The 53,108-nt window shown below is 57.4% G+C and carries 51 protein-coding genes and 2 tRNA genes (1 of these 53 only partly in view); 18 read left to right on the forward strand and 35 right to left on the reverse strand.

What is annotated here, in order from left to right:
- The 7 genes in view from glyS to rpsP are tightly spaced (at most 59 nt apart) and all read right to left on the reverse strand, a layout consistent with a single transcriptional unit that may run on beyond the window.
- A protein-coding gene (gene glyS / locus DWW73_RS06685) for a glycine--tRNA ligase subunit beta (RefSeq protein WP_117779095.1) crosses the window boundary here: on the reverse strand, window positions 1–1,168 show its 5' portion. Its footprint begins 929 nt before the window's first position; only the first 1,168 of its 2,097 coding nucleotides appear in the window; its start codon is at window positions 1,166–1,168; its stop codon lies off the left edge, out of view.
- Window positions 1,169–1,171: 3 nt separating this feature from the next.
- Window positions 1,172–2,083: a glycine--tRNA ligase subunit alpha gene (locus tag DWW73_RS06690; RefSeq protein WP_006236091.1), complete on the reverse strand. Its 912-nt coding sequence runs from the start codon at window positions 2,081–2,083 to the stop codon at window positions 1,172–1,174.
- Between the two features lie 59 nt (window positions 2,084–2,142).
- Window positions 2,143–2,706: a signal peptidase I gene (gene lepB, locus DWW73_RS06695; RefSeq protein ID WP_117779096.1), complete on the reverse strand. Its 564-nt coding sequence runs from the start codon at window positions 2,704–2,706 to the stop codon at window positions 2,143–2,145.
- A gap of 2 nt (window positions 2,707–2,708) precedes the next feature.
- On the reverse strand, window positions 2,709–3,467 hold the full coding sequence (trmD, locus tag DWW73_RS06700; protein WP_117779097.1) for a tRNA (guanosine(37)-N1)-methyltransferase TrmD: 759 nt from the start codon (window positions 3,465–3,467) through the stop codon (window positions 2,709–2,711).
- A gap of 10 nt (window positions 3,468–3,477) precedes the next feature.
- Complete coding sequence (rimM, locus tag DWW73_RS06705) at window positions 3,478–3,969, reverse strand: ribosome maturation factor RimM (RefSeq protein WP_233509150.1); 492 nt, start codon at window positions 3,967–3,969, stop codon at window positions 3,478–3,480.
- 34 nt (window positions 3,970–4,003) lie between these two features.
- Window positions 4,004–4,249 (reverse strand): KH domain-containing protein, encoded by a 246-nt coding sequence (locus DWW73_RS06710; protein WP_171021534.1) that lies wholly within the window; start codon window positions 4,247–4,249, stop codon window positions 4,004–4,006.
- A gap of 42 nt (window positions 4,250–4,291) precedes the next feature.
- Entirely contained in the window at window positions 4,292–4,633 is a 342-nt protein-coding gene (gene rpsP, locus DWW73_RS06715; protein WP_022094749.1) for a 30S ribosomal protein S16, read from the reverse strand.
- A gap of 201 nt (window positions 4,634–4,834) precedes the next feature.
- Here rpsP and dinB point away from each other — a divergent pair, with 201 nt between their 5' ends.
- Entirely contained in the window at window positions 4,835–6,091 is a 1,257-nt protein-coding gene (gene dinB, locus DWW73_RS06720) for a DNA polymerase IV (RefSeq protein WP_117779099.1), read from the forward strand.
- Window positions 6,092–6,192: 101 nt separating this feature from the next.
- Here the strand turns inward: dinB and rsfS are convergent, their stop codons facing one another.
- The 19 genes from rsfS to DWW73_RS06815 all read right to left on the reverse strand — a co-directional run bounded on the left by rsfS (window position 6,193) and on the right by DWW73_RS06815 (window position 26,063).
- Window positions 6,193–6,648 (reverse strand): ribosome silencing factor, encoded by a 456-nt coding sequence (gene rsfS, locus DWW73_RS06725; RefSeq protein ID WP_117564251.1) that lies wholly within the window; start codon window positions 6,646–6,648, stop codon window positions 6,193–6,195.
- Between the two features lie 28 nt (window positions 6,649–6,676).
- Window positions 6,677–7,210, reverse strand: a complete 534-nt coding sequence (gene yqeK / locus DWW73_RS06730; protein WP_199413482.1) for a bis(5'-nucleosyl)-tetraphosphatase (symmetrical) YqeK — start codon at window positions 7,208–7,210, stop codon at window positions 6,677–6,679.
- Between the two features lie 87 nt (window positions 7,211–7,297).
- Complete coding sequence (gene nadD, locus DWW73_RS06735; RefSeq protein WP_117583242.1) at window positions 7,298–7,975, reverse strand: nicotinate-nucleotide adenylyltransferase; 678 nt, start codon at window positions 7,973–7,975, stop codon at window positions 7,298–7,300.
- A 3-nt stretch (window positions 7,976–7,978) separates the two neighbouring features.
- On the reverse strand, window positions 7,979–9,436 hold the full coding sequence (obgE, locus tag DWW73_RS06740; RefSeq protein ID WP_199413480.1) for a GTPase ObgE: 1,458 nt from the start codon (window positions 9,434–9,436) through the stop codon (window positions 7,979–7,981).
- An 84-nt stretch (window positions 9,437–9,520) separates the two neighbouring features.
- On the reverse strand, window positions 9,521–9,778 hold the full coding sequence (rpmA, locus tag DWW73_RS06745) for a 50S ribosomal protein L27 (protein ID WP_006236075.1): 258 nt from the start codon (window positions 9,776–9,778) through the stop codon (window positions 9,521–9,523).
- Between the two features lie 33 nt (window positions 9,779–9,811).
- On the reverse strand, window positions 9,812–10,186 hold the full coding sequence (gene rplU / locus DWW73_RS06750) for a 50S ribosomal protein L21 (protein ID WP_035138585.1): 375 nt from the start codon (window positions 10,184–10,186) through the stop codon (window positions 9,812–9,814).
- Window positions 10,187–10,253: 67 nt separating this feature from the next.
- Window positions 10,254–11,066 (reverse strand): TIGR03936 family radical SAM-associated protein, encoded by an 813-nt coding sequence (locus DWW73_RS06755; protein ID WP_117779102.1) that lies wholly within the window; start codon window positions 11,064–11,066, stop codon window positions 10,254–10,256.
- Window positions 11,063–12,940, reverse strand: a complete 1,878-nt coding sequence (locus tag DWW73_RS06760; RefSeq protein WP_117779103.1) for a TIGR03960 family B12-binding radical SAM protein — start codon at window positions 12,938–12,940, stop codon at window positions 11,063–11,065. The genes DWW73_RS06755 and DWW73_RS06760 overlap by 4 nt, the downstream gene beginning before the upstream one ends.
- Before the next feature lie 10 nt (window positions 12,941–12,950).
- Complete coding sequence (locus DWW73_RS06765; RefSeq protein ID WP_117637228.1) at window positions 12,951–13,880, reverse strand: YcjF family protein; 930 nt, start codon at window positions 13,878–13,880, stop codon at window positions 12,951–12,953.
- Window positions 13,881–13,898: 18 nt separating this feature from the next.
- Window positions 13,899–15,125: an FtsW/RodA/SpoVE family cell cycle protein gene (locus tag DWW73_RS06770; RefSeq protein WP_117779104.1), complete on the reverse strand. Its 1,227-nt coding sequence runs from the start codon at window positions 15,123–15,125 to the stop codon at window positions 13,899–13,901.
- Window positions 15,126–15,134: 9 nt separating this feature from the next.
- Complete coding sequence (gene mrdA, locus DWW73_RS06775; RefSeq protein ID WP_117736660.1) at window positions 15,135–17,204, reverse strand: penicillin-binding protein 2; 2,070 nt, start codon at window positions 17,202–17,204, stop codon at window positions 15,135–15,137.
- A gap of 13 nt (window positions 17,205–17,217) precedes the next feature.
- A complete protein-coding gene (locus DWW73_RS06780) occupies window positions 17,218–17,784 on the reverse strand; it encodes a hypothetical protein (RefSeq protein ID WP_117736659.1) in 567 nt (188 codons plus the stop codon).
- An 11-nt stretch (window positions 17,785–17,795) separates the two neighbouring features.
- On the reverse strand, window positions 17,796–18,737 hold the full coding sequence (gene mreC / locus DWW73_RS06785) for a rod shape-determining protein MreC (RefSeq protein ID WP_117564242.1): 942 nt from the start codon (window positions 18,735–18,737) through the stop codon (window positions 17,796–17,798).
- Between the two features lie 78 nt (window positions 18,738–18,815).
- The gene (locus DWW73_RS06790; protein ID WP_006236061.1) at window positions 18,816–19,847 is read right to left on the reverse strand and encodes a rod shape-determining protein; all 1,032 of its coding nucleotides are present in this window, start codon (window positions 19,845–19,847) and stop codon (window positions 18,816–18,818) included.
- Between the two features lie 127 nt (window positions 19,848–19,974).
- Window positions 19,975–21,279: a tetratricopeptide repeat protein gene (locus DWW73_RS06795; protein ID WP_233503136.1), complete on the reverse strand. Its 1,305-nt coding sequence runs from the start codon at window positions 21,277–21,279 to the stop codon at window positions 19,975–19,977.
- Window positions 21,280–21,290: 11 nt separating this feature from the next.
- Window positions 21,291–21,833 carry a peptidylprolyl isomerase gene (locus DWW73_RS06800; RefSeq protein ID WP_055249980.1) on the reverse strand — a complete coding sequence of 181 codons (543 nt, stop codon included), beginning with the start codon at window positions 21,831–21,833 and terminating at the stop codon, window positions 21,291–21,293.
- A 107-nt stretch (window positions 21,834–21,940) separates the two neighbouring features.
- Window positions 21,941–23,083, reverse strand: a complete 1,143-nt coding sequence (locus DWW73_RS06805; RefSeq protein WP_158551271.1) for a zinc ribbon domain-containing protein — start codon at window positions 23,081–23,083, stop codon at window positions 21,941–21,943.
- A gap of 103 nt (window positions 23,084–23,186) precedes the next feature.
- Complete coding sequence (locus DWW73_RS06810) at window positions 23,187–25,910, reverse strand: HAD-IC family P-type ATPase (protein WP_117779106.1); 2,724 nt, start codon at window positions 25,908–25,910, stop codon at window positions 23,187–23,189.
- A gap of 76 nt (window positions 25,911–25,986) precedes the next feature.
- Window positions 25,987–26,063 (reverse strand) — tRNA-Arg (locus DWW73_RS06815).
- A 204-nt stretch (window positions 26,064–26,267) separates the two neighbouring features.
- Here DWW73_RS06815 and aroF point away from each other — a divergent pair.
- The 12 genes from aroF (at window position 26,268) to DWW73_RS06875 (ending at window position 38,806) form a co-directional block, all read left to right on the forward strand.
- A complete protein-coding gene (gene aroF, locus DWW73_RS06820) occupies window positions 26,268–27,293 on the forward strand; it encodes a 3-deoxy-7-phosphoheptulonate synthase (RefSeq protein WP_117635288.1) in 1,026 nt (341 codons plus the stop codon).
- Between the two features lie 3 nt (window positions 27,294–27,296).
- Window positions 27,297–28,211, forward strand: a complete 915-nt coding sequence (locus DWW73_RS06825) for a prephenate dehydrogenase/arogenate dehydrogenase family protein (protein ID WP_117779107.1) — start codon at window positions 27,297–27,299, stop codon at window positions 28,209–28,211.
- A gap of 36 nt (window positions 28,212–28,247) precedes the next feature.
- The gene (gene aroB / locus DWW73_RS06830) at window positions 28,248–29,354 is read left to right on the forward strand and encodes a 3-dehydroquinate synthase (protein WP_117779108.1); all 1,107 of its coding nucleotides are present in this window, start codon (window positions 28,248–28,250) and stop codon (window positions 29,352–29,354) included.
- Complete coding sequence (aroA, locus tag DWW73_RS06835; RefSeq protein ID WP_117757150.1) at window positions 29,348–30,667, forward strand: 3-phosphoshikimate 1-carboxyvinyltransferase; 1,320 nt, start codon at window positions 29,348–29,350, stop codon at window positions 30,665–30,667. Before aroB ends, aroA begins: the two co-directional genes overlap by 7 nt.
- A gap of 1 nt (window position 30,668) precedes the next feature.
- On the forward strand, window positions 30,669–31,766 hold the full coding sequence (gene aroC, locus DWW73_RS06840; RefSeq protein WP_117779109.1) for a chorismate synthase: 1,098 nt from the start codon (window positions 30,669–30,671) through the stop codon (window positions 31,764–31,766).
- 43 nt (window positions 31,767–31,809) lie between these two features.
- Window positions 31,810–32,955: a prephenate dehydratase gene (gene pheA, locus DWW73_RS06845; RefSeq protein ID WP_117779110.1), complete on the forward strand. Its 1,146-nt coding sequence runs from the start codon at window positions 31,810–31,812 to the stop codon at window positions 32,953–32,955.
- Window positions 32,956–34,206, forward strand: a complete 1,251-nt coding sequence (locus DWW73_RS06850; RefSeq protein WP_117779111.1) for a shikimate kinase — start codon at window positions 32,956–32,958, stop codon at window positions 34,204–34,206.
- A gap of 85 nt (window positions 34,207–34,291) precedes the next feature.
- Window positions 34,292–34,729, forward strand: a complete 438-nt coding sequence (gene aroQ, locus DWW73_RS06855) for a type II 3-dehydroquinate dehydratase (RefSeq protein WP_117779112.1) — start codon at window positions 34,292–34,294, stop codon at window positions 34,727–34,729.
- A gap of 130 nt (window positions 34,730–34,859) precedes the next feature.
- Window positions 34,860–35,309 (forward strand): DUF4869 domain-containing protein, encoded by a 450-nt coding sequence (locus DWW73_RS06860; protein ID WP_117779113.1) that lies wholly within the window; start codon window positions 34,860–34,862, stop codon window positions 35,307–35,309.
- A complete protein-coding gene (locus tag DWW73_RS06865) occupies window positions 35,309–36,310 on the forward strand; it encodes a translation initiation factor 2 (RefSeq protein ID WP_117779114.1) in 1,002 nt (333 codons plus the stop codon). Before DWW73_RS06860 ends, DWW73_RS06865 begins: the two co-directional genes overlap by 1 nt.
- A 164-nt stretch (window positions 36,311–36,474) precedes the next feature.
- Window positions 36,475–37,599: a UDP-galactopyranose mutase gene (gene glf, locus DWW73_RS06870; protein WP_117779115.1), complete on the forward strand. Its 1,125-nt coding sequence runs from the start codon at window positions 36,475–36,477 to the stop codon at window positions 37,597–37,599.
- 265 nt (window positions 37,600–37,864) lie between these two features.
- Window positions 37,865–38,806 (forward strand): glycosyltransferase family 2 protein, encoded by a 942-nt coding sequence (locus DWW73_RS06875; protein ID WP_117779116.1) that lies wholly within the window; start codon window positions 37,865–37,867, stop codon window positions 38,804–38,806.
- Between the two features lie 127 nt (window positions 38,807–38,933).
- Here the strand turns inward: DWW73_RS06875 and DWW73_RS06880 are convergent.
- From DWW73_RS06880 to DWW73_RS06895, 4 genes are all read right to left on the reverse strand, one after another.
- Window positions 38,934–39,010, reverse strand: a tRNA-Arg gene (locus DWW73_RS06880).
- A gap of 53 nt (window positions 39,011–39,063) precedes the next feature.
- Window positions 39,064–39,831 carry an ABC transporter ATP-binding protein gene (locus tag DWW73_RS06885; RefSeq protein ID WP_117779117.1) on the reverse strand — a complete coding sequence of 256 codons (768 nt, stop codon included), beginning with the start codon at window positions 39,829–39,831 and terminating at the stop codon, window positions 39,064–39,066.
- Between the two features lie 11 nt (window positions 39,832–39,842).
- Window positions 39,843–40,688 (reverse strand): ABC transporter permease, encoded by an 846-nt coding sequence (locus DWW73_RS06890; protein WP_233509148.1) that lies wholly within the window; start codon window positions 40,686–40,688, stop codon window positions 39,843–39,845.
- Window positions 40,689–41,103: 415 nt separating this feature from the next.
- Window positions 41,104–42,279 (reverse strand): glycosyltransferase, encoded by a 1,176-nt coding sequence (locus DWW73_RS06895; RefSeq protein ID WP_158563796.1) that lies wholly within the window; start codon window positions 42,277–42,279, stop codon window positions 41,104–41,106.
- Between the two features lie 216 nt (window positions 42,280–42,495).
- Here DWW73_RS06895 and DWW73_RS06900 point away from each other — a divergent pair, with 216 nt between their 5' ends.
- Window positions 42,496–43,533 (forward strand): acyltransferase family protein, encoded by a 1,038-nt coding sequence (locus DWW73_RS06900; RefSeq protein WP_158563797.1) that lies wholly within the window; start codon window positions 42,496–42,498, stop codon window positions 43,531–43,533.
- A gap of 33 nt (window positions 43,534–43,566) precedes the next feature.
- Here the strand turns inward: DWW73_RS06900 and DWW73_RS06905 are convergent, their stop codons facing one another.
- The 5 genes from DWW73_RS06905 to DWW73_RS06925 form a co-directional block, all read right to left on the reverse strand.
- Window positions 43,567–45,609, reverse strand: coding sequence for a DUF6541 family protein (locus DWW73_RS06905; protein ID WP_117779121.1), 2,043 nt, complete (start codon window positions 45,607–45,609; stop codon window positions 43,567–43,569).
- A gap of 209 nt (window positions 45,610–45,818) precedes the next feature.
- A complete protein-coding gene (locus DWW73_RS06910; protein ID WP_117779122.1) occupies window positions 45,819–46,151 on the reverse strand; it encodes a DUF2304 domain-containing protein in 333 nt (110 codons plus the stop codon).
- A 4-nt stretch (window positions 46,152–46,155) separates the two neighbouring features.
- Window positions 46,156–46,848 carry a glycosyltransferase family 2 protein gene (locus DWW73_RS06915; RefSeq protein ID WP_233509149.1) on the reverse strand — a complete coding sequence of 231 codons (693 nt, stop codon included), beginning with the start codon at window positions 46,846–46,848 and terminating at the stop codon, window positions 46,156–46,158.
- Between the two features lie 295 nt (window positions 46,849–47,143).
- Window positions 47,144–48,178 carry a dTDP-glucose 4,6-dehydratase gene (rfbB, locus tag DWW73_RS06920; RefSeq protein ID WP_117779124.1) on the reverse strand — a complete coding sequence of 345 codons (1,035 nt, stop codon included), beginning with the start codon at window positions 48,176–48,178 and terminating at the stop codon, window positions 47,144–47,146.
- 9 nt (window positions 48,179–48,187) lie between these two features.
- The gene (locus DWW73_RS06925) at window positions 48,188–49,405 is read right to left on the reverse strand and encodes a glycosyltransferase family 4 protein (protein ID WP_147343547.1); all 1,218 of its coding nucleotides are present in this window, start codon (window positions 49,403–49,405) and stop codon (window positions 48,188–48,190) included.
- A gap of 61 nt (window positions 49,406–49,466) precedes the next feature.
- Here DWW73_RS06925 and DWW73_RS06930 point away from each other — a divergent pair, with 61 nt between their 5' ends.
- The 4 genes from DWW73_RS06930 (at window position 49,467) to DWW73_RS10375 (ending at window position 53,096) form a co-directional block, all read left to right on the forward strand.
- Window positions 49,467–50,279, forward strand: coding sequence for a phosphorylcholine transferase LicD (locus DWW73_RS06930; protein WP_117779126.1), 813 nt, complete (start codon window positions 49,467–49,469; stop codon window positions 50,277–50,279).
- A gap of 2 nt (window positions 50,280–50,281) precedes the next feature.
- Window positions 50,282–51,541, forward strand: a complete 1,260-nt coding sequence (locus DWW73_RS06935) for a lipopolysaccharide biosynthesis protein (RefSeq protein WP_117779127.1) — start codon at window positions 50,282–50,284, stop codon at window positions 51,539–51,541.
- A gap of 6 nt (window positions 51,542–51,547) precedes the next feature.
- Window positions 51,548–52,681: a glycosyltransferase gene (locus tag DWW73_RS06940; RefSeq protein ID WP_117779128.1), complete on the forward strand. Its 1,134-nt coding sequence runs from the start codon at window positions 51,548–51,550 to the stop codon at window positions 52,679–52,681.
- Between the two features lie 190 nt (window positions 52,682–52,871).
- Window positions 52,872–53,096, forward strand: a complete 225-nt coding sequence (locus DWW73_RS10375) for a transposase (RefSeq protein WP_255413124.1) — start codon at window positions 52,872–52,874, stop codon at window positions 53,094–53,096.
- Window positions 53,097–53,108: the final 12 nt, after the last annotated feature.

Here is a 53,108-nt window from a genome sequence, read left to right on the forward strand (position 1 = left end):
CGGCCAGATGGGCACCCAGGTGAGCCTCGCGGGCAATAGCGAGCGCGAGCTGCTCAATACGCTCGGACTTGGCAAGCACGCTGCCGAGCTTCTCCTGGAAGGCGACCTTGGCCAGGCGCTCACGGAACTCGTCGAGGGAGATCTTCAGATCTTCCTCGTAGAAGAACTTGGCGTCGTCCAGGCGGGCGCGCACGACACGCTCGTTGCCGTCGATCACGCGCTCGGCATTCTCGGGCTTGCTGTTGGAGACGACCACGAACTCACGCGTCAGCTTGCCCTCACCGTCATAAATCGGGAAGTAGCGCTGGTTGGTGAGCATAGACTCGCAGATGATCTCATGCGGGACCTTGAGGAACTCCTCATCGAAGGTACCGACGAGCACCGTCGGCCACTCGCAGAGGTTGATGACTTCCTCAAAGACCTTCTTGGGCGTATCGACGTGGCAGCCGGGGCGCGCAGCCTCGACCTCGGCGATACCGGCAAGGATGGCCTCACGACGGCGCTCGGCAGAAAGCACGCCGGCGTCCTCGAGCACCTGCTCGTAGACGTCGGGGCTGGCGACCACATGGTCACCGGGGCCCAGGACGCGATGGCCGCGCGTGGTGTTGCCGCTCGTCACGTCGGCAAACGACACGGGCACGACGTCCTCGCCCAGAAGGCAGCAGATCCAACGGACCGGACGCACGAACGTCGCGTGCTCGTGGCCCCAGCGCTGGGAGCGGTAGTTGGGCCACTGCAGGCCGGCGATGGTCTTCTCGCACAGGGCCGTCAGGATCGGGGTGGCCGGGGCGGAAGGAATGTTTTTCTCGGCAAAGACGTACTCACGGCCGTCGGTGTCCTCGCGACGGACCAGATCCTCGGCAGCCACACCGCACTTGCGGGCGAAGCCCTGGGCGGCCTTGGTGGCGTTACCGTCAGCGTCGAAGGCGATGTTGGCCGCGGGGCCGCGCTTGACCTCGTGAACCTCATCAGTCGCGGTGGCGACGTCGGCAACGAGCGCAGCCAGGCGACGCGGGCTCGAGATCACACGGGCCTCGCCGTGGGCCAGACCGGCCTCGTCGAGACCCTTGGCGATCATGGTGCCAAGCTGCTTGACGGCATTGTTCAACGGTGCGGAGGGCATTTCCTCCGTACCAATCTCAAACAGGAAATCCTTAGCGTCTGCCATGGCTTACGCCACCTCGCCTTCCTGGTCGGCATTCTCGTTGACTCCGGCGACCTCGGCCATATAGGCCTCGCAGCACGCCTTGGCGACGGCGCGGACGCGCAGGATGTAGTTGGCGCGCTCGACTGCGGACAGCGCACCGCGGGCATCAAGCAGGTTGAAGGCATGGCTGCACTTCATGACGCAGTCGTACGCCGGCAGCGGTAGCTTGCGCTCCAGGCAGGAGTGGCACTCGGCCTCATAGTCGTCGAACTTCTGACGCATCATCTCGACGTTGGCGACCTCAAAGTTGTAGGCACTGAACTCGCGCTCGTTCTCCAGGAACACGTCGCCGTAGGTCATGGGCGTGCCGTCGGGCAGGTAGCTCCACACCAAGTCGTAAACCGAGTTGACGCCCTGGGCGTACATGGCGATACGCTCCAGGCCATAGGTGATCTCGACGGGCACGGGGTCGACCTCGATGCCGCCCACCTGCTGGAAGTACGTAAACTGCGTGACCTCCATGCCGTTGAGCCAGACCTCCCAGCCAAGGCCCCAGGCACCGAGCGTCGGGCTCTCCCAGTCGTCCTCGACAAAGCGGACGTCATGGTCGTTGGGGTCCAGGCCAATGGCGGCCAGCGAACCCAGGTAGAGCTCCTGGGCGTTGACCGGCGAGGGCTTGATGAGCACCTGGAACTGATAGTAGTGCTGCATGCGGTTGGGGTTCTCGCCGTAGCGGCCGTCGGCGGGACGGCGGCAGGGCTGCGCATAGCAGGTGCGCCACTCGGCGGGACCGAGCGAGCGCAGCGTGGTCGCGGTATGGAAGGTACCGGCACCGACCTCGGAGTCATAGGGCTGCATAATGACGCAGCCCTGCTCGCCCCAGTACTGCTGGAGGCGCAGGATGATGTCTTGGAAGGAAAGCGATGAAGCGTTCATGCCTCTAATATCCCCTCGTCGAAACGATTACACGGTTAGGTACTGTACTATAGCGGTTTTTAGTCGATAGCGCCGATACGGTTGAGCGGCCAGTAGCGCACAAGTGCAACGGCTATCAAGTCGGAGCGGTCGACCGGGCCAAAGTAGCGGGAGTCGGCAGAGTTCTCGCGGTTGTCGCCCATCACCCACACACAGTCGTCAGGGACGGTGTAGGGATAGCTCACCTGAGCGCCGGGGGCTTGGACCGAAAGCGGCCAGCTCATGCCGGTCGTATAGTCTTCGTCGAGCGCCTGGCCGTCGACGACAACCTTGCCGTCCTGCAGGTCGACCGTCTGACCGGCCGTGGCGATGACGCGCTTGACGAGAACATCGTGCTCGGAGGTACCATCGGGGTTGTGGAACACCACGATATCACCCTGTTTGACGGGCTGACCGAGTTCGAGCGTCACCTTCTGCGCCAGAATCTGATCGCCGATCTCGATCGTATCCTCCATGGAGCCGGTGGGCACCACAAAGGGCTCGACCACAAAGGTGCGGATCAGGAAGGTGGCCACGAGCGCGATTGCGATGACCGCGATCCACTCAAACGCACCCCTTAGCACGGAATGCTGCGATGGAACCATTCTCACTCCTCGCTCTGTGAATACGAAGCGTCCAGGATCTCCTGCGCGTACGCGCGCTCCTCTACCGTAAGTCGTGCCGTCTCGATAAGATCGGGACGCCAACGACAGGTACGCTCGATGGCGTTTTTGCGACGCCAGGCATCGACCTTGGCATGGTCGCCGCTTACGAGCACTGGAGGCACGCCCTCGCCATTGAACTCGGCGGGGCGGGTGTACTGCGCGTACTCGAGCAGGCCACCGTCCTCGGCGGTCGAGAAAGACTCGTCCACGTTGCTCATCTCGTCGCCCAAGGCTCCGGGAATGAGCCGTACGACGGCATCGGCCACGACCATAGCGGGCAGCTCGCCGCCTGTGAGCACGTAGTCGCCGATCGACAGACGCTCATCGGCATACGCATATGCGCGCTCGTCGACGCCCTCGTAACGGCTGCACACAAACAGCAGGCGCTCGCTTTTGAGCAGGCGCTCGGCCACATGCTGCGTAAAGGGCTCCCCGCAGGGGGTGAAGAACACCACGGTGGGCTTGGGACCCTCGGAGCTGATGGCCTCGATTGCCTCGGCAATGGGCTCGACCTTCATGAGCATGCCCTGCCCGCCGCCATACGGCTCGTCATCGACGGTGCGATGGCGGTCGTGCGTCCAGTCGCGCAGGTTATACGCCTTAAAATCAAAAAGGCCGACCTTGCGGGCGCGGCCCAAAATCGACGTGGACATGACGGGCTCAAACATCTCGGGAAAGACCGAAAGGGTCTCAATCAGCATGCTGTCCTCCCTACTTGTCCATATCGATCAAGCCATCCATAACGTGGACGGAAATTGTTCCTGTGTCGGAAAGATCGAGCACAACCTGCTCGATCACGGGAATCAGCACCTCGCCGTACCGATCGCCCTCGACAACCCAAACATCGTTGGCGGGCGTCGACATGATCTCGACAATCGTACCGAGCGAGCCAAAGCGCTCATCGACCACCTCGCGACCCATAAGGTCGGTATAGGCGGCGTCGAGCGAATCGAGCTCGAAGTCGTCACGATTGGCCAGCACATAGCATCCGGTGATGCCCTCAGCGGCCGTCAAGTCATCTATGCCCTCAAACGAGACCAGATCGCCATCGCCCGTATCGGTGACGGACACGACCGTGCAAAAACGGTCGCGCTTGAGCGCCGGCGGCGTCAAGGCGACGCGCATACCCGGCTCCAATACAGAAGGAAGCCCCCGCAGCGGCTGCGCGAGGACCTCCCCCTTCCTTCCGTGCGGCTTGACCACACGGGCGATGTTTTTGTACTGGGACCTCAAGGTCCTAGCCCAGAACCTCTACCTCGACAGCGGTGTCGAGGCGAGCGGCCAGTGCACGGGCGAGCGTGCGAATGGCCTTGATGGTACGGCCGCGACGGCCGATGACCTTAGCGACGTCATCCTCGGCAACCGAAACCTCAATCGTAGAGGCGTCGTCACCATCGATGACCTCGAGGCTCACGGAATCCGGGTCGTCGACGATCTGAACAACGAGATATTCGACGAGATCGGCGATGCGATCTGAGAGCATTGCCTCACCCTCGAGCTGTGCAGCGTCAACCTCAGGCACGATTTACTCCTCGGCGCCCTCAGCGGCCTCAGCGGCAGCCTTAGCGGCCTCGGCCTCTTTGGCGAGCTGCTTCTTGGACTTCTTGACGACGGTCTCGGTCTTCTCGCCCTCGTTAGCGGCCTTGACCAGAGCGGCGACGGCGTCGGTGAGCTGAGCGCCCTTGGACTGCCAGTCAGCAATCTTCTCGAGGTCGAGGTTGATGGTCTTGGGGGCGGTCATCGGGTTGTAGCGGCCAACCTCCTCGATGATACGACCGTCACGCGGGGCGCGGGAATCGGCGACGACGACACGGTAGTACGGACGCTTCTTAGCGCCGTGACGAGCAAGGCGAATCTTGACTGCCAAAGGAAACTCCTCCAACCAAGCAGCTTTAGGCTGCAACTACAAACAAACAGTTGAACATAATACGCCATCGACGCGGGCAGGTGAAGTCCGTGAGACCAACTTCTTCGGTGTAGTCGAAGGCAAATCCATATCTTAGACAAGAATTCGCGATTTGCAAGCACATACACGCACCCCACATGAGTTGCGCGGTATACTCATGACATGGAAAGACGCGAACATACATACGGTTATGAGGATGCTGCGGGCGTCACGCCGCCGCCCTGGACGGGTCCGGCGGTGGGCCTGATGGACCTCGATGCATTTTTTGCGAGCGTGGAGATGCTCGATCATCCCGAATGGCGCGGCAAACCGCTCATCGTGGGCGGAGACGCCGAATCACGCGGCGTCGTGTCCACGTGCTCGTACGAGGCACGTCGCTTTGGTGTGCATTCTGCCATGGCCTCGGCCGAGGCGCGGCGTCTGTGCCCACAGGCCATTTGGACGCATGGGCATTTCGATCGCTACCACGAGGTCAGCGCGCAGGTCATGGCGATTCTCGCCGACGAGACCCCGCGCGTTGAGCGCGTATCCATCGACGAGGCCTTTATCGATATCACGCCGGGCCGCTTTGCGCCCGAAGACCCGCTACTGGTTGCGCGGCGTATAAGCGACCGCGTGGCGGCGCTGGGAGTGACCTGCTCCATTGGCGTGGGCTGCAACAAGACGGTCGCAAAGATCGCAAGCGAACGGGACAAGCCGTTTGGGCTGACCATCGTGCGCCCCGGAACCGAGCAGCGCTTTTTGGCCGCGCTGCCGGTATCTGCCATGAGCGGAATCGGGCGTTCAGCCGAGGAGCGACTGCGTCGCATGCGCGTCTATACGCTCGGCGAGCTTTCACGCGCGCCAGAGTCCACCCTGGCTGCAATCTTTGGCGTGAATGGCGAGCGCATGCGTCAACGTGCTTTGGGGCTCGAAGTATCCGAGGTCACCAGCCTGGAAGAGGAACGTGAAGTTAAATCGGTGAGCAATGAGCGCACCTTTGCGAAGGATTTGACTGAGCGTGGGGATATCGAGGCGGCGATCGCGCTGCTCGGCGAGTCGGTTGGGCGCCGCCTGCGCCGTCAGGGGCTGACAGGCGGAACCGTAACGCTCAAGCTCAAATACTCTTACGGCAGCGGACGCACGGCACAGCGCCGCTTGCCCCACCCCACCGACGACGAGAATATCTTTGTTGCCGTAGCGCTCGAGCTGCTCGACAATATCTGGCAAGAAGGCATGCACGTGCGTCTAGCGGGTATCGGCATGAGCGACTTCAACCACCAAGGCGGTATCCAAACCGACCTGTTCTGCGAGATCGATGACCGCGGAGCCCAATCCAGCGACCGCCGCGACCTCTCCGTCGCCATCGACGCCGTCCGAGACAAATTCGGCGACACCGCCCTATCCTTCGGCCGCCAATCCCGTTTCTCCTCCCAATGATTTGCGTTTTGGGCAAAAAGAAAGCGGGGCAGCTGCAGGTAGTGCAACTGCCCGGCGAACGGTAGAGGGTGGCTCTAGAGAAGCCCTGCCCAAATAAGGTCCTAAAGGAGATTGAGGGGGAGCTGGGGAGCGTCGCCCCAGAGCTTCTCGAGGCGGTAGAAGTCGCGGGCCTCAGGGGTGAAGACGTGGACGACAACCGAGCCGTAATCCATGAGCATCCAGGTCTTCTGCTCGCGGCCCTCGATGGAGAACGGGTGCTCACCGCAGGCCTCGGCAACCTTCTCCTCGATCTCGTCGACGATAGAATCGACCTGACGGTTGTTGGTACCGGTGGCGATCACAAAGTAATCGCACACGTCGGAGAGCTCGGTCAGATCGAGCACCTGCACGTCCTCGCCCTTCTTGTCGTAGGCGGCCTGCGCGGCGGCGCGGGCGACATCCTCGGCGGCGACACCGCTCGCGGACAGCGAGGCAGCGGTGCGGTCGGACGTGGCAACGAAGCTCTTGTGCTCCACACCTTCAAGAATCTGCTCGTCAGTCATGGTCTCATCGGCCATGGAATACCTCTTTCTAGACACACCCGAGCTAGCGCAGCTGGGCGTAATGGTTGTAAATCGTAATAGCCGTGGGATAAAGATAGCGCCCGGACTGGATCACGTAGACCAGACCCTGCGCAAAACAGGAGAAGAACAACTCGTCAAGCGTCGACTCCCCCACCATCTTGCGCAGCGCGTGGGCATAATCACCATGGCGGTTGGGCTCGATGGCATCGGCCACAAAGACCACCATATCGAGCGGCGTCATGTCGCAGGCGCCCACCGTGTGACGGTCGACAGCCTGGAAAACGGCTGGCGATAGCTCGGGAAATAGCTGCGGAAGCTCATAGGCGGCAACCGGGCCATGCAGCAGCGGCGTCGCGGCCGAAGGAGAGCCGGCAACCTTAATGCCGTAGTGCAACGCGCGGGCCACGAGCTCGTCATCGGAGAGTACCTTATCCCAGTCATGAATCAAGCCAGCGGCAGCGGCATCAAAGCGGTCAACGCGGTAGACCTCGGCCAGATGAAGCGCGGTCTCAGCAACACCCAGCGAATGCATGTAGCGCTTGCGCTTATCCTTCATACGCACATCGAGTAGCTCTTGAATGCGCTTGAGCAGCGCGCGCTCATCGCCCTCAAACTGATCCTCTACCGACAACGTAGACCCCCATCACTCAAAATCTTCTTGACCCAGATCGGTATACAACCCGCGTTTGCGAATATAGCCGAGCACGGACTCGCTCGTAAGATAGCGCACGCTCATGCCACGGGCAACCCGCTTGCGAATGTTGGTCGAGCTAATCGCCAGCGCCGGAATCTGGATATACCGCACGTCAAACGGCAGGCCTGACTCTTTGATTCGCGCGCGAGCAGTATCGATATCAAAGCCCGGTCGCGTCGCCGCAATAAACGTGGCAAGCTCGGCGATTCGGTCGGCATCATGCCAGGTCACAATATCGATAATCGCGTCGGCGCCCGTAATAAAGTAGAGCTTTACCTGAGGCGGGTAAAAGTCGCGAAGGGCATGAAGCGTATCGGCCGTATAGGTCACGCCCGGACGGTCGATCTCGAATCGGCTCGCCAAAAAAGCCGGATTCGCAGCGGTGGCGAGGACCGTCATGGCATAACGGTCCTCAGCAGGCGTCACCGGTTTGTCGAGCTTAAAGGCGGGAGAGCCGGCCGGCATAAAGAGCACGGCGTCCAAGTCGAGCGACTCGCGCGCCTGCTCGGCGGTAACCAAGTGCCCGTAATGAATCGGGTCGAAGGTGCCACCCATAATGCCAAGCCGAAACTCCTGCCCATCCTTGATAGGCAGCTCAGGCAGACCAATTCCACCGCGCAGCGACATGACTTACTCGCCCTCCGGGGTCTCGACATCATCCGCGACGTCCGCCGCATCGACAACCTCGACGCCCTCGTCCGCAGCATCGGCTACGTCAAAGACCTCAACGCCTTCGTCCCCAAGCTCCTCCTCGTACTCCGAGAAGTCCTCGGCGCCCTCAAAGTCAAAGGCGCGTTGGCAAATGCGGACCTCGTCGCCCGCACGGCAGCCGGCCTTCTCGAGCGCGTCGTCAACACCCATGCGCGCAAACTTATGCTGCAGGTAGATGACGGCCTCCTCGTTTTCCCAGTCGGTCTGGATGACCATGCGCTCGATGGCGCGACCGACCACGCGGAAGGCATGGGGCTCTTCCTGAACAATGCGGAAACGCTTCTCACGCTGCAGGCGACGGCGCTCCCACTCATCGTCGCGCAGATCGACCGGCTCATCGGAGACAGCCAACTCGGCACGCAGCTTAGCCACCTGCTCGCCCACGGCAAGCATCAGCGTGTTGAGGCCGGCGCCCGTCACAGCAGACACGGCAAAGAACATATGTCCATCGTCGAGCGCAGCGCGTTTGAGGTCGGCAATCTTGTCAGCCGTGCCCGGCGCATCGCACTTGTTGGCGACGACGATCTGCGGGCGCTCAGAAAGCTCGGCGCCATACTGCTCGAGCTCGCGGTTGATGATGCGATAGTCCTCGACCGGATCGCGGTCCTCAAAACCGCCCGTCATGTCGACGACATGCATGATAAGTGCCGTGCGCTCGATGTGACGCAGGAACTGATGACCCAGGCCCTTGCCCTCGCTCGCACCCTCAATAAGACCGGGGACGTCGGCAACGACATAGGAGTACTCGCCGGCACGCACCATACCCAGGTTGGGCACGAGCGTGGTAAACGGATAGTCGGCGATCTTGGGTCGAGCGGCACTCATGCGCGCGATGAGCGAGGACTTGCCGACCGAGGGAAAGCCCACGAGCGCGGCATCGGCCATGAGCTTCATCTCGAGCTCAATCCAGTGCTCCTCGGCCGGCTCACCCAGCTGGGCGAACGCGGGCGCGCGGCGCACCGACGTCACAAAGTGCGTATTCCCCAGACCGCCGGCGCCGCCGGGTGCTACGACGACGCGCTCACCGTCGTGAACCAAGTCGGCAATCTCGAACATCGGGGTCTGCGTCTCGGGGTCGAGCTCGCGCACCACGGTGCCCATGGGAACCTTCAAGATAAGGTCCTCGCCGCTCTTTCCGTTGCGGCGGGCGCCCTGACCGTGCGTTCCGCGCTCGGCACGAAAATGATGCTTAAAGCGGTAATCAATCAGTGAAGACAGCTGAGCATCGGCCTGGATGACGACATTGCCGCCACGACCGCCGTCGCCGCCATCGGGGCCACCCTTGGGGACAAAGGCCTCGCGCCTAAACGACATGCATCCGGCACCGCCGTCGCCGCCGCACACGTTAATGCGGCTGATATCGGTGAACTGTGACAACAGAATCGCCTCCTACAAAAAGAGGGAGACCCTTGAATCCTAAAACTCAAGTGCCTCCCACATATGTGCTCTATGAAGGGTGAATTACGCGTTCGCGAGCGGGCGTACGCTGACCCTGTGCTTGATACCCTTGTGGAACTCAACGGTACCGTCGACCAGCGCGAACAGCGTGTCGTCCTTGCCACGGCCAACGTTCTCACCCGGGTGGATGTGAGTGCCGTGCTGACGGACGAGAATCGTGCCCGTGGTTACCGTCTGGCCGGCATAGCGCTTCGTGCCAAGGCGCTGACCGCGGGAGTCACGGCCATTACGGGAGGAACCGAGTCCTTTTTTGTGTGCCATTGTGTATACCTACTCTTTCGTTACGAGTGTAATCTACTCGGCGACGGGAGCCTCGGCAACAGCCTCGGCCTCTGCCTTGACAGCCTTCTTGGCGCGGGACGTAGCCTGGACCTTCACGATCTTCAGCTTGGTGAGCTGCTGACGGTGACCCTTCAGACGACGATAGCGCTTACGCTTGTGGAACTTGAAGACCAGCTGCTTCTCGCCCTTGAACTGCTCAACGATCTGAGCGGTAACCTTGGCCTTGGCCAGCTTGTCGGGATCGGTGACGATCTTCTTACCATCGTTGAGGAAGATGACCGGCAGGGTGACCTTGTCGCCCTCATTGCCCTCGATCTTCTCGACGGTGATGACATCGTCGGTGGCGACCTTGTACTGCTTGCCGCCCGTGTTAACGATTGCGTACATGTTTACTTGCCCTTCATGCATCAGTTAGTGCAACAGCCGAATATAGTAGCAGGCGATAATACCCCCGTCAACGAGTATGTGGAGCAAATCCACAAGTTCGCACAGGTATGGGGCTGACGAGTCGGCCCTCGTCGTCCTCGCATGCTTGATTCTGACGCTCGACATCGTAGGAGCAGATGGTCACGAGGTCTTGCATACCGGTGGAAACAATAGGTGCATCGACGCCCGGGGTCAAGCCCTGCAACAAAACATCAGCAGCAGAAAGCAAAATCTCCGGACGCATGGAGCCCTCGTTGTCGGCATGGGTGTCGAGCATGAGCACCAGATGGTCCGGACGCTCCCCCGCCGTGAGCTCATAGCCCACCAGTGTGTGGTCAAGGTCTAAGCGCTTGCTCTTCTTACCGCGTGCATAGTCGATGCCATGGCCTGCACGCAACGTGTCGATCGCGACGCGTACTTCATCGGCGCTCACGGGCGCCTCGGGATCCAAGTGCAAGTCGATGCGGTACGACAGACGCGTAAGCTGAGCCGTGAGCGCCAGCGTGCGCACGTCGATGTAGGCGGCCTCGATAGGCGCCAGATCGGCAGGCGATGCAGCGGCCAGGCGCTCAAAGGCCTCGTCGAGAGCGACGAACTCGGTCATAAACAGGTCATACCACTCGCAGGTCGACGACGTGCCCACGGGCAGCGCCGACGAAAAGCCCACACGCATATGCGGCGAGAAACCCTGCGTCACGGCATAGGGCAGCCCCGCACGGCGCACGATGCGCTCAATGGTATGGATTAGTTCCAGATGGCCCAGGTACTTAAGGCGATCACGCTTGCCGTAGCGAACGCGCAGCCTAAAGAGCGTGGGAATGTCGGTCAAGCGCTCACTCATGCGCGATCACCCATCAATACGTTCTTGGCGTGGAGCGTGGGACAGATTCCGCAGCCGGTGCACGACGTGCGGGTGCAGTCGGGCGTCGTGACGCCCTCGAGCGAACGGCGGTACTCGCGCTCGAGGAAGCCGCGCGTGCAGCCGGGGCTCACGTGCTCCCACGGCAGGCGCCAGTCCAGCTCATAAGGCAGGTGCACCAGCTCGTTGAGGTCGATGCCGTTTTTGGCAGCGGCCTCCTTCCAGTTGTCGAGCGAGAAGTGCTCCACCCAGGCGTCGAAGCGCGAGCCCGCACGCCAGGCATCGACGATAACCGGCGTCATATCGCGACCGGCACGGGAGAGTGCAGCCTCGATAAGCGAGGTCTCCGCATCATGGTAGTGTACGCGAACGGCACGGTTGCGTACGCTCGTGATGAGCAGCTTTTGGCGGCGCTTGACGTCGTCGTAATCGAGCTGCGGGCACCACTGGAAGGGTGTTGCCGCCTTGGGGATAAACACCGATACCGAGATGGACACCGAAATAGACCCGCGGCGCGCCTTGGGCACCGCGGAGCGACCGAGCTCCAGCACGTGATCGGCCAGGTTGGCGATGGCCACGATGTCCTCGTCGCGCTCGCCGGGAAGGCCCATCATAAAGTAGAGCTTCATGCGGTTCCAGCCGGCCTCGAAGGCCGCCTTGGCCGCACGGTCCAAGTCCTCCTCGGTCACGTTCTTGTTGATGATGTCGCGCATACGCTGGCTGCCCGCCTCGGGCGCGAACGTCAGGCCGCCCTTCTTTTCGCCGGCGACCGACTCGGCCATATCAACGCCAAACGAATCCAAGCGCTGCGACGGAATGGATACGCGAATGCCCGTGTCCTCCAGACGACGGTTGAGCCTACCGAGCACGTCGCGGATACAGGAGTGGTCGGTCGTCGAAAGCGAGGTAAGCGACACCTCGTCATAGCCCGTCTTTTCCAAGCCCTGGATTACCGATGACACGATCTGGTCGGCCGAGCGCTCGCGTACCGGACGATACGTCATGCCGGCCTGGCAAAAACGGCAGCCGCGGGCGCAGCCACGCAGGATCTCGATAGACAGGCGATCGTGGACGAGCTGCGCATACGGCACGCACGACTGAGAAAGCGGATTGGTGGCACCAAAGTCCTCGACGACGCGCTTGTAGACTACCGGCGGGACGTCCCCGCCCTCGCGCGGCACGGTGTAGCCATGCGGCGAGCAGGGCTCGTCATAGCGCACCTCATACAGGGATGGCACATAGGTACCGGCGACCGTCGCGAGCCGCTCGACAATCTGAGCGCGCGAGACGCCCTCGTCGCGCAAGCGGCGATGCAGCTGACAGATTTCGAGCAGCGACTCCTCGCCCTCGCCAATGAGGATGGCATCGAAGAATGCCGCGTACGGCTCGGGGTTATACACCGAAGGACCGCCGGCGACGATAATGGGGTCGTCTTCACCTCGGTCGGCCGCTAACAGCGGAATGCCAGCGAGGTCGAGTGCCTCAAGGAAGTTCGTCACCGCCATCTCGTGCGGCACATGCAGGCCGACGATATCAAACGAAGCGACCGGCGCTGCACCCTCGAGCGAGAGCAGCGGAATGCCTGCCTCGCGCATAGCGTCACCCATATCGGGCCACGGCACATAGCCACGCTCGCAGGAGATGCCCTCGGCCTGGTTAAGGATGTTGTAGAGGATGGCGATACCCTGGTTGGGCAGACCAACCTCGTACACATCCGGGTAGATCAGGCAGCAACGGTAGTCGGCATCGGCCTTGGAAAGCGTGCCCCACTCGTGATCGATATAGCGACTCGGCTTTTCGACCTTGGCGAGCAACGGCTCAATTAAATGAAAACAATCTTGGTACGGAACGCGCAACGGAAAACCCCTAAGCAGCGAGATCTGATGCGTCCTGATAGGACGCCATAGGACGGGTAGCGCCCGCGACCGTGGTCACCAGATCGCGAACGCGGGAGAACGTGGCAGTAACCACCTCGTTGGCACGGCTGTAGTCGACATCGCGTTCGTAGAGCGAAACGAGCGCACGGCCCATGCCATAGGTGCCCGCGGCAGCAGTGAGCGCCTTGACGGCAAACCCAATATGCGGCGTCTGCTTGACGAGCGCGCGGGTGACCGCGCGGATCACAAGACCGCCGACAAGCACGCCCGCGACCTCGTAGCCGCGCTCAGGCTTAATGCCGCGTCCAAAGACGGCAGCGAGCTCAAAGAGCATGCCCACCTGCGCCAGCGCCATAACGGGATAATCGGCGCCCGGCAAAAACACCAGCGCACCGGTCGCCATATTAGTGAGCGCGCACGAGGTGATGATACGATTGGCCGCCGCGATGCGCATGAAGGCAAAGTTCGCCGCAAAAGCCGTTTCCTTTTCGGTGCGATCGAGAATCCAGCGGGCAAGCGTCTCGAGCAGATACGTCTTATCGGTTGCCGCCACCACGCCGAGCATGGGCGTGGACTCCTCGATAAACGGCACCTCCACAGCTGACTCGGCAAGCACGCACACGGGCGCGCCGGCGATCACGAGCTCCTGCACGGCACTCTCCAAGCGGTCGGAACCGCACGAGAGCACCAGTACCACATCGGTATCGGTCTTTGGAGCAATTCGCTCCTCCCCCAGACGCTCGACGCGCACAATGCCCGAGGTCGTCTGCGGCACAAAGGCGTCACGCACCGTCTCGGCCAGAAAGCGCGAGGCGGACGAATCCAAATAGACCGAGACGCGCACCGGTGTATCGGAATCCTTCTTAACGGACGCGCCCATCTTAAAAGCGCGGGTCAGCTTATCTACGGGAATTTTCATAGCAAACCCCTCCAGCGGTTACGCGGCGCCCGAACGATGCCGCCATATGGATTGTACGATACCCACCGTCAGCAGCTGAATCATCATCGAAGACGAACCGAAGCTAATAAACGGTAGCGGAATACCGGTAATCGGCATCATGCCAATGCACATGCCGATGTTTTCGAAGGTCTGGAACGCCCACATGCCAACGATGCCCACACACGATAGGCGCAAGAACAGCGACTCACACTTAAAGGCGACGCGAATCGTCGAAAAGATCAGCAGCACGTAGAGGCATAGGAGCAAAAAGGAACCGCAAAAGCCAAAGGTCTCGGACAGGAAGGCGAAGACGAAGTCAGTGTGGAACTCGGGCAGAAAGCCGCCGGCCGACTGCGTCGCATGGCCCAAACCCTTACCAAAGAAGCTACCCGAGCCAACGGCGATAAGCGACTGCTGCAGGTTGTAGGCATCGTCCGAATCGGCATTATCGGGGTCGATAAAGACCGTCAGGCGGTTCATCTGATACTGCTTGATGAGCACATCGTGGCCGAGCAACGAATCAAAGACCGAATCGAGCGCCAGGACGAGGGCTACCAGGCCCACGAGCAGGGCCAGGGTCGACAGCACCCATTCGCGGCGCGCACCGCTCATGCAGATGACGATGGCGCCCGAGACCAGCACGACCAGGCCCGAGCCCAGGTCGCCCATGGCGACGACGGCCAAAAACGGGATGGACAGCATGCCGCAGAGCTTGACGTAGTCGCGAACGGTATCGATGCGGCCGTTATACTGCGAGCCAAGCGTGGCAATAAAGAAGATGGTGATGAGCTTGGCAAGCTCGACCGGCTGGAATGTCAAGCCGATACCGGGAATCTTGATCCAGCCCGTCATGCCCAGACCGCCCGTATAGGACAGACCCGGAATCTTGGGCGAGAAGATCACGATCAGGTCGATGACGAGCAACGCCGTCGAGAAATTGGAAATACCGCGCAGGTCGGTACGCCAGACCAGCACCGCCAGCAACGCCCCGATACCAATTCCCAGCAGATGGCGTGAGAACGAAGCATCGGCCTTAAACTGCGAAGCCGACCAGATAATGATGGCACCGTAGGCGACGAGCGCCACTGTGGCCACGAGCACACCGATATGCACCTTTTGGCGAAACGTGCCGCGCGAGGCCGAAAGTTGCTTGTTGACACGGTCCAGGCTGCTGCGAGAGCCGGTCTTGGTTGAACGGAACAGATCCGCCGGAGAAAAATCCATCGCAACCTCCTATCGAACCGAAGAATCGCCCGAGGCCGAAGAGGTATCGGGCTCGTCATAAATCACGCCGAGCACATCGCGCACGACATGCATCGCGGTATCTGAGCCACCGCCGCCCTGCTCCAGGACAGTAGCGATGACATACTTGGGATCATCGGCCGGCGCATAGGCGCAAAACCACGCGTATTCGTCCTCGCCGCTTTTCTCGCCCGTGCCCGACTTGCCGTACACCTGCGGCGTCAGGGTGCCAAAGTGAGCCGCCAAGGACGTCGATGCCGTGTAAATCACGTCGTGCATGCCGTTGCGAACAAGAGCCAAATCCGAATCGCTGTTGATCTTGGCCTCCAGGCGCTTCTTCTTGCCCTTGCCGTTGTACTTATAGGCATCGCCGTCGCCATCGCGCGACACGGCAGACAAAAACACGTGAGGCACGTACTGTTTGCCGCCGTTGGCAAGGCCCATGTAGGCGCATGCCATCTGCAGAGGCGTCACCAAAATGTCGCCCTGGCCGATGGCGATGTTGGTCATATCGCCGGCATTCCACTTGCGGTCTTCGGCAGAGGCGTCGGTAAAGTACGACTCTTTCCACTCGGCATCGGGAATACGGCCCGCGCCCTCACTCGGCAGATCGATACCGCAGGTCTTGCCTAGGCCCCAGCGACGAAAGACCTCCTGCAGCCCCTCGGAATGTTGCTCGTCATAAAAGAACGCCTTGCCCATGTCGTAGAAGACGGGGTCGCACGAGTTGGCGATACCCGACTGCAGCGTCATGGTGCCGTGGCCAGACGTCAACCAGCAGCGCTTGCCCCAAGCCTTGCCCAAGCCCGTCCAATAGCCCGTGCAGTTGGTTGTCTGTGTTGAAGTGTAGGTTCCAAACTCAAGACCGGCCAGTGCCGAGAGCGGCTTGATGGTCGAGGCCGACATGTACTGTCCGCTAATGGCGCGGTTGAGCAGCGGGTGCGAACCCTTGTCATCATTGAGCTCGGTCCACACGTCATTTGAGACGCCGCCGATAAAGACGGAAGGATCGAACTTGGGCTCGCTCGCCATGCCCAGGATCTCGCCATTGTTGGGATCGAGACACACCACAGCGCCGTTGCCGGCATTGCTGTAGCCAGTGGTCTTGGCAAGCTCGATGGCGCTCGCCAGCGCCGTCTCACAGGCCTGTTGGATCTTAAGGTCGAGCGTGAGCTTAATGTCGGAGCCGGCCTTGGCGGGCACGGCGCCGGCCTGACCGGTCACATTGCCCGAGGCATCGACCTTGACGGTCTGCTCGCCACGAATACCCTGCAGCAGGTTTTCGTAGTAGCTCTCAACACCCGCCTGGCCCACGATATCGCCCGACTGGTACGTAATCCGGCCAGCAGAAGCATCATCATCGCCAGAGGTTTTCTTATTCTGGGCCTCGAGCTGCTCGGAGGTAATGGTGCCGGTATAGCCCAAGATATGGCATGCCGTCTCGCCATATGGATACTGGCGCTCGGTACGCTCGGCAATCTTGACGCCCGGGAACTCGCCGGCGTGCTCCTGAATATAGGCAACCGTGGAGCGACGGACGTCCGTCGCGATGGTATGCAGGCTCTGAGCACCCTCGGAATTGTCCTGAATATTGCGCAGAACCGCCACGTAGGGCATACCGAGCACGTTGGCAAGATGGCGAACCAGAACCTCATCCTCGGCAAGGTCGCGGTAGGCCACGACAGCAAGTGAGGGACGGTTCTGGACAAGTGCCACGCCATTGCGGTCGAGGATGCGGCCGCGCACAGCGGGTGTGGTAACGGTGCGCGTCTGATTGCTATTAGCCTGCTTTTCGTAATAGTCCGACGAGACCATCTGCATGCCCCACAGCTTGACGGCAAGCGCCGCGAACATCGCGCCCACACCCGTGGTGAGGATGGAGAAGCGGCCCTTAAAGGCGGTCGCCGCGGTATTGCCCTCGCCCTCGGTGGCGCGCGGGGCCGTTCCATGCTGCGTATCGTAGGTAAAACGAGAATCGCCGCGACGCATGATGACCAGCGCGACCACGATGGCCACTACCAGCACGATACCGGCGATAATAACCGTCATCTGGGAAGACATCTACAGGCCTCCCCTATTTGAGCTTACGGGTCTTGGGCTTAAAGCGCATGCCCGTCTGGCGTCCGCCACGTGCGGAGAATCCATAACCGGACTGCGGCACGACGCCGGACATCAAAAACGGAATGGCAACCAGACCCGTCAGGATCGAAGACGGCAGCGCATGGCCGAAGAGCGCCACGACAAAGCTCGTCTCCAAACCCATAAACAGCAAGATGATGCTGTAGATCACATTAATGACAAGCGCGAAGGCACCCACAGTGATGCCGCGCGCGCTCGGGGTACCGCCCGTCTGACCGGCGGCGCTATGCACCAGGGCAAAAGAACCCACGGTCAGCAGGAGCGACATAACGCCCACCGGCACGGCAGCGGAAAGGTCATAGAACAAGCCGCTGCAAAAACCGCACACGACGGCACGGGTCGGGTCGCCCGAGAACACGCTTAGGCACACCAGGATAATCATAAAGTTGACGCGACCGCCCGCAATGGAGATCTGCGGTGCCAGGCCTGCCTGCAGCAGCACGCACACAATGGCGGCGATTACAAACGTGCGGGAGCTCATCCCCTGCTCGTGTAGATCCATGGACATGCCCCCTATTCGCTCGAGCCGGAATCGGTCGTCTCGGACGTGTCGGAACTGTCATCCGGGCTCTCGTCCTTCGTCTTGGTCGCAGCATCGCGCGACGTTCCCTGCGGCGTGCTGTTGGCCGTGTTCACGTCCTCATCCGAGGCCGACTGTTCGTCGGTCAGCGAGGTAATGACCAGCACTTCCTCGTTGTTCTCGGCCGTCGTCTGGGCGCGCACCACAATGGTGTAGTATACGTCGTTAGCCGATTTCTCAACAGACGAGACGGTGCCGAGCGGTAGACCCTTGGGGAACACACCGCCAATGCCCGAGGTCACGATGATGTCGCCAACCTTAACGTCGGAATCGACGCTCACGTACTCAAGACGCAGCGTGCCGTCAGCCTGACCCTGCAGCATGCCCTGGGCGCGCGTGTCCTGCACCATAGCGGACACGCCCGAGTTCTCATCGCCAATCAGGCGCACGGTGGACGTCTTGGCCGAGACCTCGATAATCTGGCCTATGACACCGGCAGAACTCGTCACAGGCATGTTGATGGTAAGACCGTCGGCAGAACCCTTATCGATGGTGACGGTCGAGGTCCAGGCATCGCCCGAAGCGCCGACGATACGAGCTGCGGTTGATTTGAGGTTGTAGGTCGACTGCAGGCCGACCAGCCCCTCCAGTCGCTCGGCGGTCTTTTGAGCCTCGGAGAGCTCGGCAACCTTAGAGGTCAGTTCCTCGTTTTGCTTCTTAAGCTCGTCAAGCGTGTCCTGCGACGCCGTAAGGTTAGAGAACACGTTACCGATCGCATTGAAGGGAGCCGCCACAGCCGAGCCCACAAAGCGCACCGGCGAGGTAATCGTCGTCACGCCCGAGCGCACGGCATGAATCGGTCCTGCCTCGCCCTCGCGGATGTAAAACGTGAGCAGCAACACCGAAATCAGGCTGAAAACAATCAACGGGCGCATACCCGTTGATTGTCGCTTGGTATTCAGATTTGTGGAGAAACCCGAAGATCGTGCCAAATGGAATCCACCTTTTGGAAATTAAGCATTGGTCTGGACGAAGCCGCCATCAAACGCATTGGCCTCGAGCACGCGGGCACAGCCGTTAACAACGTTATCGAGCGCCGTGGGGCTGACGTTGACCGAAACGCCGGTCTCATCGCGCAGGCGCACATCGAGACCGCGCAGCAGCGCGCCGCCACCGGTCAGCAAAATGCCATAGTACATAAGGTCCGAGGCAAGATCGGGAGGCGTAGCGTCGAGTGCGTCCTTGACGGCCTTGGCCATCTCGTCGAGCGGCTTGTTGAGTGCGCGACGAATCTCCTCGCTCTCGATGCGCACGGTCTTGGGCAGACCGGTGATCACGTCGCGGCCGTTGACCTCGACGTCGAGCTCATCCTTGAGCGGCACGGCGGAGCCGACCTTGATCTTGATGTCCTCTGCCGTACGCTCGCCGATGGCCAGGTTGTAGGCATCACGAACGTGCGTGAGGATGGCCTGATCGAACTCGTCGCCGGCAATACGGATGGACTGTGAGACGACGATGCCGCCCATAGCGATAACGGCAACCTCGGTGGTACCGCCACCGATGTCGATGACCATGGAGCCGGTGGGTTCCTCGACGGGCAGGTCGGCGCCGATAGCGGCGGCCATAGGCTCTTCGATCAGATAGGCCTGGCGGGCACCGGCCTGGATCGTGGCCTCAAAGACAGCGCGCTTCTCGACCGACGTGACACCGGAGGGAACGCAGACGACAACACGCGGACGCGGAGTCCACGGATAGCGCTTCTCGGACGCCTTATCGATAAAGTAGCGAAGCATGGCCTCGGTAACATCGAAGTCGGCGATGACGCCGTCCTTCAGGGGACGAACGGCCACGATGTTGCCGGGCGTACGGCCGAGCATGCGCTTTGCCTCGATACCGACCGCCAGGATGCGCTCGTCGTTTTTGTCGATGGCGACAACGGAGGGCTCGCGAATGACGATGCCCTTGCCGCGCACGGAGACAAGCGTATTTGCGGTGCCGAGGTCGATGGCAAGATCGCCCGCATAGCTACCGAAGAACATATCCATCAAAGAAAACAACGCAACTCCTGATGTGTTGGATGATTGCTGGAAAACTACTAGCTCATCATACTAGCGCAAGCCCGGCACCTCACTTGCGGTGAAGCGCCGGGCAAAGCTAAATCCCATAAGGTCACTACTGGTTGTCAGCAGCCGAGAAATCCATATCGAGCGAAGAAACGGCCCAGCCGATATGATTGTCGGAGCGCACGAATTTGACGGTGTACTCCTGCTCGCCGCCCTTGGACAGCGATGCCTTCACCTTAGCGGTCGTCTCGGTCATGGACTGATCCATGCCCTCGACGGACACGGTGGCACCCTGCGGAATCGAGGAGATGATCATCGACTTAGCGTCCTCGGACAGGCTCGAGGCCAGGCAAGACTCGGCCTTTGCGGTGTCACCGTCACCGGCAGCCTGGAACAGATCGGTAACGACAGACTCCTGAGACGGGAAGCCAAAGCCGCGCGTGTAGGCAAAGCCCAGACCGCCCGCGGCGATCAAAATGAGCAGAAGCAGCACGATGAAGACTTTGAGGCCCGTGTGGCGATGGCGGCGACGGACCTTGGCCTGCTTACGATCCTGACGGTCCTGCTGGACCATCTCGGACTCGGACAGCGTAAAGAAGCCGGTGTCCGAGGGATCGGGCATAAACTGACCGGTCGCGCCCGTAGGATCGAGCGGATCGACGGCAGGAGCGTCCATCGCGGGCGCCGGAGCCGTGGCCATAGCCGTCTGGGCAGACAGCGCAGCAAGCGAATCCTGCACGCGGGCAAGCTCATCGGCCTGCTCGGAGGTGAGCTGGTAGATGCCATCGGCAGTAGCGGCGTTAAAGGCGTCGAGTGCGTCGGAGGGACGGCCGGCGGCAGAAAGCGCCTGACCCATGCCGGCGTTGAGTGCACGCGTGTCGTCGCGGGGGCCGGCAAAGTCGATAGCCGTGCGGTAGGTCTCCACGGCATCCGCCGGACGGCCGAGCTTAATGAAGCAACGACCGAGCTCGCCGAGTGCGGCGGCAGGAGCCGGATTGGCGCCGTCGATGGCAGCCTGACGGAAGGCGGTTCCCGCGTTGGCATAGTCGCCCGACTGGAACAGCGCATTGCCTAGGCCCAGATAGGCCTTGAACGGCGTGGCATAGGAAGCATCCTGCGTAGCGGCAGAAAACGCCTGAGCGGCCGTCGTGTAGTCGCCCACGGCGGCGAGCGCCTTGCCGCGGTTGGTGAGCAGCGCGCCGCGCTTGCCGTAGGTACCGTCGTTGAGGGCGGCGGCATAGGCCTCGGCGGCCTCGGCATACATGCCCAGGTGCATCAAGGCGTTGCCACGAAGGTGATCGGCCTCGCCCATAATCTCATCGGGAGTCTTTGCCGCCCCAAGCATCTGGGCTGCAGCAGAAAAATCACCCGCGCGGTAAGCGGCGCGGCCCTGTTGGATCAGCTGGCTATTCAAGGAAGTCCCCTTTACTCGTGAACGATCTCGACATGGACGATCTCGTCGCCGGCACGCAGCTGCGAAATCACATCGAGACCCTCGACCGTGGTACCAAAGACGGTGTAACCGGAATCGAGGTTATGCTGGGCACCCAGGCAGAAGTAGAACTGCGAACCCGCGGAATCGGGGTCCATGGAGCGTGCCATGGCAAGGGCGCCATCGACATGGCTGTTGCGCGGATTGGTGGCAAACTCGCCCTTGATGCAGTAGCCGGGGCCACCGGTACCGGGCATACCGTCGGGGCCCTCAAGACCGGCAGCGACGTCGGCGCCGGACATGTCGCGGGTATTGGGGTCGCCGCCCTGGATAACAAAACCGGGCACATAGCGATGGAACTTAAGGCCATCATAGAAGCCCATCGTGGAAAGCTCGCAGAAGTTCGCGACATGAATGGGAGCGCCCTCGCCGTCAAACTTGACCTTGATGGTACCCTTCGACGTCTCGATTACGGCGCACTCGTCGCCGACGAGCTGATACTCGGGCGTGTAGAGCTCTTTCTTAAAACCAAACATGTGGTTCCTTCCTCGTGCGTTTAAAGCATATTTGTACGAATTGTAGCAATAAGCACGGGTTTACATCAATTGCGCACGTAGGTTATGCCGACTATGGCGAACTAATTTTAGGAACGCTGCTGCGGCTTCCAGGAACCCACATTGGCATCGTACTGGTTCAGCGCGCTGTTGCCGCCCTGCGCGATGGGCGCCAGGATCTCGCTTTGGTGGGAACTCATCGACTCGCCATCGGGAATGGCCAGCGAGATATCCCAGCTCTGGCAGATCACGTCGACGCGCTCATACATCCACTCGGCAAGCTGCTTTAAGTGGGCGATGTCATCCGCATAGACCGTATCGTCCTGTACTTTCAGGTTGTTGAGCTCATCTTGCGTCTTTTTGATCTGGTCGCGCAGGGCGTAGGCACTCTGCGACAGCTCCTGACGGGTGGACAGCGGCGTTCGGAGATAACCGTTGTTAAAGGAATCGATGACCTCGCCGATCTGGTCCTCGTCAGCGTAGGACACGATGGTCTGATACAGACCGTCGAGCCTGGTATAGAGCTGATCATCGGTGAGCACGGTTTCTTCCTGGACCACCTCGGCAGAATCGCCCTGCTTGGTATCGTCCTCAGTCGCCTCGCCCTTTTGACGCGTGGGGAAGGTGGTTTGTGCAGCTTGGCCAAACTGGTCGTAGAAGCCAGGCATAACACCCATGGGGTCGGTCGTCACGAACCAATAGGCACCACCGCACACGACGGCAAGGACCGCGATGATAATGAGCGGCTTGGGGATATGACGCTTGTGCTTGTGATAGGCGTCCTCGTCGGGATGCACCTTGCGCTTGGGTTTTTGAGCATCGTCATGCAGGGAAACGGGCGTGGGAATATCGACCTTGGGGATACCGAAATCCTTATCGAAAGCTGGCAGCACGCAGGTCTCATTGGGGTCGGCGGCGTCCGAAAGCACCGCAGCGGCAGAGGCCGGCGCATGCGGCACCTCGGTATCGATCTGCTCTTGCGTTAGGCGCGGAAAGCCCGCCGTGCGGCCCGCTGCCAGGTCGGATGCGGCCGCGTCCTCGGAGAGGATACCCGGAGCGGGGCGTCCGCATTTGGGGCACGTGCGATCATGCGGAGAAAGACGGGCACCGCAGCCCTCACAGAACACGAACTCGGTGTGCTCCGGACCATCGCCCGGACCCACATAGGCGTTGCAGTAGGGGCAGAACGAGGCGCCGTCCTCGATAGTCTTAAGGCAATGCGGGCAGATCACGGCATCCTCTTTTCGAAACAATTCAAACGATCGAGGTTAGAGCATAACATCGCCACGGCCCCACAGGAGCAAGGCACCAATTCAACATCGCCAGGGCGCGTAGTTATTTCTTCTTTTTGCTTGGCATCGAGACTTTGATGCCTTGGGCGGACTTGGTCACGCGGGAGCGCTTGACTCCGGTACTCTTCTTTTTCTTGGGCTGGGCCTGGGCCACGCCCTCGAGTGCGCGGGCCTCGGCCTCACGAACGGTGCGAGCTTCGCGGCGCTGCGCCATGTCGGCGGCGACGCGCTTGGCAAAACGCTCGGCCGTCGAACCCGTCGAGCTCACCTTGCCGCCACCGCGACCCAAGCGGACGCGCACACCGCGGCCAAAACCAGTTGCGGCATGACGACGACGCGGCTTGAGCGAATCCATCATCGTGGCGAGCTTAAAGAACACCGAGCAGGTGATGACCACGATGACAGCCAAGATAACCATCTGGCCCATCGACAGGTTGGCAATAGACAGCAGCTTCGGGAATCCGATAACGCCCGTCAGGATGCCGGCAACTACAAACACAAAGAGCGCCACACGTAAGGGCGTGAGGGGCTGCGAGATACGCCAGATCAGGCTGACACTCGCCGCGCACGACGTAAGTAGGCACATCGTAGACAGCGTGAGCTGGTTAAAGCCGAACACGCGCGCCACAAAGATATCGAGCGCCGCGGCCAAAATGACCGCAAGCGACGCCGGCAGTGCCCGCTTGAGCACGTTCGTCAGGAACGACCCCTTCACGCGAGCATTGTTGGGCTCCAGGCCCAACACAAAGCCCGGCGTGCCAATGCAGAAGAAGTTGATGAGCGTCATCTGAATCGGCTCGAAAGGGTACGGCGGCAGTGCGATGCACAGCGCCGCCAGGCCCATCGAGAACAGCGTCTTAGTCAGGAACAGCGAAGCCGAACGCTGCAGGTTGTTGATGGAGCGACGGCCCTCGGCCACCACGGCGGGCATCGAGGCAAAGTCGTTGTCGACGAGCACGATCTCGGCCACGTTACGCGCGGCATCGGAGCCGGCCGCCATGGCCACGGAGCAGTCGGCCTCCTTGAGCGCCAGCACGTCGTTGACGCCGTCGCCTGTCATGGCCACGGTGTGCTCGCGGCGCTTGAGCGCCTGCACGAGCTCGCGCTTCTGCTGCGGGGTCACACGACCAAAGACATGGTAGCGGTCCACTGCGGCATCGAGCTTGGCCGGCGTATCGAGCGTCGTGGCGTCCACATAAGCGTCCGCCCCCGGCACGCCCACCACGCGCGCGATCGACGACACCGTACGCGGGTCGTCGCCACTGATCACGTTGAGAGTCACGCCCTGCTCGTTAAAGTAGCCGATGGTCTCGGCCGCCGAGGTACGGATCTCGTCGCGTATGGTCACAAAGCCCACGGGCTCGGCCTCGCCCACCATATCGCCATCGGGCGTAAAGCCGTCAACGCGCGCCACCACGAGCACGCGGCAGGTATCGGCAAGCTCGGCGACACGGTTCTCGACCTGGGCAAACGCACGATCAGAGAGCACAAACTGCGCCGCACCCATCACATATGAGCCCTGTGCAAACGACGCGCCGCTCCACTTTTTGGAAGACGAGAACGGAATGACCGACAGCGGCTCAGACACCTCGACCGGGCGATCTGCGTAATAGTTGAGCAGCGCCTGGCAGGTCTCGTTGGCATCGGCCGAAGTCGCACGCGCCACGTTAGCCAGCGCAAAATCGAGCACCGTGGTATCGACGGGAACGGCGGCTTCGCCCTCCCCCGCGCCCATGCCAAAGCCCTCGATCGGCAGCGGATACGTGCCCTCGACCTCCATGCGACCCGACGTGATGGTGCCTGTCTTGTCCAGGCACAGCACGTCGACGCGCGCGAGCGTCTCGATGCAGTAGAGCTGCTGCGCCAGCACCTTGCGGCGGGCCAGGCGCACCGTGGCGATGGCGAGCACCGACGAGGTCAGCAGCACCAGGCCTTGCGGGATCATGCCCAGCAGGGCGCCCACCGTGGACAGCAGCGCCGACGAGGGCACGCGGCCGGCCAGCAGCTCGGAGAAGCACCACGAAAGCGCGCTATCGCCCGGGGTTCCCGCGGCATCCCACAGCTCGCTCACACTCGAGGAAAACAACGCCAAACCGAGCGGGATCATGATGATGCTCGCAAACCGCACGATGGCGTTAAGCGCGTTCATGATCTCAGAATTGACCTTTTTGACGTACTTGGCCTCGTTATTAATTTTGGCTACGTAGTTGTCGGCGCCGACATGGATCACGCGGGCGCGCAGCAGGCCCGAGTCGATAAAGCTGCCGCTCATGAGCTCAGAACCAGGCTGTTTCTTAATAAGATCGCTCTCGCCCGTCAGCAGGCTCTCATTCACGAGCGCCTCGCCCGAAACCACCACGGCGTCAGCGGGGATCTGGTCGCCGCGCCCCAAGCGGATGATGTCATCGAGCACGATCTGGTCCAGGTCGAGCTCCACCTCGGCGCCGTCGCGCACCGCGATGGCCTTCTTGGAGGTCAGCAGCGTGAGTTTATCGACCATCTTCTTAGAGCGCATGGACTGGATGACACCGATGGCGGTATTGAGAAACACCACGAACAAAAACGTCAGGTTCTTAAACGACCCGGTCACAATGACCAGGAGCGCCAAGATCACGTTGATCAAATTGAACAGCGTGCAGAGGTTCTCGATGATGAGCTCTTTGACCGACTTGGTCTTGAGCTCCATGTTGCGGTTGATCTTACCGGCGGCGATGCGCTCCTCGACCTCGGCGGTCGAGAGTCCGCGCTCGATATCCGTTGCTGCCATACCACGTCCCATCACGTCGCGTCGGTATAAGAAAAACCGCCCGGACCATGCGAGGTTCGGACGGTCTCACGTTCGATGGTGCCCCATGTTGGATTCGAACCAACGGCCTTCTGCTCCGGAGGCAGACGCTCTAATCCCCTGAGCTAATAGGGCCAACGTTTGGCATTATACCCAAGTGCACCACGGGCTATCAAAATAAAAGAAAAAGCTTTGCAATTCCGGGGAAGACGCGGCGCAACGGCTCACTTTAGAAGGCAAAAGCGAATCAGATAGTATAAACTCTCATGCACCATATATACACGGCTCGCGATGCGGGCCGTTTTTGCAAGGGTTATCCATCGAGGTGAGAGGCACACCATGATTGCAATTTTAAAAGAGAGCGCCAGCGACGAGGCCGTCAGCCATATCGTCAGCTGGATTGAGAAAAAGGGCCTGAAGACCGACGTCTCGCGCGGCGAGAACGAGACGATCATCGGCCTGGTGGGCGATACGACCAAGATCGACCCATTCCTGCTCGAGTCCATGGACGTCGTCGAGCGCGTGCAGCGCGTCTCCGAGCCGTTCAAGCGCGCCAACCGCAAGTTCCACCCCGAGGACTCCGTCATCGACTGCGGCCACGGCGTCAAGATCGGCGGCGACCAGTTCCAGGTCATCGCCGGCCCGTGCTCCGTCGAGGGCGAGAACCTCATCCGCATCGCCCGCCGCGTGAAGGCAGCCGGCGCCACGATGCTGCGCGGCGGCGCCTACAAGCCCCGCACTTCCCCGTACGCCTACCAGGGCATGGGCCCCGCCGGTCTGGACCTGCTGTGCGAGGCATCCGCCGAGCTCGACATGCCGATCGTCACCGAGATCATGGACCCGCGCGACGTGCAGGTCTTCCTCGACAAGAAGATTGACGTCATGCAGATTGGCGCTCGCAACGCCCAGAATTTCCCCCTGCTCAAGGAGGTCGGCAAGACGCAGACCCCGGTTCTGCTCAAGCGCGGCATGTCCGGCACCGTCGACGAGCTGCTCATGGCTGCCGAGTACATCATGAGCGAGGGCAACGACAACGTCATCCTGTGTGAGCGCGGTATCCGCACCTTCGAGACCCGCACCCGCAACACCTTCGACCTCAACGCCGTGCCGGTGCTCCACCACCTGTCGCACCTGCCCGTCGTTGCCGACCCCAGCCACGCCACCGGCTACACCCGCTACGTTGAGCCTATGGCGCTCGCGGCGACCGCCTGCGGCGCCAACGGTCTGGAGATCGAGGTCCACGACGACCCGAGCCATGCTTGGTCCGACGGCGCTCAGGCCCTCACCCCCGACCAGTTCGACGACACCATGCGCCGCATCCGCGCCATCCGCGAGGTCGTCTGCCAAGAGACCGTTCAGGAGTAGCCCATGGGCACGGTGAGAAACGCACGCGTTAACCAGGGTGGCCCCAAGTGCGCCGGCATCGTGGGCCTGGGCCTCATCGGCGGCAGTTTTGCCCGCGGCTATGCGCAGGCGGGCGTCCGTGTGCTGGCCTGGGACCCCGATGACGACGTCATGACGGCCGCCAGCATGGGCACCGTTGCCGGCGAGCTCAACGACGAGACGCTCGGCGAGTGCGACATCATCGTCCTGGCATGCTACCCCGAGGCCTGCATCGAGTGGCTCGAGGCGCACGCCCAGGCACTCGCCGACGCCACTGACACCGAGGCCATCATGGGCCCCGTGGTGATCGACACCGTAGGCGTCAAGGGCATCGTGTGCGAGCGCGCCTTTGAGCTTGCCCGCGAGCACGGTTTTTACTTTGTGGGCGCGCACCCCATGGCGGGCACGCAGTTCTCGGGCTACGCGCATTCCCGCGCCGACCTGTTCCAGGACGCACCGCTCGTGCTTGTACCGCCCGCAGTGGACGACGCACTCAAGCTGGAGCTTTTGGGCCAGGTGCGCGAGATGGTACGTCCCCTGGGCTTTGGCAAGTTCAGCGTAACGAGCGACGCCGAGCACGACCGCGTCATCGCCTTTACGAGCCAGCTCGCGCACGTCGTCTCCAACGCCTATGTTAAGAGCCCGACCGCTCAGGTCCACCACGGCTTTTCGGCCGGTAGCTACCGCGACCTCACCCGCGTGGCACACCTCAATCCTCAGATGTGGTCCGAGCTCATGATCGACGACGCCGATGCGCTCGCCTTCGAGATCGACCATCTGATCGAATCGCTTGGCGCCTACAGCCACGCCCTTAAGGACCGCGACCAGCGCTATCTGGAGAATCTCCTTGCCGAGGGCGACCGCATTAAGCGCGCGCTCGACGACGAGGCCTCCCACTAGACCACCCATCACGCCAGGTCGAAAGGACCGAAGCTTATGGCGATTACTATCGATATCGACACCGCACGCCCCTACCAGGTGCATGTGGGCACGTTTTTGCTGGAGCAGGCGGGGCCGCTCGTGCGCGCCACCGCCGGCGGCACCCGCGCCGTCATCGTGACAGACACCAACGTGGGCCCGCTCTACCAGATGCCCGTTAAGCAGAGCCTGGAGGCGTCAGGCTACGAGGTGAGCATCTGCACCTTCGAGGCCGGCGAGGCCCATAAGCGCGCCGAGACCTACGTTGCCATTTTGGAGTTTGTGGCCGAGCACGAGCTTTCGCGCTCCGACGTGATCGTGGCACTCGGCGGCGGCGTCGTGGGCGACGTGGCGGGCTTTGTGGCCGCCACCTACATGCGCGGCTGCAAGTTTGTGCAGATCCCCACGAGCCTGCTCGCCATGGTGGATTCGTCGGTGGGAGGCAAGACCGCCATAGACCTGGCTGCCGGCAAGAACTTGGCCGGCGCCTTTTGGCAGCCGAGCGTGGTTATCGCCGACGTGGGGTGCCTGGCCACCCTCACGCCCGAGCAGTTCGCCGACGGCTGCGGCGAGGTCGTCAAGCACGCCGTAATCGCCGACCCGGAGCTTTTCGCCGAGCTGGAGAAGACCCCGCTCACGCTGGAGCTGCTCAACCAGGACGTAGCTCGCGTAGCGCTCATCATCGCCCGCAACATCGACATCAAGCGCGCCGTGGTCGTCGCCGACGAGCGCGAAACCAACCAGCGCAAGCTCCTCAACTTTGGACACAGTGCCGGACATGCCGTCGAGGCCTGCGAGCACTTTGAGCTGGGACACGGCAACTGCGTGTCGATCGGCATGGGTATCATCACGCGCGCCGCGGCGCTTCATGGCATCTGCGACGCCGAGCTGCCGGGCCGCATCGAGGAGCTCTGCGCACGCCACGGTCTCAAGACCCGCTGCGAGCTTTCGGCCGACGCCGTCTTTGCCGAAGCACTGCACGATAAAAAGCGCGCCGGTGACACGATTGACCTGGTAATTCCGCACGGCATTGGCCGTTGCAGCATCGACCGCACGCCGCTTTCCACCTTCCACGATTTAATTGCCGAGGGCCTCGGCCAGAAGGGAGACGCTTCCGCATGCTAGCCCGCATCACCCCGTCCCCGCTCAAGGGCACCGTTCCCGCCATCGCGTCCAAGTCGATGGCGCATCGCCTCATCATCTGCGCTGCGCTTGCCAACGGCGAGACACACGTCACCTGCAATACCACCTGCGCCGACATCGAGGCTACGGTGCGTTGCCTTACGGCCCTGGGTGCTCGCATCGAGACCGTCGAGGACGGCTTCCAGGTCCACCCCACCATGAAGAGTGTTGAGTTTGGCCTGCTCAAGGCCCTTGCCGGCGGCACGCTTGACTGCGGCGAAAGTGGATCCACGCTCCGCTTTATGCTGCCTGTCGCCTGCGCGCTGGGTGCGGATGCCACCTTCGTAGGCCAGGGCCGCCTGGGCGCCCGCCCGCTCTCCCCGCTCTCGGACGAGATCATCGCCGCCGGCTGCGACCTACAGGGTCTGGGCGGTTTTCCGCTCAAGACGAGCGGACGCATGCGCCCGGGCACCTTTGTGCTTCCGGGCAACGTGAGCTCGCAGTATATCTCCGGCCTGCTGCTGGCAGCCCCGCTGCTGGCCCAGCCCTCCTGCGTGCAGGTAACCGGCCTCATTGAGAGCCGTCCCTACATCAACCTGACGATACAGGCCATGAAGGCCTTTGGCGTCGAGGTCAACGTCGAGCGCATTCCGGCCAAGGACGGCCAGCCCGAGGTCACAAACTTCCGCGTGAGCAGTGGCTCGTACCGCACGCCCGGCAGCGTAGCCGTCGAGGGCGACTGGTCCAACGCCGCCTTTTGGCTGTGCGCCGGCGCCATCGGCACCGACCCAATCACCGTCGAGGGCGTGTCGCTAAGCTCCGCACAGGGCGACCGTAACGTGCTTGCCGCGCTTTCGCGCTTTGGCGCCCGCATCGTGCGCTCCACCAACGCCGCCACTGTGCAGTCCGACAAGCTCGCCGGCTTTGAGATGAGTGCCCACGACATTCCGGACCTGGTGCCCGTCATCTCAGCCGTGGCCTCGCTGGCACAGGGCCGCACCTTTATCCGCGATTGCGCCCGTCTGCGCATCAAGGAATCCGACCGTCTGGTCACCACCACCCGCGAGCTCACCGCGCTGGGCGCGCAGGTGCGCATTGCCGGCGATGACCTCATCATCAAGGGTGTCGATGCCTTCACCGGCGGCGAGGTCGATTCGCACAACGACCATCGCATCGCCATGATGGCCGCTATCGCCGCGAGCCGCGCCACCGGCGAGGTCGTGATCCACGGCGCCGAGGCCGTCAACAAGTCCTATCCCGATTTCTTCGACCACTACCGCCTGCTGGGCGGCAAGGTCACACTCGAGGAGGAATAGCATGTCCTCGACCTTTGGCAACGTCTTGCACTTAAGCATCTTCGGCCAGTCGCACTCCCCCGCCATCGGCTGCTCACTCGATGGCATCCCGGCGGGCATCGCCGTGGACCAGGAGCAGCTGCAGGCCTTCCTTGGCCGTCGCGCCCCCGGTCGCGACGAGACCGCAACCAAGCGCCGCGAGGCTGACGCCGCGCACATCATCGCCGGTGTTGTCGATGGACATACCACCGGCGCGCCCATCGCCGCGATTATCGAGAACACCAACACGCGCTCCAAGGATTACTCCGAGCTGCGCCGCAAGCCCCGTCCCGGACATGCGGACTTCCCTGCGCGCGTGAAGTATCACAACATGCACGATGTCGCCGGCGGCGGGCATTTCTCCGGCCGCCTAACGGCACCCCTGTGCATCGCCGGCGGCATTGCGCTGCAGGCACTCGAGGCCCGCGGCATTAAAGTGATGGCGCATGTGGCGCAGATCGGCGGCATCTCCGACCTGCCGATGGACGATATGGTCTATCGCGAGGCCGACCGCAAGGCGATCCTTACGAACGATCTGCCGTGCATTGACGCCGCCGCAGCCGGCCGCATGCGCGAGGAGATCCTAGCCGCGCGCGACGAACTCGACAGCATCGGCGGCATCGTGGAGTGCGGCATTTACGGGCTTCCCGCAGGCATCGGCGACCCCATGTTCAACGGCATCGAGAACCGCATCGCGCAAATCGCGTTTGGCATTCCCGCCGTAAAGGGCGTGGAGTTCGGCATGGGCTTTGCCGTGGCCGCCATGCGCGGCAGCGAGAACAACGATCCGTATCGAATCGATGCCGAGACCGGCGAGATCGAGGTCGAATCCAATAACGCCGGCGGCATCCTGGGCGGTATTTCGACCGGCGCTCCCGTCATGTGGCGCATGGCCGTAAAGCCGACGCCCTCAATTGGCCGCGAGCAGCAGACGGTGGACATGGACGCTATGGAAAATGCCGAGCTCTCGGTCCACGGCCGCCACGATCCCTGCATCGTCCCCCGAGCTGTCCCCGTAGCCGAAGCAGCCGCCGCCCTCGCCATTTGGGACGCCCTCCTCGAAGACGCCGCCCAGCGCTAACTACCAACCCCTCAACATCCCCCGACACGTGAAAGGGGTCTCCATGGACCTTGCTGACATCCGCCAGGCCATCGATGGCATCGACACCACGCTCCTCAACAGCTTTGTCGAGCGCATGGACATTGCCACCGAGGTCGCCAAGTCAAAAATCGAGATGGGCAAGGCCGTCTTCGACCCCGCCCGTGAGCGTTCCAAGCTCAACAACCTCGCCAGCCGCGCGCCCGAGCGCTACGAGGCGCAGACCATCACCCTGTTCCGTCTCCTCATGAGCATGAGCAAGGCCGCGCAGCAGCGCTACATCAACGAGCTCAAGGGCATCACGGTGTCGCAAAAGGCCCATGCCACGGCTGCAGCCTCCGACACGCCCTTCCCTCAAACGGCCACCGTCGCCTGCCAGGGCGTCGAGGGCGCTTACAGCCAAATCGCCGCATGCAAGCTCTTCGACGTGCCCGACATCGCGTTTTTCGAGACCTTCGAGGGCGTCATGCGTGCCGTGCGCGACGGCTTCTGCGAGTTTGGCGTGCTGCCCATCGAGAACTCCACCGCCGGCTCGGTCAACGCCGTCTACGACCTGCTCGCCCAGTTCGACTTCCACATCGTGCGCTCGCTCCGCCTCAAAATCGACCACAACCTGCTCGTCAAGCCCGGCACCAAGCTTGCGGACGTGCACGAGGTCTACAGCCACGGCCAGGCCATTGCCCAATGCGCCGGCTTTATCGAGGCGCACGACCTGCAGGCCACCAAGTACCCCAACACGGCCATGTCGGCCGAGATGGTCGCCAGCTCCGAGCGCACCGATGTTGCCGCCATCGCATCGCGCAGCTGCGCCGCACTCTACGGCCTGGAGGTACTGGAGCCCAACATCCAGGACTCGGACAACAACTACACGCGCTTTGTCGTCATCAGCCGCGAGCCACGCGTCTACCCCGGCGCCAACCGCACCTCGCTCATGATTACCACGGCCAACGAGCCGGGCGCACTCTATCGCGTACTCGAGCGCTTCTACGCGCTCAATATCAACCTCATCAAGCTCGAGAGCCGCCCCATCCCCGGGCACGACTTTGAGTTTATGTTCTACTTTGACCTGGACTGCCCCTTTGGCAGCAAGGCCCTCGATGACCTGCTCGATTCCATCGACGACGTGTGCGAGAGCTTCACCTACTTTGGCAGTTACACGGAGGTGCTCTAGATGACCGATGTCGCCGCAACCCGCCCCTACGGAGTGCTGGGCCGCGTGCTGGGCCACAGCTACACCCCGACCATCTACAAGGAGCTCGCGGGGCTCGAGTACGTACGATTTGAGCGCGAGCCCGAGGATCTTGAGGCCTTTATGACAGGCGACGAATGGGAGGGCACCAACGTGACCATCCCCTACAAGCGCGCCGTCATGGAATACCTGGACGAGCTGAGTCCACTCGCCGAGCGTATGGGAAACGTCAACACCATCACGCGCCTGCCCGACGGCCGCCTGCGCGGCGATAATACCGACTACTTCGGTTTTCAGTGCCTGGTCGAGGAGCTGGGGGTTGATGTTGCCGGCAAGAAGGCTCTCGTGCTCGGGGCCACCGGCGGCGCGGGTACTACGGCCAGTATGGTGCTCGGCGATCTGGGCGCCACCGTCGTGCCCGCGGGCCGCACGAGCGAGGTCAACTACGACAATATCTCGCAGCAGTCCGACGCTGCTCTGCTCGTCAACTGCACGCCCGCCGGCATGTTCCCCCACTGCCCCGACGCCCCCTGCACGCTCGAAGGGCTCGATGCGCTCGAAGGCGTTATCGACATTGTCTACAACCCTGCCCGTACGGGCCTGATGCTTGAGGCCGAGCGCCGCGACATCCCCTGCATCGGCGGCCTGCTCATGCTCGTGGCCCAGGCGGCACAAGCCGTTGAGCGCTATACCGGCCAGGTCACCCCGCGTGAGCGCATCCTGGACGTAACGGAGCGCTTGTCACGCCGCGAACAGAACATCGCGCTGATCGGCATGCCGGGCTCGGGCAAGACCCGCGTTGGTGAGCAGATTGCCCTGCTCACGGGACGCGAGCATATCGACCTGGACCGCGCCCTCGAGGAACGCCTGGGCATGCCCTGCGCCGACTTTATCGTCGAGCGCGGCGAGGCGGCCTTCCGCGAGCAGGAGACGGTGGCGCTGTCCGACATCTCCAAGCGCAGCGGCCTGGTGCTTTCCACGGGCGGCGGCGTGGTCACGCGCGACGAGAACTACCCGCTACTGCACCAGAACAGCCAGATCGTGATGCTCAACCGCAAGCTCGACGAACTCGCCTACAAGGGACGCCCCATCACCGCCCGCGACGGTATCGACAAGCTGGCCGAGCAGCGCATGCCACACTACCGCGCCTGGGCCGACTACATCATCGACTCACGCGACTGCGCCGCCAACACCGCGGCCGCCGTCCTCGACGCCCTTCCACCAGCCCTCTAGCAAAAACCACCACAAAGGGGACAGGTACCTTTGTGGTGGTTTTCCGTTCCGCCTCTCCGCCCGCCCAACCGCAAAGGAAGCAACCATGAAAGTACTCGTCATCAACGGCCCCAACCTCAACATGCTCGGCATTCGCGAGCCGGGCATCTATGGCAGTGACAACTACGACCGCTTAGTGCAGATCTGCCAGGAAGCGGGCACCGCACAGGGCTTCGACGAGGTCGAGGTCTTCCAGTCCAACCACGAGGGCAGCATCGTCGACAAGATCCAGGAAGCCTACGGCAAGGTCGGCGGCATCGTCATCAACCCGGCGGCATACACGCACACGAGCGTCGCGATCCTCGACGCCCTCAAGGCCGTCGCCATCCCTGCCGTCGAGGTCCACATCAGCGCCGTAGAGACGCGCGAGGACTTCCGCCAGGTAAGCTATGCACGCCTAGCCTGCTTCGCCACCATCACCGGCGAAGGCCTGCAGGGCTACGCCCACGCACTGGAGCTGCTGAGGGAGCATCTCGAAAAGTAGCCTCGCGGATCAATACATTAACACCGATTCACACGAACAAAACTCCAGCGCCGGCAGCAGCACCTCGCTGCTGCCGGCATTTTGTTACTGGCATATAATCGTTGCAGTCACACTACGTCTGGAGACCCACATGCTGAGCATTCACCTGGGGGATTACCCCGGTTCCATCTACGATACCGAAACCTATTTTAGGAACTCATACTTGGACTCATGGTTCGAAGACCCTATGGCCGCACAGATTATTAAAAGCGTGGACGGATCACAGCTCATCGGTCCCCACAACATCGTAAGCAAGCAGCTGGGCTCAATCACTCCACTCGAACTGTCCGGCGGCGTTAAGACGCTGCTGCTGGTGCGCAATCTCCCAAGTATGGTGTTCAACGCATCCACCTGCGGAGACAACTGTGCCCGCTGGCTACTCAAGATCGGCAAAGAGCAGGATGTGCTGGTGACCTTATACCACATCATGAAATTCCCCTGGAAGAGCTTTGAAATCCGCATTGAAAACGATGGCCGCATCGTCAGAAACATGCAGGAGTTTGTCGGCGCCACGAATGACTTTTTGGATGTTGATGAGTAATGAAGGGAACGCATACCGTTGTCGTAGAGCGTGCAAAGGTCAAATACACACTCACGTTTAAGCGCAATATTTCCTTTATACGCGGCAACAGCGGCACGGGGAAAACGACGCTCATCTCGATGATTCGCGACTACAACGACCGAGGACCGGAAAGCGGCGTCACGCTCAGTTGTGACGTTCCCTGTGAAACGCTATCTGGCAGGCGTTGGGAGCGCGAGCTTTCGATTATCGAGGACTCAATAATCTTTTTAGATGAGGGCAACGAATTTATCTACTCAAAGGACTTCGCAAAAGCCGTTAACGGGTCGTCCAACTATTTTGTCCTGATATCTCGCCGAGACGCCAGCGAACTCCCCTACAGTGTCGACGAAATCCTAAAGCTGGTAAACACCACGAGTAAAACAATCAATGGTCGAAAGAGCGATAAACGCTTCTACTCGGTAACAAAACCGATATACAGCCACACGGCAAACATGCTTTACCAGGATCTAAATGTTGGATTCGAGGTACCCGACGCCGTAGTTGTCGAGGATAGCAAATCTGGCTATCAATTCTACAACGCTCTTTGCAACCGACTCGGGATCCCCTGCTATACCGCCACCGGCGTTGCGAATCTAAAACGTACGATTCACGAATGCCCCGAGCAAAACGTTCTTGCCATAGGAGACGGCGCAGCGTTTGGTCCCTACATCGAAAAGGTGCTCGGACAGCGCGTTTACAAGAACGTTCGCCTATTCCTCCCGGAATCGTTCGAGTGGACACTCCTGCGCTCCGAGCTCATACCCAGCAGCGACATTCCCAAGATCCTCGAGGACCCCTCAAGCTATATCGAAAGTCGCGATTATTTAAGCTGGGAGCGGTTCTTCACCGATGTGCTGGTCAAATACTCAGCAGACACTCGCTACGCTTACAAAAAGGCACGACTCAACGAGCAGTACCTAAAGCCGCAGGCAATGAATGCCATATCGAAAGTCTTACCGGAGTGTTTGAAGACGAATTAGCAGATTCTTTAAATCATCTAGAAACCGGGGCTATGCACATGAGCTGAAGCTACTGAAAGAAAGCCTACAACACGCCTGGTACACTAATCCTTGGAACAGAATTATCAGGTTTATTTGTCCCAAATCCTAAGTAACTGTTTGATTACATACAAAGGAGTTCATCCATGTCCCAGTACGATTACCTCGTCGTCGGTGCCGGCCTCTCTGGCGCCGTCTTTGCCAACGCCGCCAAGCGCGCCGGCAAGTCGGTCCTGGTCATCGACCGCCGCGACCACATCGCCGGCAACGTCTACACCGAGGACGTCGAGGGCATCCAGGTCCACCGCTACGGCGCGCACATCTTCCACACCTCCATGAAGGACGTCTGGGACTACGTCAACCGCTTCGCCGAGTTCAACAACTACGTCAACTCGCCGGTCGCCAACTTCCGCGGCAACATGTACAACATGCCCTTCAACATGAACACCTTCGCCAAGATGTGGCCGGGCGTCGTCACGCCGGCAGACGCCCGCGCAAAGATCGCCGAGCAGGTGGCCGCCGAGAACATCGGAGAGCCGCAGAGCCTCGAGGAGCAGGCGCTGTCGCTCGTCGGCCGCGACATCTTCGAGACGCTCGTGAAGGGCTACACCGAGAAGCAATGGGGCCGCGACTGCCGCGACCTGCCCGCGAGCATCATCAGGCGCCTCCCCTGCCGCTTCACCTACGACAACAACTACTTCAACGACCGCTACCAGGGCATCCCCATGGGCGGCTACACCAAGATGATCGCCAACATGCTCGAGGGCGTCGAGGTGCGCTGCGGCGTGGAGTACAAGGAGCTGGCCGCCGCCGAGCCCGACATCGCCGCCAAGACGATCTACTGCGGCCCCATCGACGCATTCTACGACTTTAAGCTGGGCACGCTGGAATACCGCAGCCTACGCTTTGAGACCGAGACGCTCGACGAGCAGGACCACCAGGGCGTGGCCGTGGTCAACTACACCGAGCGCGAGATCCCCTACACGCGCATCATCGAGCACAAGCACTTTGAGTTCGGCACGCAGGACAAGACCGTCATCACGCGCGAGTACCCGGCGGACTGGAAGCCCGGCGACGAGCCCTACTACCCCATCAACGACGCCAGGAACGAGGCCCTGTACAGGCAGTACGAGGAGCTGGCGGCGCAGGAGGGCGACGTGGTCTTCGCCGGTCGCCTGGGCGGCTACAAGTACTACGACATGGACAAGGCCATCGCCGCGGCCTTCGAGCTCGTCCGCAACGAGCTGGGCGTGGAGCCCGCGGAGGCGTAGAGCCCAAAGCCAAGCCGCTACATACGAGTGAGCAAAAGCCCGGTGCAGCCTTTGTACCGGCCATATTTGTGAAGTGGTTTCAATGTGACGCCATTGCGTAGAACAAAATAGCTGCAGTTCACCCCATGTCTTACGGCCCATGTTTAGGCAATAAGCAATAAAACGGTCCAGGCATGTATCCCGTCTGGTTTTCAAACCTTTTAAACCCATGCGAAAATACAACGACTATACTTCTTACGGCAACTAATAAACTCTGGAGATTATCATGAACTCAAAGACCATTGCCGTTATCATTCCCTGCTACAACGAATCGCTGACCATTGCAAAGGTTGTGGATGATTTTCGCCGTGAGCTGCCCGAGGCAACAGTCTACGTCTATGACAACAACTCAACTGACAATACCGCTCTAATTGCACGTGAGCATGGAGCAACCGTTAAGTTCGAGTCCCGTCAAGGCAAGGGCAATGTCTGCCGTCAAATGTTCCGCGATATCGAGGCAGATTGCTATCTCATGGTTGATGGGGACGACACCTATCCGGCGGAGTCGGCGCGAGCTCTATGCGAACCCATCCTTGCCGGTGAAGCAGATATGACAGTAGGCGATCGGCTCTCGAACGGCACATATGCCGAGGAGAATAAGCGTGCCTTTCACGGCTTTGGCAACAACCTCGTACGCAGCATGATCAAGTGGATTTATGGATACAGCTTTGACGATGTCATGACCGGCTACCGAGCCATGAGCAAACCTTTCATCAAGACGTTCCCCGTGCTCTCCGAAGGGTTCCAGATCGAGACTGAGCTGTCCATCCACGCGGTCGATCATCGTTGGCGTATTAAAGATGTGCCCATCGAGTATCGCGACCGCCCGGCTGGATCAGAGTCCAAACTCAATACAGTAAGTGACGGCATCAGAGTGATTGCCATGATTGGTACTCTATTTAAGGACTACCGCCCGCTTAAGTTTTTCTCACTTGTCGCGCTCGTCTTCGCCGCCATCGGCCTCGCCTTGGGCATCCCCATCGTTACCGAGTACTTTGCCACTGGACTCGTGCCTCGCTTCCCCACCGCCATACTTGCAGCGGCGTTCATGTTCCTGTGCGGACTCTCACTCGCTACGGGCTTTATCCTGGACTCCGTAGCCAAGGTAGAGCGCAAACAGTGGGAGCTGAGGGTGTATGAGGAAAATAGAGAACCGCGATTGAGCTAGTTCACTTTTGGAGCAAGCGTCACACAAGGCGCGCAGATTCATCTCGGGCCGATAGCCGCAGTACGCCCAAGTTCTTTGCCACCTTTTATGCAAAAGGCCGGGCACACGGTCCGGCCTGTTGTTTCGATGGTGCTCCATGGCGGATTCGAACCGTCGACCTTGGGATTAGAAGTCCCCTGCTCTATCCAACTGAGCTAATGGAGCATAGAGTCATGTAATCACACCAGGACGTGTTTACACAACGTATAAATTATAACCTACTTAAACTGGTCGCGGTACGCCTTGCACACTTCGTCGACTGGACCGTCCATTCGAAGATCACCCTTCTCAATCCAAACTGCACGTTGGCAGATACGCTCAACCTGCTCCATGGAGTGAGAAACGAACAGCACCGTCACATCACCGCTCTCAATAAAATGCTGAATTCGGCGCTCGCACTTTTGCTGGAAGAACACGTCGCCAACGGAAAGCGTCTCATCAACAATAAGTATATCGGGCTCGGTAATAGTAGCGATAGCAAAGGCAATACGCGCAACCATTCCCGAAGAGAAGTTCTTGAGCGGCATGTCGACAAAGTCTTTAAGCTCGGCGAACTCGATAATGTCATCGAAGCTCGCGTCGATGAAATCCTTGGTATAACCAAGTAGCGCACCGTTAAGGTAGATATTCTCGCGCGCCGTAAGCTCAGGGTCAAAACCGGCGCCCAACTCAATAAGCGGGGCAATGTTGCCGTGAACTTTAACCTCGCCCTCGCTAGGCTCAAGAACGCCGGCGATGATCTTAAGCATCGTGGATTTACCAGAGCCGTTGGTACCGACCAGGCCGACGACCTCACCGCGATGAACATTGAAAGAGATGTGCTTGAGCGCACGGAACTCCTCAAAGAAAAGCTCGTGCTTAGCAAGCTTGATAAAGTATTCCTTAAGGTTCGTCAAAGACTCAGACGCCATGTTAAAGATCATGGTGACGTCTTTAACCTCAACAGCAAGAGGCTGCTTGCTGTAATCAACCGTAGTCGCAGGCATAACAGCGCTCCTTAAATATAGAGAATGAACTTGTGCTCGGTCTTATGGAACACGGCGTAACCAACAGCTAAAGCGAAAACCGCCCAGAACGCGCAAAGTCCTAACGTTAGCATGGAAGGCGTCGTGTTAAACAGGAAAATATCGCGCATGAACTGCAGATAGTTGTACATAGGATTCAGAACGACCAGCACCTGAATCCAGTGAGCCATCTGACTAATGTAGTCGGTAGTCCAGAAGATAGGCGTCAGATACATCCACGCGGTGATAACGACGGTCCACAGATGCATAACATCACGGAAAAAGACCGCCAGCGCCGATAGCATCAAACCAAGACCCATGCAGAAGCACATAAGCAAAATAAGACAAACTGGCAGCAATATTAAATGCCAGGTAGGGACCACGTGGAACCAAACCATGACCAAAGCTACGGCAGCCAAAGAGAAGGTAAAGTTAACAAGAGAGAACAAAACCTTTTGCACCGGGAACACCCAGCGGTGAACCTTGACCTTCTTAAGCAGTGAAGATGCCCAAATGATCGACATTAGTGCTTGGTTCGTCGATTCGGACATAACCGAGAACGTGATGTTACCGACAATAAGGTACAGCGGATACATCTCGGGCGTAATGGACCCATTGCGGCTCTGCCCGAAAATGGTCGAAAAAACAATGGACATCACGACCATCATAAGAAGCGGATTAAGCACAGACCAGGCAATGCCCAAAACGCTGCGTCGATATTTGATCTTAAAATCCTTGGTAACAAGTTGTTTTAAAATAAACTTATCTTTTTCAAAATCATTTTTAGCGTGAGAGGCCGGCCTAGCCGCCGCTTTCTGACTATCTACGCTGTCAGTCACGGACCATCTCCTTGTCTCGTAATTCATAACAAAGGAAAGTATAGCCTTCAAACACGATAACTAAACCACCGATGCAAATCTGGAAAAGTAGCCCATAGCAAATACAAGCATCTGGTGACAGGCATACTAACAACTCGTAATAAATTATGAGCCATTCATCTTGGACTGTACAAACACGGCGGTCATCATTCCCTGCCATAACGAGGCCGTCCCCATAGGTAAGGCCATAGACGAATTCCACCGCGAGCTCCCTGGAGCCAAGGGTGCCAGACAAAACTCAAACAACAACGCTTTGTAAGGCAATTTATCCATTCTGCACGATGATGAGCACTCGCCACCGCATATGGCATTAATTACAAACGCAATAAATCAATAAGCCCCTGTAAAGATATGTCCATCACAGGGGCTCTAAATACTATGAAATATAATGACGTTCAGTAGTGTTCACAGTTATTTTTTTCCCGAAGAACGCGCGGCAGACATAACGTAAGCCACCGGCATTCCAATATGTCTTGAGTGTCTCCAGTTTACCCGAACTATACTCACAGGCACGATGTGCAGCGTAGTAAGCGGGATCGTTGGCAAGCCAATCAATCTCAACAATCTCCCACGGCTCAAAATACAGAAAGCCTTCACTGGTGGGATCACGATAAATGGAGCCGTCAAAATAACGACGATCAATGAAACCCGATTCGATTTCCCGACGCATTTCAGTTGAAAAACGTTCAAGGAACTCAGGCTTGAGCTCATCGCCAAGACGATCGTAATTCCAGCGGTAATTGAGGAACTTTGCATGTGCGCGAACAGGTCCAAGCGCTGCCTTTAAATCGGGGCGTTTCTCATCAATAAAACGCGAAATCTCATCATGCTCGTCGCATACGCAATAAACCTTGCCCGGAGAATTAACAGAAGACTTCTCATTATCTTGGCGATAATGTAGGAACGCACGTCCTGAATAGGCAACACGACACGCGCACGAAAATACCTTGAAGGTAAAACCCAAATCCTGATAAGACGCGCCAGGGGTAGTATTAAATCGAATCTCATTTACATCAAGGAATGATTTGAGATACAGCGCCGACCAAATCGATGCTTTGGCCCAAAAAATCTCAGGATAATTCAACGGACAATGCGTTCCCAGGGCAATCATCTCAGGACTGGCAAGATTAAAAAGGAAATCATTGCGGTACCCATGAGATGCGTCAGATTTGGACCAGTACAACCAGAAGTTACATTTAAAGACCTCAACCTGACGAGATTCGGCTTCAGCAGCCATATACTCAAGGGCATCGGCATCTAGGAAATCATCGGACTCAAGGATGGAGATATACTTGCCCTTCGCAGTCTCCAAACCACGATTCATGGAGTCGCCATAGCCGGAATTTGGCTTATCGATAACAACGAAACGGGGGTCTTCAGAAGCGAATTTATTAATAATGTCTAACGAAGAATCCGTAGAGCCATCATTAATGCAGATTATTTCAATATCCTTGAGAGTCTGTTTCTGCAGAGAACTAAGACACTCATCGAGATATTTCTCGACGTTGCAAATGGGAACAAGAACCGAAACAAGCGGTTGGTTTTGCGACACAATGACTCCAATACAAGCCGACACTCATGAAAACTCATAGATAAGAAAATTATATCAAATGGCCCCGCTTGAGACCGAATACTCAACGTCGACGAAAGCAAACAATTAAACCGTAAGCTAAACTCAGTACTAGTCGTTAAAGACCTATCGAAACGTCCACATTTCTGGCCACACAAGGCCTTTCCAACAATTTCAACACCTGATAAGGAGCATTCAGTGAAAAAGAGGTATCCCGAATTTGATGTCGCAAAAGCAATAGCGCTTGCCGGAGTCATCATTGGCCACTCAACATATCTGGGGACACCAGACCGGCTTGCCTCCGTTTTCTACTCATTTGATATGCCCCTGTTCTTTATTGTCAGTGGATTCTTCAGCAAGCCCGAGGCTAAACTCACACCCGACTACGTTAGAAAGAATGCCAAATCGCTTCTGATGCCTTATCTGATTACTTGTATAGGCGTTATTGGATGCTCATTCTTAGGGGCAATCTTAACGGGGAAGACTAACCCGGCAGAAATAGCAAGCCACTGGTTTATGGCAAGCCTCTACGGCTGTGGAGGAATCACACCCGCAACCCCGGCATTCGTATCCGCCATTGGTGCCCTTTGGTATCTCTTCGCGCTGTTCTTTGGCAAAATGCTCCTGGCAGTCGTAAACCAATTTCGCCATCCCGCAATTTTAGTTCTGGGTCTCTTCTTCTGCGGCAACGTTTTGGCCCAAATCATTTGGCTTCCCTGGAGTATCCTTCAGGCCTTGAGCGCAACGCTCTTTTTGTACATTGGACAGATTATTAAAAAGCATGGCCTACTTGAAGAGAACTCGATTGAGCCCATCTGCTGGTTATTCATGGCGGGAATCTGGGGCTACTCAGCCCTACGCTTTGGAAAGCTCTACATGGTAACAAACACCTACGTTAACGGGACACAGGATGTCATCGGAGGCATTTTTGGCTCATTGGTAATACTCAAGCTATGTCAAACGGCTTGCAAGCATATTCCAAGCGTCACGAAACCCATTGCCTGGATCGGAAAGTACACACTCCCGCTCTTCTGCATGCACCTTATTGAGTTGAATGTGTTTCCTTATCAATACGTTTCTGGAATCGTCGAGAGCCTTCCACTAACGCCGTGGATCGGATATCTGATTGTCCGTTTCGCTATCATTGCACTACTCACGAGCATCCTATACATGCTTCCACGCCCGATTTCAAAATGGTATTTCCAATCAAGACAAAAGAGTCAAGCGGGACGATAAAACCTAAATACCCCCGCATTGAGGACAGCGCCTCTATTCAATTGAGTAGAGGCGCATATCTTTCTCGCTTAAAACAAGTGAGAAGCCGGGGGTGGAATCATTAACCGAATCAATGCCCGTCCAGCCAGACTTGTGATAGCCCGGCATATCTACGCCCTCACGACCGTTCTCGCCATAATCCAGAACAAGAAGATACTTAGCACCAGACTGTTTAACGTCGCGCGCAATCAGCGAATCATAAGAAATGCGGTCGAGTCCATGGCGGATTTGCTTGCTGACCGCCGTCTCGCCCTTGCCAAAGGAGCTGAACTTTCGATACATAAGATTAAGGTCGTTTGCGGCATATCCGTAGACACTGCCGTCAAAGGGATTGTTGATAATCAGCTCATCACCGGCCATTTGCTTGACCTCGCCAAGAAACGCCAACTCATCGGACGTCAGATTATTATCGACATCATAGATGCTATACATGTAATTAAGCACGCTTTTAGTAAATCCGACCGGGGAATAGTTGTTAATAGACGGGTTGACACTTTCGGGCCAAAACAAGCCGCAGACAATCAGGACGATGCAGAGCGCCTGGGGGAGATACCTGGCAGAACGGTCCATCCCAACAGAAACGGAAAATGCGCTCTGAACTTTTCTCAAGATAAAGTCGAGACCAAGCGTCGAAAGCGGAATGCTAAACAGCGCGGTCATCGCAGCTACACGATATTGATCCGTATACCAAAATCCCGTAAGAAAATGTCTGATAAAGCCTTCCTGAGTAGCATCGACAACAAACAGCATTATCGAAAAAAGGTATACAAAGAAATAGCCTCGGTAGGACCTGTTGCCCAGCGCGCAAAAGCTACCAAGAACGACCAGGCACGCAAGAAGAATACATGGCGTACTTTCGTTAAAGGAGAACGAGAATGCCCTCCATAAAGCATCAAAGATGTAAGTGAATGAAGGCCAGTGAAAGTTGATGACTCCCTGCAAAAAACTTGCTTTCGTCATTAAAAACCAGATGACAGCAACAGCCAAAAGCACAATGCCGCGTGACGCATAATAGGCAAACTTAACCGAGATCGATTGGATGCGAAGCAGCTGGCGTTCAAATAGGCCCCCCAAGCAAAGAACAATCGAAGGCACTAAAAGAATACCGAGCGTGAATAACGCATTCGGCTGCAAGGACACGAGAGACGCCAAACCAAAGAGCATGGCAACCAAGACGGGACGATCAGTCAAACAAACAGAACGACGCTCATCAAAGCCCTGCATAAACCAAATAAAAACGGAGGCAACAGCAGGAATAGTACAGAACGCTGCGAAATTAGGGTAAACGGGGCCCCAATAAAGCAGAGTCCAAGGAAAAGCAATCGCAGCAAGCGTAACAACCGCGGCGCAAATGCCCTTTTGCACATCGCCCTTGGTAAGAACTGCAATTAAAGACTGGACACCTAAAGGCAATACGAAAGCAACGAACACAAAGTTAGTGAGATTAATTGACGCCATGACAGAAATATCAAAAGCACGCGCAACCAAAGCGGCAACAATATGCCAAGCGGCGGGATAAAAACCAGCACTTGCATTAGGGCTGAACACTTTGGAACCAGCCTCGAGATAGGATCCAATAGATAGAATCGAATAACTAGAGGCGTGCTTCATGCTCTGAATTACACTCAAATGAAACGAATTGTCATATACCTGAAGAAAGTTATCTGGCAAGCCAATACCGCGAACAAAAAGATAAACCGTCACAGGAACGGACAAGGCAAGGGTACACAGGTATGGCAGTAGAGAAACGATATCGGTGTCAAAAAAAGCGCTTCGTCCGTGAAATCGAAAAAAGCACGCCACGCCACTGACCGCAGTAAAAAGGAACAACGAAATCAATAAAGCAGAATAGCCCTCGGCAACACCAATAAACCTGAGAGCGATGCCCATAAAGACCAAAAAGAAGACAGTGACTGCAGGACCAAAGGAAAGAGATTGTTTAAAGGGAACACCAAATGCCCGAGAAGCCAACATGCCTGGCAAAATCAAAACAACGGCGACAACAAAAGCCTCGCCGAATAACATCGACCAACTCATGAAATACCTCACGAACGAAGTGAATAAACAATTTGTAAACTAATTCTATTTCAAATGGACAACGCCCGAGAGATCATATGCTACACAAAGCAAAACAGCCATAAAGAGAAGCAAAAAGGATGAATGAGATGCCAAGACACTAAGAGAGTCTTGGCAAAAAATAAGACACTTTAAGATACTCAATATAGTATCGAATAAACCAAACTGCTTCATTTCCTCTTTGCATCAAGCGCCGCAGCCTGAACTAACGAATTAAGGCGCTCTTCCTGCTTTGACAGTCGTAACGAAATTCTGAAATCACGAACCACTAGGACTGCTACAACATATAGAAAGACAAGATTTGATTCAGACATAAATCCCAACAAGTTTGAAAAAAATGAGGCGATTTCCGGGAAAACGCCAAGCACCACGAAGCTCGTGCTAAATAAAAGCCAAAAAACAGAATCCAAAACCTGCATTCTGCATCTTTTGAGGTTGTGTACAACGAAAATAAAAACAATCACAGCGCAGGCAACAAGAAACACGCGCAAGGAAGTTGACATGCAATCACCTAAACCATTGAACAATAAGAAGCGTGACAAATACTCGAACCATGTATTGAATCGACCTAATTGGATTTAAATAGCTCTCTCCACCCTGCCGCTCGCGCATGGATACCTGTATTTCCGATACCTTATAACCTTGCTTGATAAAGAAGGCGATGGACTCGGGTTCGGGATTGAGCGTATCGTTGCAGGAATATTCTTTTAAAACGTCTCGATTGAAAAGTCGAAATCCAGACGTAGGATCACTAATCCTTTTACCAGTTAACATTTTAATAAGGAAAGTAATCATTCTCGAACCAAACATGCGCATTGACATATCTTTACGCATCGACAAAAAACGAGAACCAATTACTATGTCAGCGTTGTCAAATTGAGCTTTCGAAACAAGCTCCGAAATAAACTCAGGCCGATGTTGTCCATCCGCATCGAATTGAACCATGTAGTCGTAATCATTCTCCAGCGCATAACAAGCTGCCGTTTGAAATCCAACCGTCAAGCCGCAGTTAATTAGCATGTTAATAACATTGCATCCCAAATTCGTACAAAGCTCGAGAGTGCAATCTCGAGAGCCGTCGTTAATGACGACGAAGTCAAACTCCGGGGCCACTCTCTTTAGTTCAAGAATAGTGCCCTCTATGCATTCCTCCTCGTTATAAGCAGGAATCGCAACAAGAACTTTTGGCAAATTCGTCACGTACGAACCGTCCTTTAATATCAACATGATGCTTTACGGCATCATCTAGTGATTCTTTATACATTCGATAAACAAGATAGATGATAACTCATAGTACGATAGCAAATTTACGGCTGTTTGCACTCCTAACAGCATCCATATCAGTCTTCCGATACCATAGATACTTTAGTAAAACTCAAAATACAGCCAAGCCGTTGTCGACAAGAATTACAAGTGTGACAGCTCGCTCGCGGCATCCGGCCAGTAAAAATCAGATGCACGCTAGAGTAAAAGCTCTAACAAGCCCCCCCTAGTCTTAGTCTGACACAAAGAATGAATGGAATAGCCTTCGGTAGCGGACCTCGGTGGCCTCCTTGGACGGGCGCCACCATGACTCGTTGGCGACGTACCAGTCGATGGTGGCCTTGAGCCCCTCGGCGAAGTCGGTGTGGGCCGGCCTCCAGCCCAGCTCGCGCTGGAGCTTGGTGGAGTCGATGGCGTAGCGGCGGTCGTGGCCGGGGCGGTCGGCGACCCAGTCGAAGTCCTCGGGGTCGCGCCCCATCGCCTCCAGGATCATGCGCAGGACGGTGATGTTGTTCTTCTCGCCGTCCGCTCCGATGAGGTAGGTCTCCCCCATGCGGCCCTTGGTGAGGATGTCCCAGACGGCCGATGAGTGGTCCTCGGTGTGGATCCAGTCGCGGACGTTCTCGCCCTTGCCGTAGAGCTTGGGGCGCACGCCGTCGATGATGTTCGTGATCTGGCGTGGGATGAACTTCTCCACGTGCTGGTAGGGGCCGTAGTTGTTGGAGCAGTTGGAGATCGTGGCGCGCAGGCCGTAGGTGCGCGTCCAGGCGCGGACCAGCATGTCGGAGCTGGCCTTGGTGCTCGAATACGGCGAGGAGGGCCTGTAGGGCGTCTCCTCGGTGAACTTGGCCGGGTCGTCGAGCGCCAGGTCGCCGTAGACCTCGTCGGTGGAGACATGGTGGTAGCGGATGCCGTGCTTGCGGACGGCCTCCAGCAGGCGGAAGGTGCCCTCGACGTTGGTGCGCAGGAACGGCTCCGGATCGGCGATGGAGTTGTCGTTGTGGGATTCCGCGGCGTAGTGGACGATCGCGTCGTGGCCCGGCACCAACTCATCGAGCAGAGCGGCGTCGCAGATGTCGCCCACGACGAGCTCCACGCGGTCCGACGGCAGCCCCGCGATGTTCTCGGGGTTGCCGGCGTAGGTCAGCTTGTCCAGGACGGTGACGTGGACGCCCGGGTGGTTGTTCACGACGTAGTGCACAAAGTTGCTGCCGATGAAGCCGCAGCCGCCCGTGACGATGATGTTCTTGAGAAGCAATGGTGACATGCGATCGTTTTACCCATTAGTTCCAGAAAGCACTTTTTCAACCAAAGACGCCGTCTTATCCCATGAACTCTCATTTTCAACCATGCGTCGACATAAACGAGACTGCTCAGCCAACTTATCAGGGTTTTTGACAAGCGAATAGATGGCCTGCTCAACATTATCGGAATCCATAGAGCTAATAATTGTTCCGAAATGCTCGTTTGGAAAAAGCTCTCGCGCCCCGCCCACATCCGTAACAACAGAAGGACACCCGCACGAAGAAGCCTCTAGCAAAGTTGTAGCAAAGCCCTCCGACCGTGTAGGGAGACACAGCAGATCGGACTGCTGAAGGAGTGAGGAGATGTCGGAAGATGAAAGGCGTCCAACCCATCTAAGCGATTCACCTTGAGCATCATCAACTTCTTTTGATAATGCACCATCACCCGCCAAAACAAAGACGACGCCAGCTTCGACAAGCCTATGGCTTCTCGAAGCCTCAAGAATGGCCTTGATGCCTTTTTCAGGAATTAGCCGCCCTACAAAACAGACCAAGAAGGACTCAGCGCCTACACCAAGCTCATTACGAAAGTCTCGTCCCGACGACATCTCTCTGAATGACTTAGCATCGATTGAGTTGGGGATAACTCCCTTTGCTGCAATACCAAAAGACCTAAGCCACTCAACACTCTTGCTCGAAACGCCATAATAGTCTGGATGGAACCGCTTGCCCAAGGCCGTTATTAGGCGCTCATATGTACGGACCAAGGGATCTATCACTGGATTACTGAATGAAAGATAAGCCGAACCATGATCAAGGACAACAGGCGTTATCCCTATGCTCTTTGCAAACCTAATGCCGTAAAGCGAGTGAATATAGAAACGAGCATTTACAAGAACGCCATCGAAGTGCTGGCGCTCAATATGCTTCCACAATTTACGTGATAAAGCATTTAACTTAGGAACGGGAAAGCGTCCCGAAAAAAAGGGAAAACAGGGCAGGCGAAGAACCCACACTCCATCTTCATCTGTAATACCGGCACCTAAACCATTTGTATCGTTCGTAACCACCAGCACCCCATCGCCACGATCAACCAGTGCGTGTGCCAAACCGTAGGTGAAGTTTTCAATGCCACCCATATGAGGTGGATACAGCGCAGAAAATAAAACAAAGCTACCGGCCATGCAAAACCAATCAAATCTCAAGCGATTAAAAACTGTGGACAAGGTTGAAAGACTCAGCGTATTCAAGTTCTTCTTAAATTACAAACTATAATACATTCGATAAATAATTGATTATTTAAGGAGCCCCATGAAACGCCTAGCTGCAGACCAGATTAAACAAATTGAATACGAAATATTGATCGAATTCGACCGCATTTGTAAAGACAACGGCCTCACTTATTGTTTAGCATACGGCACTGCCCTTGGAGCCGAACGGCACAATGGCTTTATTCCTTGGGATGATGATATCGATGTACACATGCCTAGAAAAGATTACGAGCGCCTCTTTGATCTGTTTTCTGAAGGACTAAAATCAAGCTGTGATCTTGTTTCATATAGAGACGATTCATCTATCTATCAGTTTGCTAAGCTTGTCGATAAAAAAACGACAGCATACGAAACATTTGTTGGCCCTAGCCGTTCCATTGGACTCTGGATTGACATTTTTCCTCTTGAACCACTGGACTCAATAAACGATAAAAAACTGAAGAAGACGCTTAAACTGAATAGCTTTTATAACTTATGGCGCAATTTCGCCGTTGCCGACACCAATACGGGCTCAACGCGAATGATCGTGCTGATTAAAAAACTCGTCTGCCCCTTTGCAAAGCATCTTAACGTTAAAAAAATGAACGAAAAGCTCGATGCCATTGCACGGGACTTTTCAACCCATAACTCCGAAATGTCACCCTATCTCATTGACTGCATCGGAGGAGGAATTATTTATAAACGCAGCTCTATATTCCCCGCAAAACCAGGAACATTTGAAGGCAGAGCATTTCCATGCCCCGCAAACCCTGACGACTACCTTGCGACGGTATACGGCAACTGGAAGCAGGTGCCGCCTGAGGATAAGCGAGCCGTCCATTTTCCCAATGCTTTTCTAAAAGACGAGGAGTAGATGTGACCGACACTGTCCAACCACTATCTCTAAAGAAAAATATGCTTTGGAACTCCTTGGGGTCGATGTTCTACCTTGGCTGCCAGTGGCTTATTACGGTTCTTGTAGTAAGACTGTCAACGAGCTTTGATGCTGCAGGGCTTTTTTCACTAGCGACGTCCGTCGTAAATACGTTCGGAACTTTTGCAAACTATAAAATTGGCACATATCAAGTCTCCGATATTAATCGACAGTATTCTTTTTCCGAATATATGGGGTTCAGGGTGTTCACTCTAGCCCTGGCCTTCATTGCATGCCTGATCTATGCAGTCATAACATGCCCCGCCTACTCAATAGCGACGGTTATTATTTACTACATTTATAAAGCTGTTGGCCTAATAATTGATATCTTGCACGGAGAAAATCAGCTCAATCGTCGTATGGACTACATTGGCAAGTCTTTTATCCTGCAGGGCGCTTTTTCCATTGGAGCTTTTATAGTTGTATTTATTGCCACTCAAAATCTAAACCTGGCAATAATCGGAATGACCCTAGGCGTAACACTCGTTCTCCTGTTTTTCGATCGCAAAAAAACATCTCAATTTCAAGATTTTCGCGCGCGTATTGGAATAGTTAAGGCACTAAATCTCCTTAAAACCTCTCTGCCTGCCGTCATTGCATCAGTGGCTGCGAGCGCGCTATTTACGATTCCCAAGCAATACTTGCTAAGCGTCTCCGGCGATGCAGCTTTGGGAATCTATTCCTCAATTGCAGCCCCCGCCCTCATCGTCCAAATGGGAGCACAGTACCTATACGTACCGCTATTGGATATTTTTCCAAAGAAATACTTCAATGAGGGTCGCAAGGCTTTCGACAATCTTCTTGTTCGAACAGTAATTTCCATCTTAACCGTAGCCGCACTGTGTTGCATTGCCCTATTGTTCTTAGGCAAACCGCTACTCATGCTGGTATTTGGAAATACCATCGAACCATACGTTTACTTACTACAGCCTGTTCTTATTTCAACAATAATGACAGCATTTCTTTGGTTTTTCAGCGATCTTCTCATTACTATTAGAGATTTCAAGGCCAACCTTATTGGTAATCTGATTGCCTTCATTTCCGTTATCCCCTTATCAGTATTTTGCATAAACAACTGGGGCATGAATGGAGTAAGCATCGCAGGAGCAGTTTCATGTGGTTTAGGCGTTTGTTACTTGTTCTACGCGCTAAAAAGAAACGAAACAACCCAAGAAATCCCAAACGAAACTATAAAGGAATAGATTCCAATGAAGTCAACCGCAGAACCAATCCGAGTATTACAAGTTATAGGTGCAATGGACCGTGGCGGAGCCGAAACGCTGGTCATGAACCTTTACCGCAATATCGATAGAAGTAGAATTCAATTCGACTTTCTAGTCAACGAAAAACGGGAATGCGATTTCGACTCAGAAATCAAGGAACTTGGCGGCAAGATTTACTACATTCCTAGATACAAAATATTCAATTATTTTCACTACAAAGCGAAATGTAGAGAGTTTTTTTCAAATCATCACTACAGCATTGTTCATGGACATATAGGGCTGCCCGCCGCAATCTACCTCAATATCGCCAAACACAATGGCGCTTACACGATTGCCCATAGTCATCGAATGAAGTTTCCGATAACACCCGCAGAGATTGCGTTTAGAGCTTGCTCTACCCCAGTCCGATTTGTAGCCAATTACTTCATGGCATGTTCCGAACAAGCTGGCATCGATCGTTTTGGCGCTAAAATCACGCAAGGAGCAGACTTTAAAATCATAAATAACGGAATAGATATTCAAAAAGGACGCTTTGACCCAATATCTCGCTCCAATATCAGAGCTGAACTAGGTATCAGTCCAGACTCACCAGTCTTTGGTCACGTGGGCAGATTAACTGAGGTTAAAAATCATCGTTTCTTATTAGAGTCTTTTAAAATCATTGCGGATAAATTGCCAAACGCAATTCTCCTTATATGCGGTCGAGGGGAACTAGAAAAACACCTGAAAATGAAAGTCGAGGAACTTGGAATAGCACACTCAGTGAGGTTTCTTGGAGTGAGAAATGACGTTTCAAAGATTCTGAGTGCAATAGATGTATTTATATTCCCCTCTATTTCCGAAGGCCTGCCACTTGCTGTCGTGGAAGCACAGTGCTCCGGTTTACCTTGTATCGTATCAACAGGAGTATCTGAAATGGTGAAAGTTCGTAAACAGACTAGGTTCCTCGATCTATCTTGCGGTACCGCCACATGGGCAACTGAGGCCATTAGGGCTCTTGGCGAATCTGATGCCACAACAAGATCTAAAGCCTATTTCGATACTCAGGCTGCAGGATTCGACATAAAAGACACCGCCGATTGGCTTTCCAATTTTTATCTCAATCATTTTGTCTTTTAGACTTGGAAATTTTCATTTGAATTCAAGATGGGCATTTGCACGTTTGAGCATTGCTGAATATCGCGAAACATCACGGCCGATATCGTGCTTGACCACCGGGCTCGACATGGACCTCGGTACTTTTTAATCCTAACATCCGGCGTCGCGGCGCCACCAGATGTTAGACTCGCCCATGCCGTTCCAGAACACGATGTGGAACGGCATTCCTACACAGACGACGAAACTACATCCCCACATCTGGCTCGACGCGACCTACGTCAAGTGCCGCCGCGGGAGCCGCATGGCTTCAACCGCGGTGGTCACGGCGATAGGCTGCGACGAGTCCGGCTGGAGGCAGGTGCTCGGCGCCTGCAGGAAGGCGAGGTCTTCCAGGAGGGTGACGCATAATTTCTTTCGCAAATTGACAACCGCATAGCGGAACACGGCC

This window comes from Collinsella sp. AF16-8 (genome assembly GCF_003462695.1).
Classification (GTDB): domain Bacteria; phylum Actinomycetota; class Coriobacteriia; order Coriobacteriales; family Coriobacteriaceae; genus Collinsella.

Excerpts from the sequence above, each read along its gene's own strand:
- DWW73_RS06690 (WP_006236091.1), bottom strand. The coding sequence starts at position 2,083 with ATGAACGCTTCATCGCTTTCCTTCCAAGACATCATCCTGCGCCTCCAG.
- lepB (WP_117779096.1), bottom strand. The coding sequence starts at position 2,706 with ATGGTTCCATCGCAGCATTCCGTGCTAAGGGGTGCGTTTGAGTGGATC.
- trmD (WP_117779097.1), bottom strand. The coding sequence starts at position 3,467 with ATGCTGATTGAGACCCTTTCGGTCTTTCCCGAGATGTTTGAGCCCGTC.
- DWW73_RS06710 (WP_171021534.1), bottom strand. The coding sequence starts at position 4,249 with ATGCTCTCAGATCGCATCGCCGATCTCGTCGAATATCTCGTTGTTCAG.
- dinB (WP_117779099.1), top strand. The coding sequence starts at position 4,835 with ATGGAAAGACGCGAACATACATACGGTTATGAGGATGCTGCGGGCGTC.
- rsfS (WP_117564251.1), bottom strand. The coding sequence starts at position 6,648 with ATGGCCGATGAGACCATGACTGACGAGCAGATTCTTGAAGGTGTGGAG.
- yqeK (WP_199413482.1), bottom strand. The coding sequence starts at position 7,210 with ATGAAGGATAAGCGCAAGCGCTACATGCATTCGCTGGGTGTTGCTGAG.
- nadD (WP_117583242.1), bottom strand. The coding sequence starts at position 7,975 with ATGTCGCTGCGCGGTGGAATTGGTCTGCCTGAGCTGCCTATCAAGGAT.
- rpmA (WP_006236075.1), bottom strand. The coding sequence starts at position 9,778 with ATGGCACACAAAAAAGGACTCGGTTCCTCCCGTAATGGCCGTGACTCC.
- rplU (WP_035138585.1), bottom strand. The coding sequence starts at position 10,186 with ATGTACGCAATCGTTAACACGGGCGGCAAGCAGTACAAGGTCGCCACC.
- DWW73_RS06755 (WP_117779102.1), bottom strand. The coding sequence starts at position 11,066 with ATGAGTGAGCGCTTGACCGACATTCCCACGCTCTTTAGGCTGCGCGTT.
- DWW73_RS06765 (WP_117637228.1), bottom strand. The coding sequence starts at position 13,880 with ATGAAAATTCCCGTAGATAAGCTGACCCGCGCTTTTAAGATGGGCGCG.
- DWW73_RS06770 (WP_117779104.1), bottom strand. The coding sequence starts at position 15,125 with ATGGATTTTTCTCCGGCGGATCTGTTCCGTTCAACCAAGACCGGCTCT.
- mrdA (WP_117736660.1), bottom strand. The coding sequence starts at position 17,204 with ATGTCTTCCCAGATGACGGTTATTATCGCCGGTATCGTGCTGGTAGTG.
- DWW73_RS06780 (WP_117736659.1), bottom strand. The coding sequence starts at position 17,784 with ATGGATCTACACGAGCAGGGGATGAGCTCCCGCACGTTTGTAATCGCC.
- mreC (WP_117564242.1), bottom strand. The coding sequence starts at position 18,737 with ATGCGCCCGTTGATTGTTTTCAGCCTGATTTCGGTGTTGCTGCTCACG.
- DWW73_RS06790 (WP_006236061.1), bottom strand. The coding sequence starts at position 19,847 with ATGGATATGTTCTTCGGTAGCTATGCGGGCGATCTTGCCATCGACCTC.
- DWW73_RS06800 (WP_055249980.1), bottom strand. The coding sequence starts at position 21,833 with ATGTTTGGTTTTAAGAAAGAGCTCTACACGCCCGAGTATCAGCTCGTC.
- DWW73_RS06810 (WP_117779106.1), bottom strand. The coding sequence starts at position 25,910 with ATGGCAGCAACGGATATCGAGCGCGGACTCTCGACCGCCGAGGTCGAG.
- aroF (WP_117635288.1), top strand. The coding sequence starts at position 26,268 with ATGATTGCAATTTTAAAAGAGAGCGCCAGCGACGAGGCCGTCAGCCAT.
- DWW73_RS06825 (WP_117779107.1), top strand. The coding sequence starts at position 27,297 with ATGGGCACGGTGAGAAACGCACGCGTTAACCAGGGTGGCCCCAAGTGC.
- aroB (WP_117779108.1), top strand. The coding sequence starts at position 28,248 with ATGGCGATTACTATCGATATCGACACCGCACGCCCCTACCAGGTGCAT.
- aroA (WP_117757150.1), top strand. The coding sequence starts at position 29,348 with ATGCTAGCCCGCATCACCCCGTCCCCGCTCAAGGGCACCGTTCCCGCC.
- aroC (WP_117779109.1), top strand. The coding sequence starts at position 30,669 with ATGTCCTCGACCTTTGGCAACGTCTTGCACTTAAGCATCTTCGGCCAG.
- pheA (WP_117779110.1), top strand. The coding sequence starts at position 31,810 with ATGGACCTTGCTGACATCCGCCAGGCCATCGATGGCATCGACACCACG.
- DWW73_RS06850 (WP_117779111.1), top strand. The coding sequence starts at position 32,956 with ATGACCGATGTCGCCGCAACCCGCCCCTACGGAGTGCTGGGCCGCGTG.
- aroQ (WP_117779112.1), top strand. The coding sequence starts at position 34,292 with ATGAAAGTACTCGTCATCAACGGCCCCAACCTCAACATGCTCGGCATT.
- DWW73_RS06860 (WP_117779113.1), top strand. The coding sequence starts at position 34,860 with ATGCTGAGCATTCACCTGGGGGATTACCCCGGTTCCATCTACGATACC.
- DWW73_RS06865 (WP_117779114.1), top strand. The coding sequence starts at position 35,309 with ATGAAGGGAACGCATACCGTTGTCGTAGAGCGTGCAAAGGTCAAATAC.
- glf (WP_117779115.1), top strand. The coding sequence starts at position 36,475 with ATGTCCCAGTACGATTACCTCGTCGTCGGTGCCGGCCTCTCTGGCGCC.
- DWW73_RS06875 (WP_117779116.1), top strand. The coding sequence starts at position 37,865 with ATGAACTCAAAGACCATTGCCGTTATCATTCCCTGCTACAACGAATCG.
- DWW73_RS06885 (WP_117779117.1), bottom strand. The coding sequence starts at position 39,831 with ATGCCTGCGACTACGGTTGATTACAGCAAGCAGCCTCTTGCTGTTGAG.
- DWW73_RS06905 (WP_117779121.1), bottom strand. The coding sequence starts at position 45,609 with ATGAGTTGGTCGATGTTATTCGGCGAGGCTTTTGTTGTCGCCGTTGTT.
- DWW73_RS06910 (WP_117779122.1), bottom strand. The coding sequence starts at position 46,151 with ATGTCAACTTCCTTGCGCGTGTTTCTTGTTGCCTGCGCTGTGATTGTT.
- rfbB (WP_117779124.1), bottom strand. The coding sequence starts at position 48,178 with ATGTCACCATTGCTTCTCAAGAACATCATCGTCACGGGCGGCTGCGGC.
- DWW73_RS06930 (WP_117779126.1), top strand. The coding sequence starts at position 49,467 with ATGAAACGCCTAGCTGCAGACCAGATTAAACAAATTGAATACGAAATA.
- DWW73_RS06940 (WP_117779128.1), top strand. The coding sequence starts at position 51,548 with ATGAAGTCAACCGCAGAACCAATCCGAGTATTACAAGTTATAGGTGCA.
- DWW73_RS10375 (WP_255413124.1), top strand. The coding sequence starts at position 52,872 with ATGTGGAACGGCATTCCTACACAGACGACGAAACTACATCCCCACATC.